Raw genomic sequence first — 57,671 nt, forward strand, 5'->3', positions numbered from 1 at the left:
TCCGATCACATCGCCGGCTGATCACCGTCCGAACAGGGTGGGGGAATTTTACTTCGACACTTCTGGGGAAATTACGTCCGACGTTGACAACACGGGAGATGTAGTCCGCGACTTGCGGTATCGGAAGCTGCTTGCTCGAGAACGCGACGTACACCACGCTCGTAAAGCCGCCCGACGTCCGCTCGATAACCGGATCATAGGCCCCTTCCGGCAGCCGGTATTTGACCTGATTCACCTTGGCCATGACTTCGGTCAATGCAGCGATCGAATTGCTATTCAATTGCATGCGGACCGTAACGACACTGCGCCCCTGCGTGGACGTCGACGACAGATAATCGATCCCCTCGACGGACGCGACGGCCTGACTGATCGGTTGGGTCACGAAACCCTGCATCAGATCCGACGACGCGCCGGGATATTGAGTCGTAACCGTAATCGTGGAGGTTTCCAGCACCGGATATTGCCGTATCGGCAAATTCAATACCGAAATCACGCCTGCCATCAGTATCAGCGTGCTCACCACCAACGCAAGCACCGGCCTGCGCAGAAAAATATCGGTAAATTTCATTTCACTGTACCGCCCGACTTGTTCAGAGCGAGCGAATCGTCGCCTCGTTGTACCAATACTCCATCGGTCAGTTTCACCTGCCCCGACGTCACAACTTCGTCGCCGTCCTTCAAACCGGCTGCGACAACCACGTAACCGTCCCTACGCTCACCGACCTTTACATTCACCCGGCGCACACGGCTGCGCTTGTGATCGTCCTTATAAACCTGAAACACGGTTTCCCCGTATGCGTTGTAGGTAATCGCAGATTCGGGTATGACCAGTTCGTTACGCTGCTCAGCCGCCACCCGGACTCGCGCATACATACCGGGCCTCAACAGCTTTTCCTTGTCGACGAGATCGGCTTGAACGCTGACGATATGCGAATCGTTCAACTGAGGATCGATTGCGTTGATCTTTCCCTCGAAAACTTTATCAGGATAACTATCTGTTACGATCGTCACCGATTGACCGGGTCGGAGCTTTGAGTTATCGCTTTCCGACACATTGAAATCCACTCTGATGCCATTCGGATTCGTCAACGTCGTAATCGGATTACCGGCCTGCAAATACTGCCCGAGATGTACCTGCCGTATTCCCAACATTCCGTCAAAGGGAGCCCGAATCGTTTTCTGGTTGATGTTGGCCAGAATTTTTTCGAGCCCCCCTCGCGCGGCGTCGTATTGAGCTTTTGCATCATCGTAAGCCCGACGGCTCTCCGCACCGGTCTTCTGCAACTCCTGCACCCGATCCAATTGAGCCTTGGCCGTCGCCAGCTCGCCTCTCAAACGAATCAGCTCGGCTTGTTCCGGTTCGTCATTGATGCGGACCAATACGTCGCCGGCCTTCACCACCTTTCCGGAATCGAAATTGATGGATGCAACCCGACCGCCCACCTCCGCCGATAGCAAAGTCTGCTGTCTTGCTTCGAGCTTTCCGATGTTTTCCACATAGTAGACATATGGCGCAGACGCCACTTTTGCCATTGCAACCAGGGTGGCGGGCCCGCCGTTTTGACTGCCCTCCTGCGCTTGGGCGGCTGAGTGCTGAAGCGTCATGTACATACCGCCGGCAGCAATGGCAGATATGAGCACAAAACCAAAAATATAACTTCCTCGCTTCTTCATTTTCCGACCTCGAAGATTTTTATATATCGCGCATCAAGGGCACGCATCCACATTCCGACTTATTGCTTTTCAAGAAAAGCGTTTCCGATGCTGTAGAAATTCAACGGCGAAAGGGTAAAGTGCTTGGAACCGGTATGAATGTCCCGGAAGCAATGCTCAAGGTAGTTCCGTTTATAGACCGCACCGGCGCCAGCCAGGGTATAAATCTGATTGAGCGCAGCAACCGAATTCTCAGTCATCGTCGCAGCCGCCACCGCTACTCGCGGATGCGTGCCGACCACGTTCCCGTCGTTGGGAACCGCCGCTTGCTCGACAGCGTCGTCCAAAAGCAATCTCGCGGAATAAAGCAGCGACAACGAACGCCCAACTTTCTCATCGATCACCGGACCAACACTCGGATCGAGTGGTTTCTTTCGATTGTCACGGAAGAATTCGAGTGCCGATTTGGCAATCCCATAGACGGTTGCCATTGCGGCGATAGTGCCGAAATCGTAGTAACCCGTGAAATAGGCTAGCGTCGAACGCTCCTTCGGACGATATTTCAGAAGACTCGCGTCAACGCTCAGTTTTTTGTCGACCCATACGTCTTTGCACGTGAAATCATTGCTGCCCGTGCCTCGCATACCCAGCGTGTCCCAGGTATCCAATATCTGGCATTTGCTCGCCGGAACGAAGAACATCCGTGTTTCAGGCGTGGCGGCTGCATCGTCATTCTGAACGACTGCGGTACATACCAGCCAATCCGCGTGCGGAGAACCGCTCGCAAACGTCCATTGACCGCTCAATCGGTAGCCGTCCTTTTCAGGAACCGCTGTGCCGCCGGAGTGAATGGCGCCAATGACAAACCGGCGGGTATCGCTATAAATCTCGTGGGCGGCCTCTTCAGGCAAGTAGTCGGCCAAGCGCCCCATTGCAACCTGAACCGCGACCTGCCATGAAACCGAAGCGTCATATTTGGACAAGGTTTGCAGAATTTCCGCGATCGTCGCCAAAGGAACCTGACGCCCGCCAAAAGCCTTTGGAATCGACAATTTCCCCAGACCGGCCTTAAAAAGCTCATCCATCACCTCTGGATGGGTCGCCTTTTTTTGCTCGGAATACTCTCGATGTCCGGCGAGCATCTCTCCGAATGCATCTATTTTGTTGATCCAGCTACCAGCATCTTCGGAAAGATTCTTCCGCAGCATCAGCGTGTTCATTACCAGCTCCTTATAGCTAACGAAAAACGGGTTCTTGCGAGAAGCAGTGACCGCGCCCTCTGACGCAGGTCTGGCCAGGGGCCGGAGCGTGGTGGCAGCGGGTCGTCGTTATCCAATTGTACGAAAACAATAGTACAGTCGCAAGCGACTATTGCACTGTGCGGCAACCAAACCCGCCATCCTCTCTATCTCCGCACCAAACAGGCGGATAGGAGGCCGCGCATGACCTTTCGGTGGGTTTATGAAATTTATTTTTAATTGGATAGTTTTTTAATTCAAAAAAACTATGAACAACCCTGAGCACTGGAACCCAGTCTCATCTGAGTTATTCGTCGCGAAATAGGCAGATATCGCCACTGGTTGCTTCGTCCGTCACACATCACGAAGGAACACATGCCGATTCGCCGGAGCAAGCCGTTTTTACCGAAAACGACCCATCCGGCGCCCAAAAACGGAGTATGCAATAACCAGCCTCGGCACACCCAGCACGCGAAAAACGATCCGACAAGCAGATCTAAGACACCGCCCGATCGTTCTTTAGCACAGACGCCAATTCGCACTGAACTTGCAGCAACAATTGATCTGTCTGGTTAACGCTGCCATCCGCATAAGCCAATATCAGCAAAGTCAGCGGATGAATGTCCAGAACTTCGCAGAGTTCCGCCAACTTATTCAGAGTTGGGCACTTGAGATCTCGCTCTAACGAGCTCAGATACGTACGACTGGACACATTTGAAAATGCCTCCTGGCTCAGCCCCCTGGCCTTCCGGAATATTCTCAACGATGCTGCCAGTGAATGTTTTGCCACCATTCAAAGGATCCCCGAAATTCAAAATTACAACCGATTGCGACACACATGGCCGCAACCCATCGCACGCGCGCCACCGCTACCTTGCTTCCGCCATTTGGCATATGGCCATTGAAAAAAAGCTCTTCAGTTTGAGTCGGCATTTGCCGCATGCGTTACCGAATCACGTCAGCAGGCCAAACACACGCCGCCAAAGCGCCCTTGGCGAATACCAGAGCACGCAGACGCATGGACTTAGACTGGCCGGGAACCCGATAACCATCGCAGTGCCGGGCACACGACACCTACGACATTCGAATATCTCGGACGAAATACAGCTGCCGCCAGATCGCGCATTGGTCGAAAAATACGCGCATCGCAGCCAAGCAAACTGCAAAAACAAGAAACCGGCATGACGACGTTACAGACGCCACCGCCAATCAATTGACTGGTAAAAAGCCAACATCAAGCCTGGACAGTAAATGCAATCGCTACCGGGGGCACTACCGGTATGACACACCATACGCCCATATCGGCACCATCACATCAAAACTGCAAATTACTTAGAAAATGCACCAGCATGCAAACGCTTTCCGATGCCCATGTAATCGTATGTTGCATACACCTCGGTCCTAAACCCTCCCCAAGCCGACTCTTCCAATACCCTATTGACTTCCCGTAATTTCCCCGGAGGTACCTTTAGAGTAATCACTTGCCCGACCCCCATCCATACGTACCAAGATACCACTTCAACATCTTTAGGTGGAAATTTATCGTAGAATCCTTGTTTTTTGACTTGATTAATAATATCCGGCAAAGGCTTGCTCTGATCATGCTTGAGAACGACAGTCAACAATACCGGCTGATTCGCGCGCCCGGCCTCTTCACTCTTATTCTTGCCGGATTGGTCTGCCGAATCGATTCCGGCAGCCATCGTTTGAGCGCCACAGGAATACGAAAGCGCCAATAAAATCAGCAACGCCCCTTTACGGACAATCGGAAAAATACCCATGCTTCCTCCAATGAATTCGACCTCAAAAGGCGCGGCATCAATCCAGCGCCGCTCGCCGTCTTGCCACCTCAAATAGGGAAGCCCAATCGTGTTCGCCTTGCTCATGGGCCAGGCCATCGAGTAAGTTTTCTCTTAAAACGCCCGCAAAGGGCAATGGAACGCGTGCCGCCTCTCCCGCCTGCAAAGCAAGCCGGATATCTTTCAGACCCAACGCCAGCTTGAATCCAGCCGGTTGGTAATTTTTTTCGGCCATCAGCCGACCATATCCTTGATATACCGGAACGGAAAATAGCGTGGAGCCGATCAGCTCAATGAAATCCTCGGTGGAAATACCATGACTTTCGGCCAGGGCAGCGCCTTCGGCCATCGACTCAATAGCGGACGCGATCATGAGATTGACCGACAATTTGACGGCATTGGCCTGAGCCGGATTCTCTCCGAATTGCCAGATTTTTTGTCCTAAAGGTACTAATAGCGGCCGAACCTTATCGATCAAATCGAATCGCCCGGCGGCGAGAATATTCAGCTTTCCCGATGCGGCGACGTCGGGCCGCCCCAATACCGGCGCCGCGATATACCCGATTCCTCTTTGTTGATGCAATGACGTCTGCTCTGCGGCCAGTGCCACCGAGACCGTAGCCATATTGACGTGAATCGCTCCGCTCTGCATTTCATCAATGACACGGCCGTCCACCAATATCGACCGAACCGCATCATCGTCGGACAACATCGAAAACAACACGTCAACCTTGGCTACGTCGGCAGGTGTTTCGGCGACTTCCGCTCCGAGCCTATTCAGTTCCTCGATAGCCGGTGATGAGCGATTCCAAACCCGGACCTCGTATCCGGCCTTGACGAGATTGGCAGCCATCGGCTTGCCCATGGTACCCAACCCGATAAACCCGAGCTTCATTCACATCTCCCGAAAATCGATCATTCGTAGCTTCGCGCCGCCGGTAAACGGCCGGCGGACATGCCGTCGAGGCAATATTTCGTGCCGCTCGTTGTTATTGTACACGTATCAACGTACAATCGAACAATAGATCTGATGTTCTGCACTTGGCCGTGCACCGAGCAATTCGGGCGTCGGCGCGAATGGTGAAGGTGAGCCGTTCGGATGTTGGCTGCAGTGCCGTCAGGCCGTCATTTAACGGAGGCTACATGCAGTTCGGAATTTACAGCGTTGGCGATGTCACGCGCGACCCCACGAACAATACCGTTCCCACCGAAGCAGAGCGCATACAGGCCATGATTCAAATCGCGAAAAAGGCTGAAGAAATCGGCCTGGATGTATTCGCGAGCGGCGAGCATCACAATCCGCCTTTTGTCACGCCTGCTCCGCCAGTCACGCTGGCCTATATCGCTGCGGTAACCAAAAAAATCATTCTGTCGACATCGACGACCCTGATTACGACCAACGACCCCGTGCGCCTCGCCGAAGAATATGCACTGCTGCAGCATCTGGCCGGCGGCCGAGTCGACCTCATGCTTGGAAGGGGCAACACGGCGCCGGTCTATCCATGGTTCGGCAAGAATATTCTGGATGCGGTGCCGCTTGCATTGGAAAACTACGATTTGCTGTATCGCCTATGGCGTGAGGAATCCATTAATTGGCGTGGAAAATTCCGGACGCCGTTACAGAATTTCACCTCCATACCCCGGCCGCTGGACGATGTGCCGCCGTTCGTCTGGCACGGTTCCATTCGCACGCCGCAATTCGCCGAACAGGCCGCATATTATGGAGACGGATTTTTCGCGAGCCATATCCTCTGGCCACGCGAACACTTCATGCAACTCGTCAATTTTTATCGAGAACGCTATGCGCATTATGGCCACGGTAAGCCTGAGCAGGCCATCGTCGGTCTCGGTGGGCATATTTACATCAGGCCCAATTCGCAAGACGCCAAGCGAGAGTTCCGCCCTTATTTCGACCATGCGCCGGTTTACGGCTACGGGCCTTCTCTCGAAGAATTCATGGAGGCCACGCCGCTGTCGGTCGGCAGCCCGCAGGAAATCATCGACAAAACGCTGACCTTCAGGGAGCACTTCGGCGACTATCAACGCCAGCTTTTTCTTTTCGATCATGCAGGGATACCGCTGAAAACCGTGCTCGACATGCTGGATCTGTTCGGCAGTCAGGTGCTCCCCGTGTTGAGAAAAGAAACCCAGAAGAATCGAAACCCTTTGGCTGCCGATCCGCCGACTCATGAAAACAGGAAAGCAGCACATAAAAACAACGAAATTCTTAAAAGCTACGCAAGTTCTTGAAATTCATTGATACGAAAACTCGATTTCCGATCCCTTCAACGAGCATGAGGTGACCCAAATGAAAAGAATCGCCATCGTCACTGCCGGTGTGAGCTTTCCATCATCCACCGATTTTTTGGCATCCAGAATCATGGATGCCGTCAAGGAAGTATCCGGAGAAAACGGTGAACTGGAATTTGAATGGGTGGAGTTGAGAAAGCTAGCTGCTGAAATCAGTCAAGCTATTGTGACAGGGGAAAAAGGCGTCGCACTGCAAAACGCGATCGACTCCACCGTGGACTCGGATGCCTTGATCGTGGCAACCCCCGTCTATCAAGGATCGTACAGCGGGCTCTTCAAGATGTTCATCGATCTGCTGCGTCCGGACGGAATAACCGCCAAACCGGTATTACTGGCGGCCACGGGCGGCAGCGTCAGGCACTCGCTGATGCTGGACGGTGCAATGAGAACCCTCTTCGGCTATTTGCGTGCTTGGGTGGTACCTACCGCGATATTCGCCACGTCCAAGGATTGGACTCAGAAGGAAACCGAAGAGATCTTGAATGAAAGAATAAAATCGGCATCCAGCGAACTTTGGACCCTGACAGCCAATCAATCCCAACCAGCCTTGCTTCAATAAACAAGCCACGATCGAGGCGATTGACGGTAAAAATTCAATTCAAATAAATCACCACTCCATTTTCAAACCCATCTCATGAAAAATATCTCAGGAGCACGATATGTTCCGCCATGAAAGCGGCCAGCGTGCAACTTCATTCACGACATCATTCCCGGCAATACCCTTCTGCAAGCGCGCCAACAATAACGAGCCCAGGTGCCTGCACCCATACCGGGCCGAAGCACTCGCGCCACCGCGTCTCCGAACCTGCCGATCCAATAAAAAAGACCCAGGCAAGCTGCAATGCTTACCTGAGTCACAACCTGCCCAATGCTCTGTTATGCCAACAGCGTGGAAAGATATTGTCCGTAGCTATTCTTGCTCAAAGACGATGCACGCTCATGCAACGCTTGTTGACTGATCCACCCTTTGGAGAAAGCGATTTCCTCCAAGCAAGCGACTTTCAACCCCTGCCGCTTTTCAATCGCTTGAACGAAGTTCGACGCCTCGAGCAAAGAATCATGGGTGCCAGTATCGAGCCACGCGAAGCCGCGCCCAAGCATATTGACGTACAAATCCCCTCGCTCCAGATAGGCTCGATTGACATCCGTTATTTCCAGCTCGCCGCGTGCGGACGGCTTGATCGACGCGGCGATATCCACTACATCGTTGTCGTAAAAATACAGGCCCGTAACGGCGAAATTCGATTTCGGTTCGCGCGGCTTTTCCTCCAGGCTGATCGCCCGGCCGGACGCATCGAACTCCACCACGCCAAATCGCTCCGGATCGAGCACGTGATAGCCGAAAATCGTGGCGCCGGTTTCCCTGGATGTAGCGTCGCCCAGAATCCCCGACAAGCCGCTGCCATAGAAGATGTTGTCGCCGAGAATCAGGCAGACGTTGTCGTTTCCGATAAATTCTTTTCCGATCAAAAACGCCTGTGCCAAACCATCAGGGCTCGGCTGAACTGCATAGCTGAGCGAAACGCCAAATTGACTGCCGTCACCTAGCATTCGCTGAAAGCTACCAATGTCGTCCGGTGTGCTGATGATGAGTATGTCCCGGATATTCGCCAAAAGAAGCACGGACAGCGGATAGTAGACCATCGGCTTGTCGTAAACCGGAAGCGACTGCTTCGAAACACCGAAGGTTAGCGGATGCAGCCGCGTACCGCTGCCTCCGGCCAAAACGATTCCCTTATAAGTGGCCATCATTCAATCTCATGAAATTTTATACTTTCGACCGGCGGCCTAGACCACACCGATCCGTTCGAGCCGGTAAGCGCCGGACAACACTCTTTCCCACCACCAGGAATGATTTAAATACCACTCGACCGTTTTTCGCAGCCCAGTGCTGAAACTTTCGACCGGCCGCCAACCGAGTTCCGACGTGATCTTCCGATGATCGATCGCATATCGGGCATCGTGCCCAGGCCGGTCCGCGACAAAGGTAATGAGATCGCGATAATGGTCGATCTCGCGCGCGGGCCGCAGTTCCTGCAGCAAATCACAGATCGATTCGACCACTTCTAGATTCGTCCGCTCATTCCCACCGCCGATGTTGTAGGTTTCGCCGACCGTTCCCTTGGTCACCACCAGATACAGCGCCCGTGCGTGATCCTCGACATACAGCCAATCTCGAATCTGCTGACCGTTGCCGTATACCGGCAATGGTTTTCCGCCCAAAGCACTGAGAATCATGTGCGGGATGAGCTTTTCGGGGAAGTGATAAGGGCCGTAGTTATTCGAGCAATTCGTAATAACGACCGGCATCCCATAAGTGCGATGCCAAGCTCTGACCAAATGATCAGACGCCGCTTTCGATGCGGAATACGGCGAACTCGGCGCATAAGGCGTTTTCTCCGTAAACGGACTGTCGTCTTTCTCCAGATCGCCAAAGACCTCATCCGTCGAAATATGATGGAACCGGAACGCCTCCTTTTTGGCTGCCGGCAACCCCGACCAATAACGGCGGCTGACTTCGAGCATCACGAACGTTCCGTTCACGTTGGTCTGGATAAAATCGGCCGGCCCGGTAATCGAGCGATCGACGTGCGACTCGGCTGCCAAATGCATGACTGCATCCGGCTTGAACTTTTCGAAGATCGACTGAATTTCTTCCGCATCGCAGATGTCGGCCTCGAAGAAAAAATACCGCCCCGAACTCGACACGTCTTGCAGGGAGTCGATGTTTCCTGCGTAGGTAAGCTTGTCGATATTGCCGATCACGGCATCTGTCGACGTGGCCAAATATCGAATCAAAGCAGAACCGATAAAACCGGCTCCACCCGTCACGAGAATTCTCATAGCGTTGCCCTGCTCAATTTAACAAGCGATTTTCAGTTGACGACAGCAACCCAATACGGAGTCAGTGAGCGCTGCAGAATCAAAAGGGTTTGGATACAGGTAAAGCTTTCGTCCGTCGTCGCGGAAGTCGTCCCTAATGGGCCGAAGCCGCCGTCCTCTTTCTGGTGCAAAGCCACCCACTGCTTGACCTCTTCGGGGAATTTCGGCTCCGAATCCAGCAGGTAAAGCGACGCGATCGCCATGTAAGTCCCGACCAGGCTGCGCGCACGCCCCGGCCGATACAGAAACGGGCCGCTGGGATCCTGGAGCGCGCGCAGCCAGTCGACCGTTGCCGTTGCATGAGCGAGCCGCTTGCCCAGCGCGCCAAGCGTCGACACCGCGCGGTACGTGGAAAAGGTATCCGGCGGTAAGCCCGGCATATTCGAGAATCCGCCGTCAGCGCAGCGGCACGCAAGCGCGAACGCGAACACACCATTCTTGTCGGCAGGCTCCGCCTCCAATGCATGCAGCGACAAGACGGCCAAATTCGTATGCCAGATATCCGAGCGCAAGCCAGGCACGTTTCCGAATCCGCCATCCGGGTTCTGGCAGCGATTGACATAGTCGATGCATGCCTGTGGATTCAGCGGCTCGCTATTGAGCAAGCGCAGCGAAACCGTCGCGCAATACGTTGCGAACACATCGCTGAGCTGCCCCGGTTGCTCCGAAAATCCGCCGTCCGCGTTCTGGCAATTCCGTATCGATCTGACCAAGTCTTCCGCCGCGGCGATCGGCATATCGAGCGCGCGCAAATCGGACAGCACGTGCAACGCGGAAAACACTTGCCAAGTGCGATCGGCGCGAAATCCGAGCGGCGAGATCTCGGCAGTCAACCCATACGGCAACGACTTGGAAGGCCTTGCGCGATCCAGCCAGTTCAAATATTTGTCCACATTGACCGGAAGCGTCGGAACCGCGCCGGTGTGCGGATCTCGAAAATTACCGTTGAGCGCATGGTCAATCAGTTCACTGTCGATATCGGCTGCACCGGCACGTGGCGCTTCAGGCAATGCTTGCGCGACCTGCGCGCAAACGATCTGCGTCTCCAGCGTCTTGACGTGCAACGGCAGATAGCTGAGATTTCCGATCGTAAAGACACCCGGCTGGCGGGGCGCCGCCCAAAACTGACGTGCGAACGGCACCGTGGGATCTTCCGGCGTCGACCAGAAATATCCCATTCCAAGGAAAAAGCCGCCGGACTGAGCATCGCGGAAATGCGCGACAGCGTGGATCAATTCGTCCTCAACCGCGGCATCGGCATGGCCGGATTCGCGAACGGCCTTCAGCAGCAATGCCGCATCCATCGTCCGCTTGATCGGAAACGGCGATTCGTTCTTCACATACGAAACCTGCCAGTCCACCTTCACTTGTTCGCTCGCGTTGACGCGATCCCAGAAGCCGCCGTATCGCGTATCACGATAAAGATCGATGGTTACTTTCAGGAACGAGCGAACTTTTCCGGCAAGTGCGTCGTCGGCATTCGCGCTGGCCCACTTCGCCAATGCAATAGCCGTTTTCGCCCGGACCTCGCATGAGAGAAACGCTCTCGACTGCCACTTGCCGGCGCCTGCCTCGAGGCGCTGCTTCAGCCGATCGACGAGCGCAGACAATACGTCGAGCCCTCGGTCAATGCCGAGCTTTTTCAGTGTTGCGGCAAGGCAAGTCGCACTGATCTCCAGATCGAGACCGCCTGCATCATCCAACGCAACGGTCCAATCCGCGCTATAGATGCCGGCCAGTTCCCCTTGTTGCGCCAGCGTCCGCACCTTCTCAAGCAGATCGAATGCTCTCGTCGAATAAATTGGCTTTCCGAACTTTTCCGCATAAAGCAACAACGCCCTGGCAGTATTCAGTTGCACATGCAGCGTTCTCGCTCCTCCCACCGCTTGAGGATTCCAATAGCGGTCAGTCAATTCGGAAAAACCGCCCTGCTCCGGACGATACAGCTTGTCGAGCGCAGCAACGGCGAATTCTGCATTCGCCTCGTCGCCTTGCTCGATATACAAAATCGCCGCGTTGACCTGATCGATCAATCGCTTGTCCGTGCTGACAACGATTTTTCCTTCGCAGTCCGTAACGGGGAAATAGCCGCCGTATTCACCATCCTTGAGCCGAAGCTCGATGAACTTGAGCACGTCAGATTGCATAGCTCACTTCCTCGTCCTTGTCCGTGACTTCAGCCGACTCAGCCAACTCCAATATCTTCACGGCGGCCCGATCCGCCCCCTTCCAATCTGGCGAGGCAACCTTCGAGTGCGGCAGGAAATATTCGTCGGCCTTGCGGTCCTTCAATAGCTCGGCCTCGATGATCTCCGCCAATTCATCCTTGTCGTAACCGACATAGGTCGGGAACCCCAGCTCGCACAAGCGGCGCAGCGCTTCGACTTCGTGGTATTCCGAGTTGGACGGGAGAATGAAAAGCGTCGGGATGTTCAGCGCCGAGATTTCGGTCACCGTGATCCAACCTGGGGCCGACAGCAGCAGTTCCGCCTCTTTGAGCAACCCCATCCAGTTCGGATAGTAAGGAACGGTGATGATGCCGTCGCCCGCCTTGACCTCGTCTCGCCCGAGCAGAACCATCTTGAGATCCGGACGTTGCTTCTTGAGGATTTCGTAGCTCTCGATATAGCCGTTAAGCAACCCTTGCTTGCTTTCGGCGAACATCGTGGTGCCGCTGATCGACGCGATAATGTACGGCGAATCGCCGATGCCCAGATCCGCGCGAACCGTAGACACATCCTGATTCGCGGGCTCGCGAATCATCGGCCCGACAAAGTGCGCCCGACCGGAAATCAATGCGGCTTCGACCGGCGTGCCCGTATCGATGCTTTCGATGTAAGGCTTGTCGGTGAGAACCAGTTGACTGCTCTCGATCATCCATGCGAATTGCCGATGCAGCGCGACGCGCGCCCGTTGCAATTCGACTGCGTTGACATCGAATCCGCCACGCCCCAGCTCTTCGTCGGTCAATTGGCAAAGCGTGAAGTCATAACGCTCAGTCACGAAGACCAACGGTGTCCCGCTGAAGATAGCAGCCATGCAAGCAGCCATGTTGTAATCGGAGACTAGAACATCGGGCTTCAGCTCGTCGATCAATGCAAGATAAGACAGAACCCGCTCGCCGGACATGAAGGTATTGGCGATATAGCCGCCAATATAGTTCGTCCAGTCCAATGTCTTGGACAGGTTGCTTTTCTTCGAGTAATCGACGAGCCGTCCGGCAATGTCGATTACCTTGATTCCGGATTTTTCGAAGAGCGGCGTAAACGTCTGCTGAAGCGATCCCAGCGCCACCGCGAGTTCGGCGGTGCTGTTCTGCCGTTTGATCGCCTGACCGATGGAAAGAGCACGCATGTTGTGCCCGGAACCGGTCGGATTCGGTGCGAAGATGATCATTTTTACTTCTCCTGTATTGAGACTACGCCTCGAGATTGATGTCCTGCCTGAACGTCGCGAATCACGACCGAGTAGGGTTCTACCGTTGCGCCCTCGCCGATGTTCACTGGCCCCACGATTACGCTTCCCTCTCCGATGGTGCACCCCGGCCCGATCGTTACGGGTGCCTCAACCCACGGAAGAGACCGAAAACGGTGGTCATGCGTAGACGTGACAATGGTCACGCCTCGACCGATCACACAACGTTCGCCGACGACGAGACCACCCGCGCCTTCGACGATCACGAGCGGCGCGATGTGCACGCCACTACCCAGGTGAATCCCGCCTTTTGGCGATACCCCGCCTTTTTTCGCACTCCGGCCGATCAGGATGCAGCCGTCGTCGATCGACACGTCCACGCCGCCCGTCAACTCCGCATCGACGAAGGTGGAACCGGATACACGCCAGTTCTGCAAACCGCCTTCGGCGATCGCCCGCTGCGGGGACAACGACGATTCCTCGAGAAACGTCGGAAGCCCCATTTGCGCTCGATGTCGCACCTTGCTCAATATCGGCGAAGGATCGGGGAAACCGTCCTCGGCCGCTTGCCGCTTCGATACGATCCGTGCCGGCCGACCGACCGCGATTTCGTCAGCCGCCACGTCCGTCATAACGAGCGCACCTGCCGCCACCACAGCGCCGTCGCCGATCGTCACACCGGCGGCAACGGTCACATTCGTACCGAGCCAGACATTTCGCCCGATTCGAATTCTTCGCTCGCGCGTGCCGCGCAAATGCACGCGCGACGCGAACATGCTTCCCTCTTCAATATCGGCAAACTCCAAAATCGATCTAAACCCGACAAAGCAGGATTTTCCGATTTTCGTTTCCGTAACTGTCGAAGCAGCGCGCACCCATACCCCCGGCCCAATTTCCGAGCCGTTCGATATTTCCGAATGGATTTCGATAAGTGCGTCGCCAGACAGCACATCCTTTTCGGATGGTTGTCGAGTGGTCATACTTGGAAATTCCCCGTACATGCCGACCCGTCACTCAAAGACGAATAGGCGGATTGCTGTGAACATGCGAGCAGCGATAGTTGTACTGTACGATAGTAATAGTACTTTTCGTTTCGTATTGCAATACCCCTTGGGTTACGTCGGGCATTATATGTAACTATTTGATTTTTAATACATACCTTGACTTGAAAACCCGAGAAGTCTACCGGCACAAGCTATTTTTCGCAATTTCCTTATTATGGCCACACAAAATGAACACTATAGAATTCAATGCTTATTATTTATGCCCAAATCGAGTGAATTCCTGTTCGAAATCAGTGATGATTTTTCCCCATCGGAACGCATATACCCAAATCAAATCATTAATGCAAGTAATTTTTTTACAGAAAAATATGCCAATCATTCCGGTAAAAAAATTTTGATTAAGCATCTTCTTAATTGAATTGTCACAGAAATCCGTGCCGCCCTCAGCGTATTTGTGCGCGTGGAATTCTTGCGATCGCCAGGTATCGCATCGCGAATACAGCAACGCTCGTCCCGGTACGGATAACGTGTCGTTATGCGGCCAATCCTTTGACGGAAAAAGCGCCACCGACTCCAACATGCAGAGATCTTGTTAAAAGCGTTTTGCCCGAACGAGAAAATCGCAGACGATCTGATGCATCCGCGCCGCCTGCGGACTCGTGTCGAGCGCTCGCCACGCGCCGTGCACCAGCCCCCTGCCGAGCCAATAGCTCGCGTCAGCGCCTGCCGAACGAATGCGGCAAACATATGCATATGCATCATCCCGCAGCGGATCATGTTCGGCGCCGATCGCAAGCACCGGTGGTAAGCCGTCCAAACGATGCGCATCAAGCGGCATGGCACCGTGTGGCGGCGGCACATCGCCCCAATAAAGCCGAAGATATGCACGGACGTCCGCGAGCGTCAACATTGATGCATGGGCTTCCGTCTCGCGAGCCGGCAGCTGCGGCTCGAAGCCCAGCATCGGATAGACAAGTGCGATAGCACAAATGCCATCACGCCCGGCATCGCGCAACGATGCGGCAACCCATGCGGCGAGCGTGCCGCCCGCACTGTCGCCAACCAAACGAAAAGGCCCCGAGGTCGAATCGAAAGGCAAATAGCCGCCAAGTGCGGCGCCGGCGATGCACAGGCAATCGTCGACTGCGGCGGGCGCGCGATGCTCGGGTGCAAGCCGATAATCGACAACGATCACGTCGAGCCCAGTATCAGCCGCGATTCTGGCTGCGATCGGCGCATGGCTATCCAGCGAACCGACGACAAAGCCGCCGCCGTGAAAATACAGGACCGTCCCACGCGCAACGCGGCAGTGCGATCGATAACGGCGTAACCGTATCGCTCGGCCGTCGGCGGCGATGAATCTGGCATCGGATACGGTAACGCCGATCGGCAGCGGCCGCGTAAAAGCCGCAGCAAATCGATCGTAAAGCGCGCGTTGCTCAATGATCGGCCGCGATGACGCATCGCCTGGATACCATGCGGCAGCCCGAGCAATAAAAGCTTCAATTTCCGGCTCCAGCATGATTTACCTGGATCTGAAACGATTTGTCGATCAGAAGCGGGTCAGCGTGGGGCCGGCAAGCCGATCAAGCGTCCCGCGTAAGCCGGAGCCGCATATCGGCGCTGCATGGCATGCAACTGCGCGATACGCTCGGCGACATCATCGTCGAACGGTACGGCTTTGGGGCCGCTCGTATCCACGTGCAACAACATCTGCTCGCTCGCCGACACGGCTTCATCGGCTCCATTCGCGAACATTTCGAGATATAAGTGCAGCCGCTTCGCGTCGTGTGCAAGCACGCGGACATCCACTCGCACACTCGCGCCTTCCTTGATTTCGCGCAGGTAATTGATATGTGCCTCGAGCGTATAAACGGATCGGCCGCGCGATCTGCGCGCAGCATCGTCAAGGCCGATCGCGTCGAGCAACGCATCGGTGGCGAAGCTGAAGATCAGCAGATAAAACGCGTCACGCAAGTGCCCGTTGTAATCTGTCCAATCCGAACGCACCGTATCGCGGTAAATCGTCAGCTCCGTCCCATGCATTGACACCGTCGTCATCGTCACTCCTCGTAGCGCATTCCGTGACGCGCTTTCACCGCGGCAATCGTCGCAATCACTTCTGTAATGCACTCGTCCCGGTAGCGTTCGAGCGACTTGATGCTCCGCTGTCCCCGCTGTTTCTCCGTACCCTCGACAATGCGATCGACCAGCGCGTCGGTCAAGCGCGGCGCGACCAATTTGGTCCACGGCAATTCCAGTGCGGGACCGAATTGCTGCATGAAATGGCGCATGCCCGCTTCGCCGCCCGCCAGGGTATACGTCAGAAAGGTCCCCATGAACGACCAGCGTATTCCCGCGCCGAAACGGATTGCGTCATCGATCTCGCCTGTCGTCGCAACGCCTTCATCGACAAGATGCAATGCTTCTCGCCACAGTGCTTCGAGCAGACGATCCGCGATAAAGCCTGGCACTTCCTTACGCACCCTTAATGGCCGCATTCCAAGTGAGCGGTAGATATCGATCGCCGCGTCGATGGTTTCCGATGCGGTTCGCACACCGCCAAGCACCTCAACCAGCGGAAGCAGATAGACCGGATTGAACGGATGCCCGACCACGCATCGTTCTGGCCGGAGCGCGCGCGCATGAAAATCGGTCGGCAACAAGCCGGACGTCGACGAGCCAATGATTGCATCGGGCTTCGCCGCACGACTGATTTTCTCATGCAGATCAAGCTTCAGCGTTTGCCGTTCCGGCGCGCTTTCCTGAATGAAATCCGCATCGGCGACGCACGCTTCAATCGTCGAGACAAAATGCAATCGCTGTTGCGATGCACCAGGCTTCAACCCGATGCGCTCGAGCGCGGGCCACGCGTTTTCGACATTCGCCCGCAATTGCTGCTCTGCATCTTTTCCGGGGTCCCAAGCAATGACGTCGATCCCGTTTGCCAGTGCGCGCGCCACCCAGCCACTGCCGATGACACCGGTGCCGACCGCCGCGAACGTATTGATTTTAGTGATGACAGCCATGGACGATCTACCCTTGGTGAAAAATGAAACTAAATCAAGCAGTCCGATGCATTACGCATAGTCAGTGATCGCCCGCCGTTCGAGCTGCCGTTCGCCGCGCGGCGCAAGCCCCAGGTTGCGCCGCCCTTCAGCCGGATCCAGCACACGCCCGCCCAATCGTTCAACGATCTCCCGCGCACGCTCGACGAGTGAACCGTTCGATGCATGAACTCCGCGATCAAGCCATAGATTGTCTTCGAGACCGACCCGCACATGTCCTCCAAGCAGCATCGCCTGCGCAACCATCGGCATCTGCATCCTGCCGATCCCGAAGCCGGCCCAATGCGCGCCGGGGGGCAAATTGTCGACCATCGCCTTCATCGTGCCTGTATCGGCGGGCGCCCCCCATGGAATACCCAGGCAAAGCTGGAAAAGTGGCGGATCATCGAGGAGCCCTTCCTTCAGTAATTGCTTCGCGAACCACAAATGGCCCGTATCGAAAATTTCCAGTTCGGGCTTCACGCCAAGCGCCTGGATTTTCTTCGCACCCACGCGTAATTGCGCGGGCGTCGACACGTAAATAAAGTCTCCGTCGCCAAAATTCAGCGTTCCGCAATCCAACGTGCAAATCTCAGGCAGCAATTCCTCGACGTGCGCGAGTCTCGTCAGTCCGCCCACGAGATCCGTACCTTTGCCAAAGCGCATTGGATCCTCGCCGGGACCGATCTCGAGATCGCCACCCATGCCCGCAGTCAGGTTGATGATGATATCGACGTCGGCTGAGCGAATCCGGTCCACCACTTCCCGATACAATTCCGGATCACGACTGCCGCGGCCGGTTTGCGGATCGCGTACATGGCAATGCGCAACCGTCGCGCCCGCTTTCGCCGCCTCGATCGCCGCGTCGGCAATCTGCTTCGGCGTCACGGGAATCGCCGGATGCCTGCCGACCGTATCGCCGGCCCCCGTCACTGCACAAGTCACTATGACTTCCTGATTCATCGCGCCCACCTTGTTCGAATGAAAATGAGTATGCTCGATGACAACCGTCAACTCGCCGCTCAAAGCCCGAGATAAGCCTTCACTGCAAGTAAACCGTCCTTGCCATCATAGGTTTTCACCCCTGCAAGCCACGCATCGAGCACTTGCGGGTTCTGTTTGATGTATTCCTTCGCCGCATCCACTGGCTTGACTTTGTTCATCACGGACAGCATCAGCCGGTTTTCCATTTGCGTCGTAAAGCGCAGATTGCCGACGAGCTTGCCTGCATTCGGGCAACGCACCATATAATCAGGTGCGGTAAGCGTATAGACCCGCGCCTCGCCATAGTTCGCCCCGAATGCCGCATCGCCGCCCGACAGATAATTCATGTTGATCTGGATATTCATCGGATGCGGTTCCCACCCGAGGAATACGATCCATTTCTGGTTACGAATCGCCCGATTCACTTCAACGAGCATCCCCGCCTCACTCGATTCAACGAGCTTGAAACCGCCAAGCCCATACTGATTCGTATCGATCATCTTTTGGATCGTCGCATTCGCGCTGCTGCCTGGTTCGATGCCGTAGATCGTGCCGCCGAGTTCGGCGCGATGCTTCGCGATATCGTCGAATGTTTTCAAACCCGCCTGATAAACATAGGCTGGCACCGCGAGGGTCGCTTTCGCCCCCGACAGATTCGGCGGCTCGACGACCGTGATCGACTTCGAGTCGATAAACGACTGAATCTGATGTTGTTGCACCGGCCACCAATAACCTAGCGAAACGTCGAGTTGTCTATTCTTCAGGCCTGCAAATGAAATCGGCACGGACGCGATCGTTGTCGTCGGCTTGTAACCGAGGCCAGCGAAGAGTAGCGACGCGAGCGCCGTGGTCGACGTAATGTCAGTCCAGCCAATATCCGCGAACCGCACATTTCGGCATGCGGCCGAATCCTGCGCGAACGACGGCTGTGGGAGCAAGCCGACTGCGAAAAGCGTTACACCGGCTGCAAGTGTTTCGATCGGCTTCATCGTTCCCTCCTGATTCGACGGATCATGCATGCCGATTCCGGTAAAACCGTTCGGTCTGCATCGTGGAATCAAAGGTAACGAGTCATATTCGTGGTGAAGCGACCAGCGGCGACGTTCCCTTGCCTGTTTGCGACTCTTCGTAAAAACCACTAGGTGACCGAAAGATCGAATGAAATGGCGCTTTTCCGGCATTTTTAGAAAACCTGCCTTGCCTCGGTGCGCCTTGCTTGATACGCTCAGTCGCAATCGGTCAGATGCGCGAGCCATGCCAGAAGATTTCTATTTCTTGTTGCTGCCTGGCTTTTCCGCGCTGGGCTTCATGTCGGCAGTCGAGCCGCTGCGTGTCGCGAACCGCTTCAAGCCCGATCTGTACCGATGGCGCATCATCAGCAGCGACGGTATGCCGGTTGTCGCGAGCAATGGCATTTTGCTGAATGCAGATGCCGCGTTTGCACAAATCACGCGTGCAAGCACGATTTTCGTCGTGGCGGGCTTCGATCCGCTTGCTTGCTATACGCGCGCGCTCGGCGACTGGCTGAAACGTGAATACCGGCACGGCGCGACGCTCGGCGGGATCGATACGGGCAGCTTCGTGCTCGCGCAAGCCGGCCTGTTCGATCCGTCGCACGTGCTGACGCTGCACTGGGAAGCGCTTGCAGCATTCCGCGAACGCTACCCCAACCTGAAGACGACCCAGGAGCTGTTCGAGATCGACGGGCGGCGCATCACCTGTGCCGGCGGCACGGCATCGATCGATATGATGCTCGCCCTGATCGCGCGCCGGCACGGTGCCGAGCTAGCCGCCACGATTTCCGAGCAGTTCGTGCTGGGCCGCATTCGCCAGCATTCCGATCGCCAGCGCCTCGAAATCGCCGCGCGGTACGGCGTACACAATCGCAAGTTGATTCAAGTGATCAGCATGATGGAGCGGCACATCGACAGTCCGCTGACGTCCGCCATGCTCGCTCGGGAAGTCGGCGTAACGCGCCGTCAACTCGAACGTCTATTCAACTCGACCTTGAACGATACGCCGGCGCGTTTCTATCAGCGTCTACGGCTTGAACGTGCACGCGAATTCATTCAGCAGACCGATATGACGGTCGCCGCCGTCTGTGCGGCCTGCGGCTTCGAATCACCTTCTCATTTCTCACGAACCTATCGCACGCAATTCGGCTTGAGCCCGACAGACGATCGGCGTGCCCGGCGTTGAATTTTTGCATCGCATCACCTGACTGTGCACCACCTTACTGATCTTGCACGCCGAGTCCGTTATCGAAAATACATCGAAATAGCATTGAAAATATTCTGTAACATGGCTACAAATAGATGGTCACGCTGACAACTCGAGGCTCTACACGAGGGGTCCGTGAATAGAAAAGCCGCATATCGAATATCGATTCCGAGGGGCTTATTATGACGATGCACGATCTATTCTCGCCGCACCTGTCTGTCGATTCGCACGCCGTCCTGCACGTCCCCTTCCATCCATCGCCCGGCTCGCGCCACTTGCGCTGATATCCAGCGGCGACACGCCGCTTCACTCTTTTATCTGTCCAATTGCGTCGGCTCGATCTAGCCGGCGCAGGGGTTTTGTCGTCCGAGAATTTTCTCGTGTTTGTTTCGCTATCCAAATCTTTTTAGATCAGGAGAGATGATGCTGACATCCCTAAAAGCACTGCCGTTCGCATTGAGCCTCGCCGTCGGTTTCGGCACCGCATCGACGGCCTGGGCAGATTCGAAAGCACCGAATCCACAAGAAGAAAGCCGCCGTGCCAGTCTGACACGTGGCATCGTCGCTCCCATCGACCAAACAAGCAAAACTGGGCAAATCCGCCCTGGAGTAGTTTCGATTACGTTGCCAAGCCCAGCATTTCGTGCAAAGAAAGCCGATGCCGTGACGATGGCACGCGAATTTATCGCCGCGCACGCCGCTCAACTCGGGATCGATCAGAGCTCAGTCGCCAATCTGGCGGTTGCGGCCGAGCGACGCGATGACACTTTTACCGTCGTGCGCTTCCAGCAACGCGCAGCAGGGCTTCCCGTCTACGACAGCGACATCGCAGTCACGGTCGCGCCGGACGGCCGCGTCTTATACGTCGCCAGCAATGCGGTGAACGGCGTCACGCTTGTATCGAGCAAATCGCAAGCCGTCGATAGTCAACAAGCACTCGATCGCGCACGCGCCTATCTAGGCATTGGCGGATTCGCGAACGTTCGGTCACAACTCGTCGCGTTCGTTGACGGTAACGGCACGCACACGGCATGGAAGGTGCGCGGCAAACCGCAAGACAGCCTGCATGGTGATTGGGAGTTGATCATCGATGCAAACAGCGGCGAAGTGCTGCGCGCAGAAGACAAGGCGTCCTACGCAACGGACGGTGCAGGGTTCGTCTTTTTGCCCGATCCCCTCTCGTCGACAAGAAGCAGTTACGGTAGTACCGGCTTCAAGGACAACAACAATGCGGATTCGACGCAATTAACCGCAGCACGGGTGCGTGTGACGCTCAAGGATCTCACTCAGTCGGGAACGAATTACAAACTCGCTGGCCCCTACGCGGTATGTGTCGATTTCGATGCGCCCAATGACAATGCATGCCCGGCCCAAACATCGACAACATTCGATTTCACACGCTCCAGCCCGTATTTCGAAGCGGTGAATGCGTACTACCATATCGATACGTTCCTGCGTTATGTGAACCTGGATCTGGGTATCAAGGCAACGCCGTATCAGTATGTCGGGGGCGTGCAATACGATCCGCACGGTCAATCTGGCGCGGATAATTCGTCATACTCACCGAGTTCCGGAAAGCTGTCGTTCGGTCAGGGCGGCGTTGACGATGCGGAAGACGCGGACGTCGTCATTCACGAGCTGGGACACGGCATCCATGACTGGATCACGAACGGCGGACTCTCGCAAGTCGAAGGACTGTCCGAAGGCACAGGCGACTACCTCGCGGCTGGATACAACCGCGATCACGGCCGCTGGAGCTCGTCCGATGCGCAATACAACTGGGTGTTCGTCTGGGACGGTCACAACGAATACTGGGCCGGCCGCGTGACGAACTACAACGTAGGGCGTACCTACACCCAGATTCGTAACGAGGAAATCCATTCCGCCGGACAATACTGGGCTTCGTGCAACCTCGTCGCGCGCGATGCGATCGGCGGCGCTGCCATGGACAAGGCATTCCTCAAAGGACTGTCGATGACCAACAACTCGACCAGCCAGAAATCCGCAGCCCAAGCCGTGCTGACTGCGGCGGCGGCACTCGGCTACAGCAGCACACAGATCAATGCGATCGGCAACGCATACAACAAGAGCTGTACATATGGCGTGACCGTGCCTAAGGCAATGTAACGAGAGCCGGGCTGCGCCGGGACTCCATCGGGGCGTGCGGATTACACCGCACGCCCGAATCAGAACGAATGCCGCATCCCGATTCGGATGTCGGCCTGCGTTTGCGTCGTAGACGGCGTAAAGCTGTAGCCGATCACCGCATCGACGCCATTCGACGCGCGCAGATAATCGCCGGATACATAGACATCGGTCCGCTTCGACAACAAGTAGTGGAACCCCGCCGAGCCCTGGTTCCAGTGGTGCCCCTCAAAACGTGTGTGCTGATAGCCGCCGATGAAGCTGAACGCAGGCGTAATCTGGTAGCTCGCCCCGCCTTCGTAGACTTGCATGTGCGACGATTGGCCGAACCCTTTGATCGTCGTGTAAGTGAAATTGCCGATCAGCGTCAAATCCTTGATCGTATAGCTTCCGCCGACGCCCAACGTGCTCTGGCTATCCACGTCCATCGGCCTGCTCGAAAACAAATCGGAAACTTGCCCTGTAACCGGATCGACGCGAACCGTCGGCTGACCGAGAAAAGTCTTCACGCCGAGCATTGCATAAGGATCGAATGCATAGATACCGTTCGGATTGTTCAGACGCGTATACGCGGCACCCACCGACAGATCGCCTTGCGTATAGTTGGCGCCGACGCTGTATGCGCTGTTGCGGTGAAAGTTTCCGGCAACGTTGCCGAACGAGTACATTGCGCCGAACTTGAAGCCTCCAAACGTATTCGACAGAAACTTCACGGAGTTCGGCAACCGGTCGCCGTTGAACCGGTCGAAATCGCCCTGGTGAATCGCATAGCCGCTTGCCCATGCGGATACGTTGGTCAGGAAGACCATCTCCTCCGTCATGTCGAGCTGATTGCCGAACGATAGCGTGCCCCAATCGTTTTGTAATCCGACATATGCCTGCCGACCAAATTCCGATCCATTGAAACCGAGCGCGCCGGTTCCGAGCCGGAAGCCGGTTTCGAGTGTAAACACCGCTTTCAAGCCGCCACCGAGATCCTCGGTGCCTTTGAAGCCGATTCGGTTTCCATACGAGACGCCATCGTCGAACTTGAAGACGTGCGAGCCACCCGAATTATTCACGTAGGTCACGCCCCCATCAACGATGCCGTACAGTGTGACGCTGCTTTGTGCACGGACCGCAGCCGGCATACCGGCCATTGCGACCGCGACCGGAATCGCGCTCAGCCAAGCGACATTCGAGCTTTTCATCATCACCCTCCCCAAGCCATCGGAAAATTTCACGCGCGGTTCACGCGCCCGCGAGCACAGTCGAATGACGCCAAGCCACGGCGTCGCTCGCTGATACTGTTCGCGAAAAATACAAACCCATATTTCATTCAACCCGCGTAAACGCGACAGCGAATGTTCCACACGCGACTGCAAGCGTCGCGTGCTCCAATCGAACAGATATGGGAAAGGAAGTGAGATGGCCGCGACGAGCGCCTTAGCGGCCCCACGCAACGTAATAAGAAATGCCGATGGTCAGCACTGCACCAACCAGCGCAGCATAAGGCGCGATATCGAACCAGCGGCTGCGCTGCGATATCGTCAGCGAAATATCACGGTCCATTTGCTCAGGGAAACGACCACGGTCCTGCCAGTAATGGCGATAGACGAAAACCGGCACGATCAGCAGCATTGCAATCAAACCGTTACGCAGCGTACCTTTTCCTTGCAGATCCGCCCCGACGCCTACATAGACAAGATTCGCGTAGCCGCATACGGCACCAAGCACAAGCAACCATGTCGGGCACCGGAACGGCCGCGCCCGGTCGCCACGATCCATTCGATGAATCCATCCCGACTGCAAATTCAGGAAGACGAACAGCATGTAGCAGACATTCGAGACCGACAGCACAGTCATGTAGTCGGACATCATCAGCAGCACGAGATTGAAACCGAGATCGGTCCACATCGCGCGCGTCGGCGCACCATGCTCGTTGACGTGCGAAAGGTATTTCGGCAGCCAGCCATCAACGGACGCTTGATAGAGCGTGCGGGACGAGCCCATCATCGACGTCATCACGATCAGCAGGATCGACAGCATCAGCATCACGACGATCGCATTGGCCGCCCATGCACCGCCGCCGACGATACGCGCCATCGCAGCAGCAACACCCGTGCCATCCCCGATATGTGGATCGAGCATTGCCGCAGTGCCTAGTGCCCCCTGAAACGCCATTGGCACGAGTGTCATGACGATCAGGCACAGCGCGCCCGACCAGAAGATCGCCTTCGCGGTATCGCGGCGCGGATCGCGAAATTCGCGGGTGTAACACACTGCCGTTTCAAAACCGTATGACGCCCAGCCGGCCATAAACATCGCGCCGAGCGCCATCACGACACCCTGCCCATTCCAACTTCCGAACGAAGCCGCGGTCAGGTTGCCGTGTGCATCGCGTCCGAGCGGTAACAAAGGCAGCAGATTCGATATCGGCACATCGCCCGTGACGAACGGCACGATGCCGACGATCAAAAGCGGCGTCAATGACGCGATGCCGAGGATGCGCTGAGTACGCGCGGCTTTCGACGCACCGCTATGCTGCAGTCTGAAAGTGACAAGCAACAGAATTGCCGCGATCACAAAAGTTGCGTCGACACGCAGAGTAAGACCGGACTTGATGAAGCCGAGATCGAAGAGCGTCCACTTCCAATTGAGGATAGCCGCGTCGGCAGGAAACAAGCTGGTGAGTGCATAGCTCGCGGCAAGACCGCAGCCGAGCGCCAGCATCGGCGACCACGCGAGCCAGTTGCACCACACCGAAACGGGTGCGATCAACTTGCTGTAACGCACCCAACCCATCGCACCGTATACCGATGCGCCGCCCGATTTATGGGGAAATAGCCCGGAAATTTCCGCATAAGTCGCGCTTTGAATCAAACCCATCGTGATCGCGGCGATCCAGATCGCCCACGCGGGTTGGCCGACCGTCGCACATACGCCGCCGATCGTGAACAGCACACCCGCAGGCACACCGCTCGTTACCCAAAAAGCATCCTTCCAATCCAAGCCGCGATGCAGCGTGCGGCCTTCTTCTTCATGTGAGATCGTTGATTCGATATCGCTGGTGCTGCGCGTACGCAGTCCTGCTTGACTCATCAAAAGCCCTCCCGTGAGGAGCCCGAACAAGATTACATTCTACCAACAATTTTAAACAAAACTAAAAAAATGCTGATTTTTCCGCTTAAAAGTTCAATTTTTTGTTAATTAGTTCGGATAACTGTATATTTTATTTACCCTCCCAATGCACGCCTGAGCAGGCTCGCACGGGGTTCGTCAGGGCATTGAGCCGAGCCAATCGGCTACCCGATCGCGATGCGCCGCGATCCATGCATCGGCTGCGGCGGCCGGTTTCGTACCGTTCTGAATCGCGAGCATTACGGTGTCGATCTCGCCTGGCTTCCACTGAAATTTCTTCAGGAACGCGACAACCGGTTTAGCCTTCACCTCGAGGCCTGGGTTCGCGACGCTATCGACATGCTCTGCCGCGCCGTAAACCCTTTTGGGGTCGTCGAGAAAGCGCAATTTCCACTTCGCGAACATCCAATGAGGCGCCCATCCGGTCACGACGATCGCTTTGTTCGCGTGAATCGCGCGTGCCAGCTCCGCAGTCATCGCACTACCCGAACTCGGCATCAGCGTGTAGTCAAGGCGGTATGCCTTGAGCGCATCGTCGGTCTTGCGCATCAGGCCCGCACCCGCATCGATACCGACGATGCGGGCGCCAAATTCGGCTTTATTGGCGTTCAAATCCTCGACCGTCTTCGCATTCACGTAGGCAGGCACCACCAGGCCAAGCCGCGCATCCGGAAAATTCACGCCGAGATTGACGACCTTAGCTTTGAACTGATCCCAATACGCACCCTGCGTGGTGGGTAACCATGCAGACAACGTCGCATCGAGATCGCCGCGCGCAACGCCCTGCCACATTACGCCGGCTGCAACAGGAACAAGTTGGACGGGGTAGCCCAGCCGCGTCTCGATGACCCGTGCGGCGACATTGGACGTCGCAACACTATCGTCCCAGCCTTCGACATAACCAATTTTCAATATCGGCTTCGTATCAGCAAATGTCGATGAAGCCGCAAACAAAAACATCGACAGCACACCGCCGCTCACCCATTTTGCAAAGCGCTTCATGCTCGATCTCCCCGAGGTTTTCAAGACGCGAATGACCTCTTCAGATTCGTCGATCAGAAATCCCCGGTACTCCGTCTTTGCGACATGCATTTGCCCAACCACGACGCAGCGTGCCTATTTATCGACGACCAGATCGGACAGCGGCTTGCTGCAACATAGCAACACCATGCCTTGATCGATTTCCCTCTGACGGATGCCACCGTTGTGCTTCATGTCTACCTGTCCGGAGACCAGCTTCACCTTGCAGGTGCCGCACATTCCCTGGGTACACGACGCGGCTAAGCGCACGCCTGCCAACCGCGCGGCGTCCAGTACGTTTTGATCCGGATTACAGATGATTTCGCGCCCGCTTTTCGCAAAACTGACCGCATACTGCCGGGCTTGGGTGCCGCCTGCGCTCCCCGGCTCAGCACTGCACGGCTCACCTTGCACATTGCCGCCGCTCGTCGGCCCGTCCTCTTCGATAAGCGTTTCGAACGAAAAACTCTCCTCGTGATAACGGCTGCGATCGAATCCCGCTTCGTCTAGTAGATCCCGAACAGCTTTCATATACGGCGCCGGCCCGCAAGTGAAAATTTCCCGATCGAGAAAATCCGGGGCGATCAGCTTCAATAGCGGCAGGGACAAATAACCGGTTACGCCGTGCCAGTTAGTACGCGCGCCAAGCCGCTCGCAAACGAACGCCGTGCGGAAATTCGCCTGAGACGCGGCAATCAGATCGAGTTCGCGCGCAAAGATGATGTCGTCCGGCGTGCGTGCGCTGTGCACGAACACAATGTCGCGATCTTCGGCAAGGTCGTGATGCGCTCGACTCATCGACATCAGCGGTGTGATGCCTGAGCCCGCAGACAAAAACAGATACTTGCGAGCGGGATGCCTGGCGCAACTGAATACGCCCGCTGGCCCGAGCACACGGATCGCCGCGCCGGGCCGCAGATTGTCGTGCAGCCAGTTCGACACCCTTCCGCCGGGCACGCGCTTCACCGTGATCGAAATCGTATGCGGCCGTGCCGGCGACGATGAAATCGTATAGCAGCGGTTAAGCGTTTCGCCGTCGATGTCCAGTTCCAGCGTGACGAACTGCCCCGGCTCGAACGAAAATGCCCGCCCTTGACGTGAACGAAAGAAGAAGCTTTTGACATCGTGCGTTTCCTGCCGCACCTGGCAGCAGACGAGCGATTCCTCGACATCGCTCGTCCAGCGTTCCGGCAATTCCCGCCAGAACGCCGGACGCGTCACGCGGCTGTCGACGGGCTCGAAATTCTCGGTATCTCGCATCATGTTGCACTCCGTCGCCGCGCTAGATGCCAATATAGGCGGCCAGCCGGTCGATATACCATTCTGAGAATTTCTCGACATACCCTTCGGTGTACGGAGAATATGGGCCCGGCTCATAGGCACTGCTCGATGCGCCTCGCTGGGAAAACTCGACGAGCGCACGATCCTGGTCGTTCGTCGCGTTCCAGACGGCAGTCAGATTTTTCACGTCGTAATCGACACCTTCCTGCGCATCCTTGTGTACGAGCCATTTCGTTCGCACGAGCGTTTCGCCAGGCGACAACGGAATGACCGAAAAAGTCACGATATGGTCACTCATGAAGTGATGCCATGAATTGGGTTGCGTCCAGAAAGACAAGCCACCAAGATCAGCGCGGCGGAATTCGCCAAGCAGCTTCTTCGACGCGATCCTTGCATCGAGCGTTTGGGATTCGCCGCTGCGATCGAGCGGCAGGCGCTGCGTGCGAAAACCGGTCACGTCGGTCAGGCGCTCGATTTCGACGGACGGCAGATTCAGCGCCTCCCACTGCGCGGCGCGCTCGACGCAGACACGTTCGAACTCGGCCATGCCTTGCGCATTGGTCGGCGACGGCTGATAGCCGAATCCATATTCGTACAGCGAAACGACCAGTTCCGGATGGTTCGCGATGCAGTGGTAGCATTCGCGATTGTTCTCCATCGTCAGCTTCCAGTTACCTTTCTCGACGATATCGACCTGTGCCGCAATTTTCGTGTTCGGCAAATCATGCGGCAGCATGTACGGCTCCATCGCCGCGCGCATCCTGGCGAAATCGGCAGGGGGTTCATCGGCGAGACAAACGAACAAAAGCCCCGCCAGATTTTGCAGATGCACCGGCTTGAGGCTGTGCTTGCAACGATCGAATTGCTCGCCCATGTGCTCGGCAAACATGAGTTTGCCGGTCAAATTGTAGGTCCAGCTATGATATGGGCAGACGATATTGCCGACCGATCCCTTCTCCTCGTTACACAATCGCGCGCCCCGGTGGCGACAGACGTTGTGAAATGCGCGGATCTCCATATCGTCGTCGCGCACGATCAAAATCGAATCCGATCCAATCTCGATCGTTACGTAGTCTCCCGGCTCGGGCACGTCCGGTTCGACCGCCACCTGGATCCAGTGCCTACGAAATATCGCGTCGATATCAAGTGCGAAAACCTCGTCGCTCAGATAAAACGGCGCCTCCAAGCTATGGCCTGCTTTGCGCCGCGCCACCAGCGCGCGGATGTCTGCCGATACTGTCATCTTTTGCTCCGGATTCCTTGGTTTTTGCCGACAGGCATCGTCGATTCAATAGTCGATAAGCCGATGCTCGCGCAAATACGCGAGAATCACTTGTGCTTTTTCGACCGAACTCCCTTCAATTACGACGTTTCCGCCACGGCTCTCGGTGGTCGTCGCGCTCAGCATCCGTGCATGGCCCGAACGCTTATCCGTCGCCGCGAGCTTCACCGGCTGGCGAGTCGCGGTGCGCTTCGTCCATTGCGCGGCCTCGGTCAATGCGTCCACCGTAACGCGCCCCGCGCGCACGGCGCCCGCACGCAATCGTGCATACGCGTAGCGCGGCGCAGCGTTCGCAAGCGGATGCACGGCGACGACAGCGGGCAACGCCGCGTCGACACGTCTTCGCAGACCTTTCGGCAAGAACTGACGCAGCGTCGCCCTGCCCGCCTCGACGCCAACATCGACCGCCGCCCCGGCAAATCGCCAGCCCAGTGATGTCGCCAAGCGATATGGCAACATGCCGGAGTCATACGCCCCTTCCGCTCGGGTTCCGGTCAGCACGAGATCGCAACCACGCACGCGTGCGGCAAGCGCGGCGATCGCATCGTCACTGTCCGCGCATTCGAGCACTTCGATCTCTGCCGCACCGAGCGCAAGATAATCGGCAAGCGCCGGATTGCCCGGATCGCCCGCATGGATCACGTCGAGCCGCGCGCCATGCTCCGCGGCAAGCGCGCGACCGATGTCGAGCGCCGCCGCGTCGTTGCGGCTGTAGCGCGGCACCCCTGATACCGGGTTGCGCCCGATCGACACCAGCACCGCGATAGTTTCGAGCCGGCGATACGAGTTCATGCAATCACTCCTTCCTGCTCATGCGAATGCCGCACGACGCCTGCCTGTGCATTCGCCGCGCGTGCGGCACCTACCGCCTCGGTCAATGCGGCGATCGTTTGCTGAGCATCACCGACGATAGTCAGGTTCGCGCGCTTGACGATCGGTGCGCTGCCGTCGAGATTCACCGCAATCACATGTCGGCAGTCCTTGATTCCTTGCAAGTGTTGGACGGCCCCCGAAATGCCGAACGCGATATAGACACTCGCTTCGACCGTCTTGCCCGTCGCGCCAACCTGCTTGTCACGTGCGAAGTGGCCGTTGTCGACCGCGACGCGGCTTGCGCCGATCGCCGCGCCGAAGGCCGTTGCCAGCTGCTCGAATGCCGCGATATCGGTCACGCCGTTGCCGGCCGACACGATGAAATCCGCCTCTTCGAGCGCGACTTGAGCCGCATCGATCGCTTCAATGCCGAAATCCCGATATGCATCGCCAGCAGCCGAACTGAAGCCGGAGGACGAATCGATCGCGAGCGCACGCGCCGCGCCCGAGAACGGGAGTTTCGTTTCAACGGCATTCGGTGCAAGCAGCACGACGTCGGGCAGCGAGCGCGTCGCGAAACTGCGTTTTGCGTCGGTATAGACACCCACGTGCCTGGCGTCGATCTCGACAACATGCGTCGCGACGCTCGCATTCATTGCGGCGGCATAGCGGCGTCCGAGATCGCCGCTACCTGACGCGTCGTCAGGCATGAACACGTGCCGCGGCGATAATACGGCAGCACACGTTCGCAATGCGTCGAGTTCGCGCTCGGGGTCAAACGTCCGGCGATCGAAATCAGGCAAGACGATCAGCGCATCGGCGCCAAGCGCTCCTGCGTCGTCGATCAATGCGCCGAAAACGACGAGCACGACTTCGGTTTGCGCGTCGGCAATCAGCGCAGCCGCCGCGATCGCCTGGCGTGCGTGATCATCGAGCGTGCCGCGCTCACTGTGGCACGCAACCAGCAACACGCTTTTTGCATCGCGCACTTCGCGCAGCGGCTTCGCCGATTCCACGTGCCCGGCGCGCGGCTGCCACTGCGCGGCATCGGCCGGTATGCCGCCCGTCTCGCCAAGCGTGATGCGCCTGAGCCCTGCCGCCGTCACAACGAACGGCCGGCGTGGATCGATTCTTTTGAGCAGCGTCATGGGTTACTCCAACGATGCGGCGACCAGTTCTGCGATGTCGAGCACGTCGGGCCGTGGGCCGACGACGCCTTCGAGCATCGCGGTGCAATTCGGGCAGCCCACCGCGACTACTTCGGCGCCCACCGCCTGCGCGTCGGCAATCCGAATGTCTGGAATCCGCTGCTTGCCGGGAATATCGGTAAGCGGCGCGCCGCCACCGCCGCCGCAACAGCGGCCGCGCACGCCATGCCGCTCCATTTCGACGATTTGGATGCCGATCGTCTTCAGAAGCTTGCGCGGCGCATCGATCTGCCCGTTGTAGCGGCCGAGATAGCAAGGGTCGTGATAGGTAATACGCTTGTCACGCAGCGCTTCGGCCGCGCGCGGCGAAATTTTGCCCGCTGCGACCAGTTCCTCGATGAACGCCGTATGGTGCTTCACGGTATATCGCACGCCAAGTGCCCGATATTCGTTTTGCAGGCTGTGCATCACGTGTGGATCGGCCGTCACGATCTGCCTGAACGAAAGTTTGCCGAGCGTATCGATCAGGCGCGTCGCGCTTTGCATAAACGTCGCCTCGTCGCCAAGCCGGCGTGCGACGTCGCCCGTATCCGTTTCCGCCGCACCAAGCACCGCATAGTTGACACCTGCGCGATTCAGCACTTTTACGAGCGCGCGCAGCGTGCGCTGATAGCGCATGTCGAACGCGCCTTCGCCCGCGACGATCAGCACATCGACAGGATGTGCCGGTTGGGCGATGCGTGCGCCAAGATCGACCGCCCAGTCGTAGCGCGCTGCCACGTCATAACCGCCCATCGTGCCTGTTTCGCGCAGATTCGCGAGCACTTGCGCCCCCTTGCCAGGCACCGCTCCGTGAACGAGCGTCTGGTTGCGGCGCATGTCGACGATCGCGTCGACATGCTCGATCAGCATCGGACATTCGTGCACGCAGGCACGGCATGTCGTGCACGACCACAACGTATCGGCCTCGATCAGTTCGGGCACGATCGCGCGTTGCGGCGCACCGCCATGCTTGCCGACCGGAATGCCCGGCGTGGGGCTGCCTGCATAGGCCGAATCGGTGCCGCCCGCCATCCCGACGACGAGATCCTGGATCAGCTTCTTCGGATTGAGCGGCTGACCGGCCGCGAACGCGGGACACGCGGCTTCGCATTTGCCGCACTGCACGCATGCATCGAAGCTCAATAGCTGATTCCAGCGGAATTCCACGGGTCTCGCGACGCCGAATTCGTTATGTTCGACATCGGCAGGCTTCAGCGCGTTCGGCGGTATCGCAGGGCCACCCGCATACGCGGTGCGCGTCGCATCGAAGCGCTCCTGACGCGGATGAAACGCAAGGTGCAGCAGACCGGCAACCGCATGCTTCATCGGGCCACCGCGCGCCGCGCCCACTGTCATCGCGAACGCGCCCGCGCCGGTCATCAGCGCACAGAGCAACGCGAATCCGCCCGACATCACCGACGCTGGCACGAACACCAGCAGCATGAGACCGAGCGAGAATGCCCCGAGCAACCACGGCAGCCTATTCCAGGGGCCGCGCGACAGTCTGGTCGGCACGTCCTTCGCATGCCGCCGGCGCCAAACGTACACCGCGCCGACGAACATCGCGAGCGCTGCAATGAAGATCAACACATCGAGCCACGGCGAATAGAGTGCCAGCCCGTAGTTGACGAACACGAGCATGAGCGCGGCTATCGCGCCGCCGGCAGTCGCGACATGCGTTTTCGCGATATACGGATCACGGGCGACGACATGATGCAAATCGACGAAATAGCGCTTCGGAATCGTCAACAAGTGGGTAATTCCGAACGTGCCGGGCACGCTCGCGCGGCCAAGCCGCCAATATGCCGCCCGCTTCGCAACGGCAAACGCGAGCCCTATGATCGACAGCCACAGCAGCACGGTAATCAGAATGGCCGGATTCATCTGTCAGAAATCCTTAGCAAGTCGCAGTGCATCGTAGATTGCGCCGTGGATGTTGTGCATCGAGATGCAATCGCCGACGCGAAACAACAGGAAACGGCCGTCGCCCAGCGCTTCGGCCAAACACGGCTGAGGTTGCGCAGCGAAAAGCTTATGAACGTCGATCTGCCCGCGGTTCACCGATTCCGGTTTCAGTTGCCAGTACAGCGCATCGTTCGGCGCGATGCCGTTCTCGATCACGACTTGATCGACCACGCGCTCCTCCTGCTCTTCCGTGTATTCGTTGCGCAACACGGCGATCTTCTTGCCGTCTTCCTCATACACGCGATCGAGCCAATAATTCGGCGTATGGATCACGCCTTGCGCATACAACCTGCGATAGAAGATCGGGAATGTCGTGCCGCCGCAATCGTCAGCAACTTTCACGTCCGGCGTGACGATCTCGACCTGGGAGTCGCGGCTCGCGATGAAATCCGCCACACCCGCGCCTGCGTGCGTGCTGACCCCGTCGTAAACCAGCACGTTGCGCTTCGGCTCAACGCGGCCCGACAGGATGTCCCACGCGCTGACCGCGAGACCGTCGGCGACGCCCCATGCGCTCACCTGCGAAGTGAAACTCGCGCCGCCGGTCGCAAGCACGACAATATCCGGCTTCTCGGCGAGAATCGCTTTCATGTCGGCTTCGACGCCGAGCCGCCGATCGACGCCCAAGCGCTTCGTCTCCAGATCGAACCAGCGCACGATGCCCGCCATCTGTTCGCGCTGCGGCGCCTTGGCCGCCAGCAGGATCTGCCCGCCGACTTCGCGATTCTTTTCGAACAACACGACATCGTGACCGCGCGCACGCGCGACGCGCGACGCTTCGAGTCCAGCCGGCCCCGCGCCGACGACGACAACCTTGCGTTTCGGACCGCGCGATTTCTCGATCACGTGCGGCATCGTCGCTTCGCGCGACGTCGCCGCATTCTGCACACACAGCACGTCGAGCCCGTTGTACTGACGGTCAATGCAATAGTTCGCACCGACGCACTGCTTGATCTCGTCCTCACGGCCATCGCGAATCTTGATGACCATATGCGGATCGGCAATCTGCGCACGCGTCATCCCGACGAGGTCGACCATCCCGTTCGCGAGCAGCCGCTCGGCCTGCCCCGCGTCGCGAATGCTCTGTGCATGCATCACCGGCACCTTGACGACCGATTTGATGCCTGCCGCGAGGTGCACAAACGGCTCCGGCGGCAATGCCATCGGCGGCATGCAATTCGCGAGCGTATTGTGTGTATCTGCTCCCGAACCGATTACGCCGAGATAATCGATGAGGCCCGTGTCGGACATCGCATGCGCGATCTCCTTCAACTGCACGTGATCGAGGCCGTCCTCATGAAATTCGTCACCGCACATCCGCAAGCCGACGCAGAAATCGCTGCCGACCGCTTCGCGCACCGCACGCAGTACCTCCAGACCGAAGCGCAGGCGGTTCTCGAGGCTGCCGCCCCATTCGTCGGTCCGGAAATTCGTGCGCGGGCTCCAGAACTGATCGATCAGATGCTGGTGCGCAGCGGAAATCTCAATGCCATCCATGCCGGCGTCTTTCACACGCTTGGCGGCCGCGGCAAAATCGCCGATGATGCGGCGGATCTCCTCCGGTTCGATCACTTTCGCATTGCCGCGATGGACAGGCTCACGCACACCGGACGGTGACATGAGATGCGGCCAATGCTCGCCATGGAACGCCGATCGACGGCCCATGTGGGTGGCCTGAATCATGATCTTCGCACCATGCCGATGCATCGCTTCGGCAAGGCGAGCGAGCGGCTCTATCACTTTGTCGGTCGACAAATTGACCGATTTCCACCAGCCTTGCGGGCTGTCGATCGATACCGGGCTCGATCCTCCACAGACAGCAAGGCCAACACCGCCTTTCGCTTTTTCCTCGTAATAGCGAATATAGCGCTCGCCCGGCAACCCGCCCGGCTCGGCATAGACTTCGGCATGCGCGGTGCTGACGATCCGGTTGCGCAGCGTGAGCTGGTTCAGCGTCAGTGGTTTGAACAAGTGGGGGTAACGCATTTCGGTCGACCTCTGACGTTTATGCTAGCGAAATGTGATGTTGTCCTGACGAATACCGTGTCAGCACGCGAGCGGCGACACTTCGAAAACGCAATAGTCGTGCCCTTCGGCCGCACATTGCGTCTCGCGAGACCACGCGCGCGGCGCGTTATTGTTTTCCGGTGTCGTATCGTTGACCCAGTCCATCGCACCGGCGAACCAGCCCGCGAACATATAGCAGAGCTTGCCTTCCTTGCCTGGCTGCGCGAGTACGAACGACGAGTGGCGCAGTTCGATGCGGGCGCGCGCCTGAATGGGGTCGGCGTCGACGATCGAAAACAGCCCCCAGCCGCGCTGAGACAGCCTTTTCAGGTAATGCTCGAACACCGCAAGCCCGGCGAGCCCGTGCTGTTTCGCTTCCTTGTCGCACCAGTGATAGGCTGACTTGTAGCCGGCCCGATAGAGAATCTGCGCGTACACGTCGCGGCCAAGCGCCTCCTCAACCGCCGTGTGATTGTTCGTGAAAAAATGACGCGGCACGTACAGCATCGGCAGCGCGTCGGTGGTCCAGACGCCGGTGGTCGGATCGACGTCGATCGGCAATTGCGGTTGCATCGTGTGGCTCCGAAAGAATTGCGTGCGCCGCGGCGGCTTGTGCGCGGCACTTATCCATCTGCCGTGGCGAATCGCGGCTTATTGAATCAAGTGATCCAATACACGGGAATTCGGATATCTGATCGCCTGAAACTAGGCACCCCAAACTTCCTTGAACACGCGCACCCAGTTTTCGCCCATGATCTTGCGGATGCGCGTCTCCTTCCAGCCTGCGCGCTCCATCGCGGCCGTCAAATTTGGAAATTCGCCGATCGTGCGGATACCTTCAGGGTTCACGACTTTCCCGAAATTCGTGAGCCGCCGGTAACGTCCCTTGTCGTGAGTGAGCCAATCGAAAAATTCGACGCTATAGCCCTGCGTAAAATCGGTGCCGATGCCAACCGTATCCTCGCCGATCAGATTTACGACATAGTCGATTGCTTCGATATAGTCATCGATCGTCGCTTCGATCCCACGTTTCAGGAACGGCGCGAACATCGTCACGCCGACGAATCCGCCGGCATCGGCGATTTCCTTCAACTGCGCATCGCTTTTATTGCGCGGATGTTCCTTGAGCCCGGACGGCAGGCAATGCGAATAGCAAACGGGCTTCTTCGAGAACGCGATCGCCTCCGACGACGTGTTGCCACCCACATGCGAGAGATCGACCATGATCCCGACGCGATTCATCTCGGTAATCACTTCGCGGCCGAAATCGGACAATCCGCCGTCGCGCTCGTAGCAGCCGGTGCCGACAAGATTTTGCGTGTTGTAGCAAAGTTGAACGACGCGCACGCCCATGTCGGCAAACGCCTCGATATAGCCAAGGTTGTCCTCGAATGCATGCGCATTCTGAAAACCGAGGATCACGCCGGTACGGCCCTCCCGCTTGGCCCGCAGGATGTCGTCCGTCGTGCGCACGAGCGTCAGCAGTTCACTGTTGTCGCGAATCTGCTTTTTCATCTGCGCGATGTTGTCGACCGTCTTCGCGAAGTTCTCCCACACCGACACCGTGCAGTTCGCGGCCGTCACGCCGCCTTTGCGCATATCTTCGAATACTGAACGGTCGAATTTCGAGATATTCAGGCCGTCGATGACGATGCTGTCTTCGTGCAGCGTACTCATGGGTTGAAGGCTCCAGTCTCAGTTTATTTCGCGCGTAATCCGGTTCGGCGGTGCAGCGGCCGGGGTACGATTTTCAATAGATCGGAAAACGTTCGCAGAGCGCGAAGATCTCCCGACGCACTCGTTGTTCAGTCGCACGGTCCCCTTCGGGATTTGCGCGCAATGCGTCGAGCACCTCGACGATCAGCCTACCGACCTCACGAAACTCCGTGACGCCGAAACCGCGCGTCGTACCAGCCGGCGTGCCGAGACGAACGCCAGAGGTGACCGTCGGCTTTTCCGTATCGAACGGAATCCCGTTCTTATTGCACGTGATGCCTGCACGTTCGAGCGCCTGCTCGACCTGCATGCCTTTCAACCCTTTGGGCCGCAAATCGACAAGCAGTAGATGATTGTCGGTGCCGCCCGTCACGAGATCGACACCGCCTGCCTTGAGCACGTCACCGAGTGCTTGCGCGTTCGCGAGTACTGCATCAATGTAGGTCTTGAAGCTGCCCTCCAGCACTTCGCCGAACGCCACCGCTTTACCGGCAATCACGTGCATCAGCGGGCCACCTTGCAGACCGGGAAACACCGCCGAATTAATCTTCTTCGCAATCTCGTCTTCATTGGTGAGCACGAAGCCACCGCGCGGGCCGCGCAGCGTTTTGTGCGTCGTCGACGTGACGACATGCGCATGCTCGACCGGATTCGAATGCCGCCCCGCAGCGATCACGCCGGCGATGTGCGCCATGTCGACCATCAGCTTTGCACCGACGGCATCGGCAATTGCGCGGAAGCGGGCAAAATCGAGCTTGCGCGGATACGCGGAAAAACCCGCGATAATGAGGGCAGGCCGATGCTGACGCGCGAGTTCATCGATCTCGTCGTAATCAATCAACATCGTGTCGCGATTGACGCCGTACTGAACCGCGTTGAACCATTTGCCGGACAGCGCGGGTTTCGCCCCGTGCGTCAGGTGCCCTCCCGCGTCGAGCGACATTCCAAGCACCGTGTCGCCCGGCTTCGCGAGCGCCAGCATCACGGCGCCGTTCGCCTGTGCGCCCGAGTGCGGCTGCACGTTCGCATGCGCCGCACCGAAAATGCGCTTCACGCGCTCGATCGCCAGCACCTCGATTTCATCCACGCATTCGCAGCCGCCGTAATAGCGCTTGCCGGGGTAGCCCTCCGCATACTTGTTCGTCAGCACCGAACCTTGTGCTTCGAGCACCGCTCGGGACACGATGTTTTCCGATGCGATCAATTCGACCTGAGACTGCTGCCTTTCGAGTTCCTTGACGATTGCGCCCCGCACGGACGCGTCGCGCTGCGCAAGCGATTGCGAAAAGAATGGGTTGGCGTTCGACATCGAGCTTTCCGTGACTGGAGTGGAGAATGGCCGCAAGACCCGGCCAAGCCCGTCTCGCGGCGTTCCGGCGTGCCTTCGAAGCAAGCGCCGACGGCTCTATTCTTGTCGTTCGGATTTTTTGCCTATTGATGAATTCAGACGCTTTCTTTTCCTTTTCCGACATCCCCGTCCGTTTTGAACAAGTAGCGCTCGGCTAGCCGATCCGACCACTAAAAAATGGCGTTCGTACTGCGTGCGGCACTGACACGGTGCCGCTGCTGCACCCGTGTCGAGCCACGGCTCCCGCACACGGTGCAATGCAGCAACGCGCATGTGTGCGCCGGACGCTTCGATCTAGGGTTTAGCCGTATGGCACGCTTGTTGCGCTCGCTCCCACAATACGCGAGCCGAGTGCCCCGGCGTCGCATCGAGCTCAAATAAGGAACGTTCCCCCATGTCGCCCGACCGCACCGCGTCGATGTCACATTTCGCGTTCATGCCGCTGCCGAACTTCACGATGATCGCGTTCACCAATGCGATCGAAGTCCTCAGGATGGCAAACTATTTGAGCGGTCAGTCGCTTTATCGCTGGTCGATCATCAGTCCGAACGGCGGCACGATCACCGCAAGCAATGGGCTCTCGGTCGATACCGGCCCGGCCGAATGCGTCGGGCAGCCGGATGCCGTATTTGTCTGCGGGGGCGTCGACGTGCAGCACTCGACGCTGCCCGAACACTTGGCCACGCTGCGCCGCTTCGCCCGCGCCGGCGTCACGCTCGGCAGCCTGTGCACCGGCACCTATGCGCTTGCGAAAGCGGGTCTGCTGGTCGGCTACGCGTGCGCGATCCACTGGGAAAATCTGTCGGCCCTGAAGGAGGAATTTCCCGAAACGCGCTTCCTGAAGGAATTGTTCGTGATCGACCGCGACCGCATCACCTGCACGGGCGGCGTCGCGCCGCTGGATATGATGCTGAACCTGATCGCCGCGCGCGTGGGCACCGCACGCGTCACACAGATCGCCGAGCAGTTCATCGTCGAGCACGTGCGCGACACGCATGCGCAGCAGCGGATGCCGCTTGTCGCCCGACTGGGTTCCGCGAACAAATCGCTGTTCGAAGTAATCTCGCTGATGGAAAACAACATTGAGGAGCCGCTGTCGCGCGAGGAACTCGCTCGGCTCGCAAACATGTCGCAGCGGCAGTTGCAGCGACTCTTTCGCGAGCACCTCGGCATGACGCCGACGCATTATTACTTGACCCTGCGCCTGCGCCGCGCCCGCGAATTGCTGCTGCAGACCGACATGTCGATCATGCACATCACGATGGCCTGCGGCTTCCAGTCCGCCTGCCACTTCAGCAAGAGCTATCGTGATGCGTTCGGCACCGCGCCGACGCGCGAACGCCGCAAGCAGGTTGCCCCGCTCGCTCAATCCGCGCTGCCGGGCAGCGCAACCGCGTCGCCGCTGTTGCTTCACGCATGAGACTGCGCTCGGCACCCGCTCGGACTTCCGAATAATTTGATGCCTGCCGCTCCCCCGCGAAGGAGCGGCGCAACGCTGCCGGCACGCTCGATTGCACCGGCAGCCCGCGCACCGCGAAAACGAATATCAAGCCGCTTTCAGCATTCCATGCGGATCGATGACGAATTTGCGCGGCGCGCCGCCGTCGAACTTCCGGTAGCCTTCAGGCGCCTGATCGAGCGAGATCACCGTTACATTGACGATTTGCGCGATCGGCAACCGGTCGAACAAGATCGCCTGCATCAGATTGCGATTGTATTTGAGCACGGGCGTCTGGCCGGTATGGAACGTGTGCGACTTCGCCCAGCCCAGACCGAAACGGATACTCAGGCTGCCGTGCTTCGCGGCGGTGTCGACCGCGCCCGGATCGTCGGTCACGTAAAGGCCCGGAATCCCGATCGCGCCAGCCGGCCGCGTGATCTCCATCAGCGCGTTCAGCACCGTTGCGGGCGCCTCCGCTTCGTGGGCGGACGAACCATGACCGTGGGCCTCGAAGCCGACGCAATCGATCGCGCAATCGATCTCCGGCTTGCCGAGAATCTGCTCGATCTGCTCACCGAGCGTCGCGTCCTGCGACAAATCGACAACTTCGAATCCCATCGCCTTTGCGTGCGCGAGGCGCTCGGCATTCATGTCGCCGACGATCGTGCATGCCGCGCCAAGCAGGCGCGCCGACGCGGCGGCCGCCATCCCGACCGGCCCCGCGCCTGCGACGTACACGGTCGACCCCGGCTTCACGCCCGCAGACACGGCGCCGTGATAGCCCGTCGGCAGGATGTCGGACAGGCACGTGAGATCGCGAATCTTCGCCATTGCCTGATCTCGATCGGGAAATTTCAGCAGATTGAAATCGGCATAGGGAACAAGCACGTATTCGGCCTGACCGCCGATCCAGCCGCCCATGTCGACATAGCCGTATGCGCCGCCCGCGCGCGCGGGGTTGACGTTCAGGCACACGCCCGTGTGCTGTTCGCGACACATCGCACAGCGACCGCACGCGACGTTGAACGGCACCGACACCAGATCGCCGATCTTCAGCGTCTCGACATCGCGCCCCACCTCGATCACCTCGCCCGTGATCTCGTGGCCAAGCACGAGGCCGACGGGCGCTGTCGTGCGGCCCCGCACCATGTGCTGATCGGAGCCGCAAATATTCGTGCTGACCACTTTCAGAATGACGCCATGACCAATCGCACGGCCGCTCGGATCGACCATTTTCGGATAGTCGATGCTCTGCACTTCGACACTGCCTGGCCCTTGATACACGACACCTCGGTTGCTGCTCATCGCATTGTCTCCATGTCTCGTTGGCATTGCGCCGCGCGCCGCCGGGCCGGCGCCCAGGCATCAGCCGGCGTCGCGCACGCCTATCGAGCGTAGCTTGCAAGCCGGTGGACCAAGCAGCCAAAACCGACACCGGCTTGACGATGCCCGCCATCGCCGATGCTGCGGCGCAACGTCAACAAGAAGGGACAATAGGATGGGATGCGGCGCATGCGTCATGCCGCGGCATCGTCCTCAGCAAGTTGGAACAGGCAATCGCCGCGCTGCACCTGAGCGGGTACGCGCTTGCAGATCACCTCGCCGTCGCTGTCGAAACATTGCGTGACCGGCTCGCGCAGCGGCGTGTCCGGAAAATGGATCAACGCCGCCGGCTGACCTGCCCGCACCCGCTCGCCGAGTTCGACGAGCGGCTCGTAGAGCCCCTTGTCGTATGCGTAGACATAATGCCGAGCGCCGGCCACCCGCATGAAGCGCGTCTGGGCCGGCGGGCCGTCCGGCACCAGAGGGCCGTGTAGCGCGCCGACGAAGCCGAGAAAATGCAGCAGCCCCCGGCGCGCGTCGCGAATCAGCGCGGAATCGGACATCCCGCCGCCGCCAAGCTCGGTCAGGATCGAGATTGCGCCTTGCCGGCGCGCGGCAGACGACGCATGCACCGGATTAGGCGCATGCACGAACGCGCGCGGCAAGCCAAACGCGGCGAGCAGCGCGCGCACGCGCGCGCGTTCGGCAGCGTCGCGCGGTTCGAGCGCAAGCATGTTACCGCCGTGATATAGCAGCGAGCTGCCGCCCGAATGCAAATCGACGAGATACTGCGCGCGCGGCAGCAGCGTGTGCTCGATGTAGTCGGCGATCACCGCAGTCGGCGAGCCCATCGGGTCGCCGGGGAAACTGCGGTTCAGATTTCCGCCATCGAGCGGCGACACGCGCAATCCGGCCTCCGCCGCCGGAAAATTCGCCATCGGCAAAACGATGAGCTGCCCGTCGACCATTTGAGGATCGATTTCGATCACAAGCCGCGACGCAACAATCTGCCCTTCGTACTCGTCGCCATGATTGCCCGCCAGCACGAGCACCGTCGGGCCGCTACCGTTGCGAATCGACACGATCGGCAACGGGATCCATCCGTATGCCGAACGATGGACCGAATGCGGCAAACGCAGATAGCCTGCGTGCTTGCCGTCGGCATCGAGATCGATTTCACAGTGGATCGGGTTGCGAAAGCCAGGGGTATCGGTCATGATCGGCATCGGCCGGCGACGGCCACAGGGCAAACGAGGCGATGCGAAAAAGCTTACTCGGAATCGTTCTCGCGTGGACGGCGCACAGCTCACGGACGACAGGATCGTAACGCGCCGCCATACCGGCTGAAACCATGGAAGCGTCCGATCGTTATCCGCATCGTGTTGCTTTGGATAGCGGACGAACGGGATTGCCGCCGCACGAATAGCCGCAATCCGCCGATTCTGCTAACGTGGTCCTGCGTCGCAGGCAATGCACGCGCAATGGGCAAAATAGGAGAATCGAGCAAGCGCAATGCGCACTGTCGCATGCGCCGAGGCAATCGCGGCCGTCGGTGCGCCTCGCCGGCTCCGGCGGCGAGAGCTCTCCCTCCCACGGAGATCGACGTATGGCAACGGAATATCAGTTCGACGTGTTCGGCAAGCAAATCTGGGTCGAGCGTGTACAAGATCGCTGGGTGCCGTTCTATCCCGGCAACGACGGCAAGCGCCGCCCCGCACATTTCGTGATCCCCGATTTTCTCGACGCCGCCGAGCTGGGCCAGTACCTCGGCGATCTGTTCCATGAGAGCGCGACCCCTGACAAAGGCAACGTCAAGCGCCTCGATCTTCCGGAACCGGACTGATCCGGCCCGTCCCGATTCCGCATGGCCGCCGGCCGCAAGGACCGGCCCGGCCGCCGCCTGCTGCTCCGCCATGCGCAATCCGAATAAACTTTTCGTGCCGAATGGCGTCCGAACGCAGGATAGCCAATCACACCAGCGCCGCCCGCGCGCCGGTACGCATATTCGATGAAACTTCAGATTCCTCAGCAATCGGACAAACTCGTGCGCCATAACGTCAACTGGGTGCTGAACGCCTTCAAACGCTTCTCAGCCGACCGTTGTCCGGCCATGGCGGCAAGCATCGCGTTTTACGCAGCGTTTTCGCTTGCGCCCACGCTCGTGATGGTGATCGCCGTCGCAGGCTGGTTCTTCGGCGCCGACGCCGCGCGCGGCGAAGTGTTCAACCACGTGCACGAGCTGATCGGCAACGAAGCCGCGGCCGGCGTGCAGACGATCGTCGAGAATGCTCACCGCAGCGGCAGCCGCGGCGGCATAGCGGCCTTGATCTCGTTCGCCATGCTCGCAATCGGCGCATCCGCGACGTTCGCGTCGCTGAACACAGCGCTGAGCATCATCTGGCCTGCCGATGGCGAGCGCGCGTCGTCAGTGCTCGGGCTCGTGCGGGTCCGGCTGATTTCGTTCGGGCTGGTACTCGGCGTCGCGTTCCTGTTGATCGTCTCGCTCGTGCTTGATACGGCGATCACGTTCATCGGCCACTGGCTGTGGGGCAATTCGCCGTATGTCGTCATCGGCAATGCGTTGCAATTCTCAGTTGGCATTGCCGTACTCGCCGCTGCGTTCGGCACGCTGATGAAGTTCCTGCCGGACGCGCGCGTACCGTTTCGCGACGCGATGACGGGCGGCATCGTCTCTGCCGTGCTGTTCTCGGCGGGCAAGAAACTCTTCGCGCTGTATCTCGCGCATGCGGGCACCGCTAGCGCATTCGGCGCAGCGGGTTCGTTCGCAGTGCTGCTGATGTGGCTGTACTTTTCGGCCGCCGTGCTGCTGCTCGGCGCGGAATTCGCTGCAGCGCGCAACGCCACGCATCTTCACGCCCAAAACGAGACTTCCTCCCCAGCCGCAATGCGCGATCGTTCATCCAGTTAATTCGATGGCCATGCGATCCCAGAATCGCAATATCCCTTCGAATTCCATACTGTTTTATTTATTTTAACTTTCTCGGATTCTTCTTATCGCGCACTCGGCTGGGAAAGCGCGCCCATATCTCGCGCGCAAACGTTTGCTCGCTCATTTTTTTACATCAAACGAGCGAAAACACGCAGCGCCGCAAACAATCCCTGCTTGCCGAAACAATCGCAGAACGGCACCTGGAATTCCCACAACAAATAGAAACAATTCATTATGTATTTGATGCAAAAGGGATTTATAGCGACTGTCACCTTTATGAGACACTTTTTGTTTTTATGATTTCTTACGTTGGGTGCATTACGCTATTCTGCAAATCGCAACAAAAACGATTGACTCGCGTGGAGAAAAACCCAATGAAAAAGCTCACTTTGTCGACTCTGTCTCTTGCACTCCTAAGCGCTGCCGGCGCAGCTCATGCGCAAAGCAGCGTTACGCTGTACGGCGTCATCGACACGTCGATCACTTACGTTCACGGTGTCGACGGTCAGTCCAAGAATCTCTGGGCAATGGGTAGCGGCAACCTGCAAGGCAGCCGTTGGGGCCTGAAGGGCGTCGAGGACATCGGCGGCGGCTTGAAGGCGATCTTCCAGTTGGAAAACGGCTTTGATTCGTCCAATGGCCGACTCAATCAGGGGGGCCGTATCTTCGGCCGTCAAGCGTTCGTCGGGTTGCAAAGCAACCAGCTCGGTACGCTCACGCTCGGCCGTCAATACGATCCGCTCGTCGACCTCGTCCAGCCGATCACTGCCGACAACTACTTCGGCTCGCTGTTCGCCACCCCGGGCGATGTCGACAACAACGACAACAGCCTGCGCGTGAACAACGCGGTCAAGTACACGTCGCCCGTGTATGCCGGCCTCCAATTCGAAGCCATGTATTCGTTCGGCGGCATCGCGGGCCGCGCCGGTTCGGGCCTCACGTATTCGGTGGCGGCGGCTTACAACAACGGTCCGTTCAGTATCGCAGGCGGCTACTTCAACGCAAACAACCTGCTCACCGCGGATCGCCCGAACAACGCATGGACCGCGCCATCGGCGGACGCGCTGTTCGACAGCCACATCAACGACGCCTACATGAGCGCGCGCAGCGTAGCGATCGCGCAAGTGGCCGCGCAATACGTGTATGGTCCGTTCACGTTTGGCGCCGGCTATGCGAACTCGGAATTCGACCGCGACGGATACTCGGTGGCGGGCTTCCACAAGAGCCAATACTATGACACCGGCCGCGGCTTCGTGATCTATCAGGCCACGCCGGCGCTGATGCTCGGCCTTGGCTATATCTTCACGAAGGCGCGTGGCGACGCGGACGCGAAGTATCACCAAGTTTCGGTGGGTGCCGACTACTCGCTGTCCAAGCGCACGGACGTCTATTTGGCAGGCGCGTACCAGCACGCCAGCGGTACACAGCTGATCAATGCCGGCGGCACGCTGGTTTCGCAGCCGGCGCAAGCATCGATCGGCTCGTATGGCTACAACGGCACGAAGAACCAGGAAATGGTCGCGGTCGGCCTGCGCCACAAGTTCTAAACGCGGCACCGCCTGCACGTACTTCGGCTTCGCGGCAGCACATTCGTGCGTCGCGAAGCCGAAACCGCGCACTTAACCCCGCAGTCAACCCGATACGTACACCGACGGCTGTTTTTCTACATCCTTCGAACGATTCGGCAGACGGACAAAAAAACCCCGCGCTTTCACACGCGGGGTTTTTTTCGGACTTATCGCAAGCCGGACGACTCCGGCAAACCGCACGCCGTCCTTACGCTGCTGCGTCCTTCAGCTTCTTCAGCGCACGCGCCTTGACGCGAACGCTCGCCGGCTTGGCCGGGAACCAGCGCTCTTCACCAGTGAACGGGTCCTTGCCGAAGCGCTTCTTTTTCGCTGCCACGGCTTGTGCGGTGATCTTCAGCAGGCCCGGCAGCGTGAACTCGCCCGCACCCTTCTTGTGGATCGAACCGAGGATCGTGTTCTCGAGCGCTGCCAGCACTGCCTTCACGGTTTTCAGCTCGACCTCGGCGCGCTCGGCGATGTGAGCGGCGAGCGATGCCTTGGTGAACGAATCCTTGATCGGCGTCGGAGCGGCGGGCGCCTTCGCGACGGCCTTCTTGGCTACGACTTTTTTCACGGGCGCTGCTTTCTTGGCAGCCACTTTCTTGGCCGGTGCGGCAGCCTTCTTGGCTACCTTTTTTGCGGAAGTCGCCATGTTTCTCCTACCAGGTGTGGTCATTGGATACACGAAGCGCGCAACATGCGAGCTTCAACGCCGGATTCTACAAGCGCCGCGTCGCTTCGTGCAGCACTTTTGTGCGTATTTAGCGGGTTTCCCGCAGATTTTGTTGCGCGCCGCCGACTACGATCCCGCATTCGCCCGTGTAGGCAAAGGTTTTCGTACCGCGCTCAAGCCTGCGGCGACCGGGAATCATGCTCGGGATTTGCATTCCTATGCTTTGCGCCAATATCGCATCGCTCGGAACCTGGATTGCGCGAACTCCGCTACGTGAGGGATCTTGACGGTATACATGCTGCCGCCGTCACATCCGCTTTCGTCGCTCATCGAGCGGCGTGCCCGCTCGGCCGATGCAGTCAAGCTCCGCGTCCAAGGTAATTTTCCCGATCAACGGCGCGCTGATCGTGGGCCAGCCCACCGCAGTCGGCGCACGATCGGGCCCGGTGTGCCAGGCTGGCGCGACCCGTTTCCGGCTGGCGAACAGGTCAGCATTCGGTCGAGAAGCTGCGCGAAGAAGCGGGCCGATCGACGATCACGGTAGCGTCGGCTACGGTTTCCGCATCCGCCACCCTCTGATTGCAGCGCATTCCGGCGTGATACAGGCAGCCCGCCAGAGGCTGCACATACTGCCGCCGCTACGCGCCCCCTTCGGAATCCTGCCATTGCGGCTCGCAGCAGTGCTTGTCCAACTACGACGCAGTACCGAATGTGCGCTCGACTACCAGGAACCGCTCAATGCCGCATTGCGCGATCGCTACGCGACGCGAAAAGCAGGGCTTCCGATCCCCCTCTCTACCGACTCGCCGCGCGCCGCCGAACGCATCATTCCGCGACTTCGCCCGCACCGCCGCCCGTGCCTGCAATGGCGCATCGAACAAAATCCCCGTCTCGAGAGAACCGGGGATTATGGAACCATCGCCACACACCGCGACATTTCAGAATTCAGAACAAAGCGCCGTCATGCAGCCGATGCGGCCACCGGCAAACAGGTTCGTAAATAAGCTTCGAAATCGCGGCCCACTTCCGGATGCTGAAGCGCAAGCTCGACAGTCGCCTTCAGATAGCCGAGCTTGCTGCCGCAGTCGAAGCGCGTGCCGTAATAGCGGTACGCGAGCACCTGCTCCTCGGTCAGCAGCGACTGCACCGCGTCCGTCAGTTCCATTTCGCCGCCCGCGCCCGGCTTGATCCTGCGCAGATGATCGAAGATGCTCGGCATCAGTATGTAGCGCCCGACGACGCCCAGATTCGACGGTGCCTGCTCCGGCGCAGGCTTCTCGACGATGCCCGACAGCTTGATGATGTCCTCTTCCCACTCGCGCCCCTCGACGACGCCATACGAACGGCTATCTTCGCGCTCGATGGTTTCGACGCCGATCACCGTGCTGTGATAGTGATTGAAAACGTCGACAAGTTGCTTGAGCACGGGTCGATCGCCGTACAGCAAATCGTCGGCGAGAATCACGGCAAACGGCTCGCCGTGCACGAGCTTTTCCGCGCACTGCACCGCATGGCCCAGCCCGAGTGCGGAGGGCTGACGCACATAAAAGCAATCGACATGGCTCGGTTTGATGCTGCGCACGAGTGCGAGAAGTTTTTCCTTGCCGCGCGCCTCCAGCTCGGATTCGATTTCGAACGACTTGTCGAAATGATCCTCAATCGCACGCTTGCTGCGGCCCGTCACGAAGATCATTTCGGTGATGCCTGCATTGATCGCCTCCTCGACCGCATACTGGATCAGCGGTTTGTCGACTACCGGCAGCATCTCCTTGGGACTCGCCTTGGTCGCCGGCAAAAACCGTGTGCCTAGGCCGGCAACGGGAAACACGGCTTTGGTGACTTTCAACATGATCACATCCCGAATATTTGGAGGTAACCCGGCTATCGGATGTCGATATCCGGAAAGCATCACACTAAATTTAGCACCCGACAATTAAATCTTTTGTTATTCGATATGAGACGTCCGGATTCACTTTCATACGCTCGAGCTTATAATTTCCAAAAGGCCGGTCAATCCCTCCGCCGCGCCACTTGCTTTTCGATAGCTTGCCGATTCGATCCTACGCTCCATTTACCGGTACTGCTCGAACTCCTCCGAATAACGCGCATCGCGCCGCCCCAAGCCACGGCCATTGATCGGTTCGTTCTTCAGCGCATCCCGATAAGCCGACAAAACGGCCATTACGAGCAATATGGCACCGATCGCGATCCAATGAATATCCATTGCAAACTCCCCACCCCGTTCGGTTGAAGTCACAAGCTAACAGAAAAAAATCGGCAAATAATTAATTATATGTCGGCGCTTGCGTCAATTTTGCAAACCCATGAGATTATTTGTACTCGTCTGATTTCATATTTTTTATTCCCCGCTCGAATTTATTGCGATTTACGATCGGCCGTCGTCTTTAGCGCGTTTCTCATTTTGTCATTGCAAGGAGCCGGATCGAATGGATGCGTGGAGCGAGGCACCGGACACACGGCCGGCCATCGCCGAGAAAGAACATCTGATCGATGCGCTGCGCGGCTTCGCGGCGCTCGCCGTCGCATATTTTCATTGCCGGCAGGTCGTATGGGTCGGCATGCAGAGCTTTTACCGCGCACACGGCCATTCGTTCGCGCCCGACGTATTGCTCGGCTATCTGACGTTTCCGTTCGCGTGGGGCAGCGCGGGCGTGCCGATCTTTTTCGTGCTCAGCGGCTACTGCATTCACCGCAACGCAGCGCTGCGATTCGCCGCCGATCCGTCGTACCGGCTCGACACGCCGAACTTTTGGGCCCGCCGCTTCGTGCGGATCTACCCGGTGCTGCTCGCCGCGCTCGTGCTCACGCTCGCGCTAGATGCAATCAGCCTGCAATTCGAGCCCGTCAGCCATAAGATCCGCGATATCGGACCGACTGCGTTCGTCGTCAACCTGTTATCGTTGCAAGGGGTAGCCGGCTATACCTATGGGTCCAACGGCGCATTGTGGACGTTGTCGCTTGAAGTGCAGTTCTACGCTGTTTATCCGCTGCTGTTCGCGACACGCCGGCGTTTCGGCATCCTGCCGATCGTTATCACGATCTCGCTCGTCAACCTGGTATCCGCATGGGTGTGCATACGTCACGATATCCAGTTCTTCACATCGTACTGGCTGTCGTGGACGCTCGGCGCGTGGATTGCCGACGGACGCGCGCAGCGACGGATGACCTGCACCATGCCGTCAAGGCTTTGGTATGCGGCGGCAGCCACCGGCACCGCGCTCGGCTGTATCGCGTTCCATTTTGGGCAGTACGGCGCATTCCAGCTCTGGGCCGCCGGTTTCGCATGCTATCTGTACGCGGCGCTGGCGCGGCCCGGCTCGGCGTCCTTACCGATGCGCGTGCTGTCGTGGTTCGGCAACTTCAGCTATTCGCTATATCTGATCCATTTACCGCTTTTCGTATGCATCGGCTCGGTGCTCTATCGGTCGGCGCTGCAGATGTCGATCTGGCCATCGTTTGCGTTCATCGCAGCCGTCGTGCCGCTCGCGTATCTGTTCTATCTGGCGGTCGAGCGGCCGGCGATACGTTGGTCGGCCAGTCTGAAGCCGAAGCGGGCCGCCACGGCTGCCGCGCGACAACGAATACCGGTGTGAATCCGGCAATCGTTCCCCAAAATGGGAAGGCAGCCAACGCGGAATGCATGACCGCACTGCCCACGCGCGTTTCCGGGTCCAGCCGCATCGATGCGCCGCCGGTGCGCGCAAAACGGTAAATCGGCCTCGGAAAAGCGACGATTCCGCGGTCACCGAGCGCGGCTGCCGAACTGCGGCCCATGCGGCCACTGCGGAACGCGCGGCCGATCACCGTATCCGTCACGACCTTCACGCCCGCTGCCGCTCACGCGCTGTCGCACGGACGGCCTGCGCGCCGTTGCGCCGTCTCGACCAGCATCCGCTCGACCTGCTCGACATACCGCCGCACGCCAAAGCGATTTAGCGCGGTTTCATAGCCGTTCCGGACGAGCCGATTGCACAGCACGGCATCGGTTCGCAGCGCGGCGAGCGCGTCGGCAAGCGCGTGTGCGTCGCCGGGCTCGCATAGCAGACCGTTTACGTCGTCGTCGACGATCTCGAGGACGCCGCCCGCACGGGCCGCGACGACCGGCCGCTTCGCGAGCATCCCCTCGACGATCACTCGTCCAAACGGCTCCGGCATGATCGACGTATGCGCAACGACATCGACTGCCTTCATGCAAGCCGGGATGTCGCGCTGAAAGCCCAGGAAATGCACGCGCTCCGCGAGCCCGCGCTCGACGACATACTCATTAAGCCAAGCCGCGTAATCGTCCTCGCCGAACAGCGGCGCGCCGACGAGCACGACATGCATGTCCCGATAGAGCCGGGCCGCTTCGAGCAAAACGTGCTGGCCTTTCCAGTGCGCGAGCCGGCTGAACGACCCGACGATCCACGCATCGCGCGGCAGCCCGAAGCGCACGCGCAGCGCAGCCTGGCGCACCGGTTCCAACTTGACGAACGGCTCGGCCGAAATACCGTTGAAGACAACCTGCACCGCGTCGCGATCGAAACCGCTCAGTGCGACAAACGCCTGCGCGGAAGCCTCCGAGTTCGCGATCACACGCGTCACGCCGAACCGCGCGCAATACCGAATCGCCGCGCGCTGCTTCGGCCCGAAATGCGCTTGGCTGACGATGTCGCGCAGATGCCAGACGACCGGCTTGCGTGCGAGCCGTCCGGCGATCGCGCCGACCACCATCGCACGCTGCGTGTTCGCGTAGATCACGTCGAAACCGCGCGCGCGGCGCGCGATATCGCGCACGAGCGCCAGCAAACTGCCTGCGGTGCGCAACGACATGCCACCCTGCTTGCGCACACCCGCGAGCGCACGCTCACCGACCACCTCGACGCGCACGCTCGCTTCGATCAGCGCGTCGCGAAATGGGCCGTCGCCGAACAGCACAACATCGGCGGCATCGCGCAATTGCATCATCGCCTCGAGCAACGACAACTCGGCGCCCCCCAGAACGCCGGCCTGATCGAGCACGAGCGCCTTCAACCCGCTTGACTTCAACGACACGGCAGGCGGCTCAGTGCGCCGCGTGAACCTCGCTCGCGCCTGCGCATCGGGCAATAGCGTATCGATCTGCGCGAGGAAACGGCGCCGGAAGTGCGCAGCGGAAAACCGCTCCGCGTTCGCTCGGCAATCCTGCGGATCGAAACATTGCGGCGCGCGCTCGAAATCACCCACGGCATCCATGATCGCACGCACGCTCTGCTCGCCGAAAAACACACCGGTCGGACGCTCATGCGGCACGTCGCGCACCGTCTCGAGCGCGCCGCCCTTGCCATACGCAATCACGGGCGTACCGCACGCCTGCGCCTCGACAACCGAAATTCCGAAATCCTCTTCGGCCGCGAAGACGAACGCTTTTGCCCGACGCATCCTGTCGTGCAGCACCGGGAACGGCTGATAACCCATGATCTCGACATTTGACGTCGCCTTCGCACGGATCTTGGCAATGTCCGGTCCATCGCCGATCACGACGAGCCGCCGCTCGGGCATCTGCGCGAACGCGTCGACGATCAGATCGATCTTCTTATACGGCACCATGCGCGACGCCGTGACATAAAAATCCTCTTTTTGCGCGCACAGCGCGAATCCGTCGACGTCGACCGGCGGAAACACCACCGCCGCATCGCGCCGATACACCTTGCGAATCCGCCGCGCGACAAACGCCGAATTCGCGATGAACCGGTCGACCGAATTTGCCGTGCGCACGTCCCAGTTCCGCATGTAATGCAGAATCAGCCGCGCGAGCACCGATTTGACGCCGCGGGTCAACTGAGTCTGTTCGAGGTACTGATGTTGCAGATCCCATGCGTAACGAATCGGCGAGTGCACGTAGCTGACGTGCACTTGGTCAGGGCCGGTCAAAATCCCCTTGGCAACCGCATGGCTGCTGGAAATCACGAGATCGTAAGACGATACGTCGAGCTGCTCGATCGCGATCGGCATCAGCGGCAAATAGCTGCGGTACTGAGTACGGGCGAACGGCAGCCGCTGGATGAACGAGGTTTTCACCGGCTTGCCGCGCAGGAACGTACGGTCGCCGAGAAAATCGACGACGCTGAACAAATCGGCGTCCGGAAAGCACGCGACGATCTGTTCGAGCACACGCTCGGCGCCTGCATAGGTGACGAGCCAGTCGTGCACGATCGCCACGCGCAACGCCCGTGCAGTAGCACTCGCACGCGGCGGCGTGAGCCGCGCGCCGCACGCATCGCGTGCGATGCGCCGCGCCGCCTGTTCGGCAAGATCTCGTTTCATATGATTTTCGTCACATTCAGGCGCACGAGTGCGGCGCGTGCGAGCATCCGGATGCCAGGCGTCATCGCAATCGACCAGCCGGCGTTCAACGCGAGTGCCGCCGCACACGCGACGATCGCGGCGGGCAATCCCGGCAGCGCATGCGCGGCATACAGGCTCGCGAGCAGGCATGCGAGATGCGCGCTCATATCGAGCGCGATGGCACGAATCCGGATCGCGCATAACAACAGCAGCAACCCGTAATCGACGAGTGCGCGCACCGCGACGGCAACCACCGCGCCGACCAGCCCGAAATGATGGATGCCGATCCATAGCGCCCCGATGAAGAGCGGCATCTGCACGAGGCCGGCCGCAGCTGCGCGTGCAGGATTGAGTTGCGATTGGATCAGGATGCGCGCGACGCTCGCCTGCCCGGCCAACCACACACTGATGACGAGCACGCCGCCGACGGGCGACGACAGATTTGCAAGATCGCGGCCGACCCATAGAGAAAGGAATGGATCGAGCGCAAAAATCGCGACGATCGCGACCGGCGTGAACACGGCATTCAAAAATTCCAGCGACTGCTCGACGAGCGTGTCGGCCGCATCGCGACCGAGCGCCGACAACCGCGGAAACAGCGTGCGCACGAACGCGTTGGGCAACATGCTCAACCGCGTGACGAGATTTTGTGGCACCGCGTAATACGTCACATACTTCGCGCCGAGCCCCGCGCCCAGCATCACGCGATCGAGGGTATCGGCAATCATGCCCGTGGCGCTCGCGATCAGCATCCAGCCACCGAAATTGAAAAGCCCTTTCGCAATGCCGAACCGGGGCGGTTCGATCGAGCGGATACCCAGTACCTTGATGCTCGCCGAACCCAGCATCACGGCCGCGATCAAGCGCGCGACGACCGCAGCGGCGAGCACGGCCTGCAACGTCGGCGCGACAGACCATGCGGTGATCAAGGGCAGCAATTGAAACAGGAACGTGCCGATTGTTTGGTTCGCGTTATAGACGCCGAAACGCTCCGCACCATTGATCGCCCCGGCGAACACCCACGATACGTTCGCAAGCGGAACCGCAAACGCGAGCCACGGCAGCGCGAGATATACCTCGTGCCGCAACCCGGCCGATACCTTCGCGAAGTACGCGGTATAGGCAAACGCGCCGGAATAGATCAGCAAGCCCCCAGCCACCCCGGTTCCGAGATTGAGCCAGAACGCACTCCAATACACGCGCGCGCTCAGCGCACTGTCGCCGCTCGCGAACGCCTTCGAGATGTGACACTGAGCGGCCATGCTCATCCCGAGATCCAGGATTCCGAAATAGCCTATCAGCGTCCACACGAGGCTCACGACGCCGTAACGTTCGACGCCCAGCGTGTGAATATAGGCTGGCACGGTAACGAGCGAAACGAATGTCGGCAAGACCATGCCGACGAAATTGATTGCAACGTTCCTCAAAATGAGTTTATCCATGATTGCATCGCGTGGCCGCATGTCTGCTCGTGACCGACCGTGCGTCGCTCATGCCAGATTCCGCCGCCATAACCAGAGGTATTGCCGCTCCCATCAGCATCGGACGTCGCAAAACGCCATCTCCTTTCGAACCTCGCTGACGACGCGAGCCTGCGCGGTGCCGAGCACATCGCAAAATATGTTTCAAATCGATTTCAAACGATGAAACGCAGGTTACAAGCAAAAATATTCATAAGAAATTGGAAATATTCACGAATAAATCCCCACGGAATACCGTTGTGCAATTTCTCACTCAACTTTTTTCCTGTGTGTAATAACGACCGGCCGCCAGCGGGCTATTCAAGTAGAACTTGCAGTGCAGTCCGGCGCACCGTATGCCACTCCATAGCGGCACCGTGCCTCGAAGGCAATCCGAATTCGTCGAATTAATATGTGTTTTTTACCAATTTATTTTGTCTAAAATTGACTAAAGATCGAATTTTTTATTTATCGGCATATCGATGACCGTCGCGATCAATTCCAGCATACCCGACATGCCTGCCGCTTCGCCTGGTCAGGCCGGCCGCATCGTTCAGCTCGACGGCCTGCGTGCATTCGCGGTGCTGTCGGTATTTTTTCATCATGCGCTGAAAGTGCCGCTGTGGATCGGCGTCGATCTTTTCTTCGTGCTGAGCGGCTTTTTGATTACCGGCATCCTGCTCGAACGCAAGGCATGCGGCCAGTCGTATTTCGGCTATTTCTACGCGCGCCGCGCGCGCCGCATCTTGCCTCCGTATCTATTGCTGCTGGCCGTTTCGTCACTGCTGTTCGGTGTCGAATGGGTTCGCCATTGGCCGTGGTATGCATTTTTTTTGACGAACCTGGGGCTATCGCTCGGCAGCATCGGGCACGACAGTCTGAACGTGCTGTGGTCGCTCGCGGTTGAAGAGCAGTTCTACCTACTCTGGCCATTCGTCGTGCTGCTTTGCCCGATACGCGTGCTGGCATGGATCGCCGGTGCGCTGATCGTCGCCGCGCCGGCAATGCGCGCAATCGTAACGCCATGGTTCAGTTCGTCTTGGCCCGTCTATTATTTGACGCCGTTCCGAATGGACTTGCTTGCCGCCGGCGCGCTGCTCGCGATCGCCATCACGCGCGACCGGCACGCACTCGAGCCGTATTACGGCGCGGCCGCCGCGCTCGCGCTAGCGGCGCTGGCAGCGCTCGTGTGCCTGCATCTATCGTATCCGCGCCTGCGTGCGGCGCACACGCCGCTATCGAATGCGGCGCTCTATAGCATCTCAGTCGCGCTTTGCACGTCGATCGTCGTGATCGCGCTGCGTGGTCGCGGCATGGTTCAGCGCGTTCTGACGCACCCCGTGCTCGTCTACATCGGCAGCGTCAGCTACTCGATTTATCTCGTTCACGTGAGCATGTTGTACGCGCTCTGGCCGCTGCACTGGAATCGCTATCTGACGACGTTGCTCGCACTGGCGGCCACGCTCACGTATGCCACCGTGAGCTGGTACGGCTTCGAGCGGCGCTTGGTGCTCAATGCGGCGCGGCAGACGGCCGCAAGCGCCATGCGCGCGTCCACATGATCTACAACATGCACTCCATTCATCTTTCGTTCGATCGATCCGGAACGGCCGCACGACGCATCGCTGCCCGCGCGTTGAACCTGCCCGAAGCGGTACGCGCCGTGAATCTGAAGACGCGGGGCCATCGAACGCTGGCCTTGGAGAAGTTCTGCAACGTGCGAGCGGTTTCACAAAACGGGAGTACCCCGCACTAATGAAATTTTCTGAATGCCACGCGCGGCGCGCGCTCATTACTGGCATCGCCGGTTTTACCGGGCGGCATCTCGCACAACGGCTCGACGCGGCTGGCTACGAAGTCTGGGGAATCGTCGCGCCCGGCACGAACGTAAGCGGTGATCCGCTGCTGCAGCGATACCGCTGCATTCAAGCCGACCTGCTGGACCTCGATTCGCTGCACGTGGCCGCGGCCGACGCGCAGCCGCATGCAGTCGCTCATCTCGCGGCGCGCGCGCACGTCGTGCACGACAACCCATACGACACGTATATCGTCAACGTCATCGGTACGCGCAATCTACTCGCAGCGCTCGCCGGTCTTGGCACACGCCCCGACGCAGTGCTGCTCGCCAGCAGCGCGAGCGTCTACGGCAATCTGTGTAATGAAGCGCTCAATGAAACCGTGCCGCCGCAACCGGTAGATGATTACTCGGTCAGCAAGCTATCGATGGAATATCTGGCGCAGCTGTGGCTCGATCGATTGCCGATCGTGATCGTGCGGCCATTCGACTATACGGGCGTCGGCCAGCGCGAACGGCGTGATATGTGGCGGCTGCCCAACCTCGTCGCGCACTATGCGAGCGGCGCGCGTCGAATCTCGCTCGGCAATCTGCATGCGAGCCGCGATATCTCCGACGTGCGCGACGTCGTCGACGCATATGCAAGGCTCATCGATGCCGCCCCGGCTGGCGAAACGTTCAACGTCTGCTCGGCACGCGGTTATACGCCGAAGGAAGTGCTCGCGATGCTCGCGCGCATCGCCGGATATGTGATCGATGTCAGCGTCGATCCGTGTTTTGCGCGCGAGAACGAAGCGAAGAAGTTCGTCGGTTCGCGACGCAAGTTGAACGAGGCGATCGGCGACACGCGCATCACGCCGCTCGAAGAAACGTTGCGCTGGATGTACGACGAGATGCGCAGCGCACCGCCGAAGCACGCCAACCTCCTAGTGCGCTGAGTATCTACGCACTTGCGTCCACCGCCTGACCGAAGCGGTCGTGCGTCAAGTCCCGAGCATCCCGCCACGCCTAAGCACATACGAAGCGCGATGCAGCAAACACGGCAACTATTCGCGGCGGGCGCGGCGAGCCGACACAAAATCACGCCCGCCACCCGCGCGGCTATTCGCGAAGCGCTTCGCCTAGGCGCCGGCCCGCATGCCGCATCCATTCGCGAGCAGATTTCGAATGCGCTTGCAGCCGGGCGAATCCATGCGTCATGTCGACCGCGTCGATCAATTCGACCCGACCGCGCGCGTTCCCGATAAACCGGGCAATCGCCCATGCGTCGTCATACAGCGGATCGACGCGCGCGGCGACTATGATCGTGCGGCACGGCCTGTCCAGCGGTGCGCGCGCGAGCGGAAACGCACGCACGTCGTCGCATGCGGGCGCGTGCGCCGACAGAAACTGTGCCCAGTACCAGCGCATTTCGTCAGCGCTCAACCCCGGAGAATGCGCGTGCATCCGGGCACTCCCCCCAAAAGCGAGCGCACGGGCAACCGGATAGAGCAGCAGTTGCGCGCGAACCGCCAGCCGATCGCGCTCGGCCGCCATGCGCGCCGCCCCCATCGCCAGATGCCCACCTGCGCTGTCGCCACCGACGCCAATGCGCCGTGCGGCAAAGCCCAGCCGCGATGCGTGCCGCGCGAGCCAGCCGAGCGCATCCACCGCATCGTCGACAGGCGCGGGAAACGGATGCTCGGGCGCGAGCCG

At 58.8% G+C, this 57,671-nt stretch carries 50 protein-coding genes (1 of these 50 running past the window's edge); 14 read left to right on the top strand and 36 right to left on the bottom strand.

What is annotated here, in order from left to right; genetic code table 11:
* From BSIN_RS20040 to BSIN_RS20055, 4 genes are all read right to left on the bottom strand, one after another.
* Window positions 1–568: efflux RND transporter permease subunit (locus tag BSIN_RS20040; RefSeq protein ID WP_173678722.1), on the bottom strand; the 568-nt coding region annotated here is incomplete at its 3' end.
* Entirely contained in the window at window positions 565–1,674 is a 1,110-nt protein-coding gene (locus BSIN_RS20045) for an efflux RND transporter periplasmic adaptor subunit (protein WP_069235637.1), read from the bottom strand. The genes BSIN_RS20040 and BSIN_RS20045, both read right to left, overlap by 4 nt.
* Window positions 1,675–1,733: 59 nt before the next feature.
* Window positions 1,734–2,873 (bottom strand): acyl-CoA dehydrogenase family protein, encoded by a 1,140-nt coding sequence (locus tag BSIN_RS20050; protein WP_089341744.1) that lies wholly within the window; start codon window positions 2,871–2,873, stop codon window positions 1,734–1,736.
* A 514-nt stretch (window positions 2,874–3,387) separates the two neighbouring features.
* Window positions 3,388–3,684, bottom strand: coding sequence for a helix-turn-helix domain-containing protein (locus tag BSIN_RS20055; RefSeq protein ID WP_082711780.1), 297 nt, complete (start codon window positions 3,682–3,684; stop codon window positions 3,388–3,390).
* Between BSIN_RS20055 and BSIN_RS26265 the strand changes: the two genes are divergently transcribed.
* On the top strand, window positions 3,657–4,076 hold the full coding sequence (locus tag BSIN_RS26265) for a hypothetical protein (protein WP_218192440.1): 420 nt from the start codon (window positions 3,657–3,659) through the stop codon (window positions 4,074–4,076). The two genes, BSIN_RS20055 and BSIN_RS26265, sit on opposite strands and share 28 nt — an antisense overlap.
* A 143-nt stretch (window positions 4,077–4,219) precedes the next feature.
* Here BSIN_RS26265 and BSIN_RS20060 read toward each other — a convergent pair whose 3' ends face one another.
* Together BSIN_RS20060 and BSIN_RS20065 are read right to left on the bottom strand one after the other, a co-directional pair.
* Window positions 4,220–4,777 carry a hypothetical protein gene (locus BSIN_RS20060; RefSeq protein WP_369828215.1) on the bottom strand — a complete coding sequence of 186 codons (558 nt, stop codon included), beginning with the start codon at window positions 4,775–4,777 and terminating at the stop codon, window positions 4,220–4,222.
* Window positions 4,710–5,585: an NAD(P)-dependent oxidoreductase gene (locus BSIN_RS20065; protein WP_089341746.1), complete on the bottom strand. Its 876-nt coding sequence runs from the start codon at window positions 5,583–5,585 to the stop codon at window positions 4,710–4,712. Before BSIN_RS20065 ends, BSIN_RS20060 begins: the two co-directional genes overlap by 68 nt.
* A 248-nt stretch (window positions 5,586–5,833) precedes the next feature.
* Between BSIN_RS20065 and BSIN_RS20070 the strand changes: the two genes are divergently transcribed.
* Both BSIN_RS20070 and BSIN_RS20075 read left to right on the top strand, forming a co-directional pair.
* Entirely contained in the window at window positions 5,834–6,940 is a 1,107-nt protein-coding gene (locus BSIN_RS20070) for a CE1758 family FMN-dependent luciferase-like monooxygenase (protein WP_059514825.1), read from the top strand.
* A 58-nt stretch (window positions 6,941–6,998) separates the two neighbouring features.
* A complete protein-coding gene (locus BSIN_RS20075) occupies window positions 6,999–7,559 on the top strand; it encodes a CE1759 family FMN reductase (protein WP_089341747.1) in 561 nt (186 codons plus the stop codon).
* A 317-nt stretch (window positions 7,560–7,876) separates the two neighbouring features.
* Here BSIN_RS20075 and rfbA read toward each other — a convergent pair whose 3' ends face one another.
* The 10 genes from rfbA to BSIN_RS20125 all read right to left on the bottom strand — a co-directional run bounded on the left by rfbA (window position 7,877) and on the right by BSIN_RS20125 (window position 19,321).
* On the bottom strand, window positions 7,877–8,752 hold the full coding sequence (rfbA, locus tag BSIN_RS20080) for a glucose-1-phosphate thymidylyltransferase RfbA (protein ID WP_342670374.1): 876 nt from the start codon (window positions 8,750–8,752) through the stop codon (window positions 7,877–7,879).
* Between the two features lie 36 nt (window positions 8,753–8,788).
* Window positions 8,789–9,844 carry a dTDP-glucose 4,6-dehydratase gene (gene rfbB / locus BSIN_RS20085; RefSeq protein WP_059514831.1) on the bottom strand — a complete coding sequence of 352 codons (1,056 nt, stop codon included), beginning with the start codon at window positions 9,842–9,844 and terminating at the stop codon, window positions 8,789–8,791.
* Window positions 9,845–9,876: 32 nt separating this feature from the next.
* Entirely contained in the window at window positions 9,877–12,030 is a 2,154-nt protein-coding gene (locus BSIN_RS20090) for a prenyltransferase/squalene oxidase repeat-containing protein (protein WP_089341748.1), read from the bottom strand.
* Entirely contained in the window at window positions 12,020–13,279 is a 1,260-nt protein-coding gene (locus BSIN_RS20095; RefSeq protein WP_059514835.1) for a glycosyltransferase family protein, read from the bottom strand. Before BSIN_RS20095 ends, BSIN_RS20090 begins: the two co-directional genes overlap by 11 nt.
* A 2-nt stretch (window positions 13,280–13,281) precedes the next feature.
* A complete protein-coding gene (locus BSIN_RS20100) occupies window positions 13,282–14,277 on the bottom strand; it encodes an acyltransferase (protein ID WP_089341749.1) in 996 nt (331 codons plus the stop codon).
* A 616-nt stretch (window positions 14,278–14,893) separates the two neighbouring features.
* On the bottom strand, window positions 14,894–15,823 hold the full coding sequence (locus tag BSIN_RS20105; protein WP_089341750.1) for an alpha/beta hydrolase: 930 nt from the start codon (window positions 15,821–15,823) through the stop codon (window positions 14,894–14,896).
* A 41-nt stretch (window positions 15,824–15,864) separates the two neighbouring features.
* Window positions 15,865–16,362: a thioesterase family protein gene (locus BSIN_RS20110; RefSeq protein ID WP_173678723.1), complete on the bottom strand. Its 498-nt coding sequence runs from the start codon at window positions 16,360–16,362 to the stop codon at window positions 15,865–15,867.
* A 2-nt stretch (window positions 16,363–16,364) separates the two neighbouring features.
* A complete protein-coding gene (locus BSIN_RS20115) occupies window positions 16,365–17,330 on the bottom strand; it encodes an L-carnitine dehydrogenase (protein WP_089341751.1) in 966 nt (321 codons plus the stop codon).
* 51 nt (window positions 17,331–17,381) lie between these two features.
* On the bottom strand, window positions 17,382–18,311 hold the full coding sequence (gene cdhC / locus BSIN_RS20120; RefSeq protein WP_089341817.1) for a 3-dehydrocarnitine:acetyl-CoA trimethylamine transferase CdhC: 930 nt from the start codon (window positions 18,309–18,311) through the stop codon (window positions 17,382–17,384).
* A 59-nt stretch (window positions 18,312–18,370) separates the two neighbouring features.
* Window positions 18,371–19,321 (bottom strand): choline ABC transporter substrate-binding protein, encoded by a 951-nt coding sequence (locus BSIN_RS20125; protein ID WP_059515512.1) that lies wholly within the window; start codon window positions 19,319–19,321, stop codon window positions 18,371–18,373.
* Between the two features lie 265 nt (window positions 19,322–19,586).
* Here BSIN_RS20125 and BSIN_RS20130 point away from each other — a divergent pair, with 265 nt between their 5' ends.
* Window positions 19,587–20,531, top strand: a complete 945-nt coding sequence (locus BSIN_RS20130) for a GlxA family transcriptional regulator (RefSeq protein WP_089341752.1) — start codon at window positions 19,587–19,589, stop codon at window positions 20,529–20,531.
* 444 nt (window positions 20,532–20,975) lie between these two features.
* Window positions 20,976–22,679 carry a M36 family metallopeptidase gene (locus BSIN_RS20135; RefSeq protein ID WP_089341818.1) on the top strand — a complete coding sequence of 568 codons (1,704 nt, stop codon included), beginning with the start codon at window positions 20,976–20,978 and terminating at the stop codon, window positions 22,677–22,679.
* Window positions 22,680–22,738: 59 nt separating this feature from the next.
* Here BSIN_RS20135 and BSIN_RS20140 read toward each other — a convergent pair whose 3' ends face one another.
* The 12 genes from BSIN_RS20140 to BSIN_RS20195 all read right to left on the bottom strand — a co-directional run bounded on the left by BSIN_RS20140 (window position 22,739) and on the right by BSIN_RS20195 (window position 38,400).
* A complete protein-coding gene (locus BSIN_RS20140) occupies window positions 22,739–23,887 on the bottom strand; it encodes a porin (RefSeq protein ID WP_089341819.1) in 1,149 nt (382 codons plus the stop codon).
* Window positions 23,888–24,122: 235 nt separating this feature from the next.
* Window positions 24,123–25,778, bottom strand: coding sequence for a trimethylamine N-oxide permease (locus BSIN_RS20145; RefSeq protein ID WP_089341753.1), 1,656 nt, complete (start codon window positions 25,776–25,778; stop codon window positions 24,123–24,125).
* Window positions 25,779–25,955: 177 nt separating this feature from the next.
* Window positions 25,956–26,819 (bottom strand): glycine betaine ABC transporter substrate-binding protein, encoded by an 864-nt coding sequence (locus tag BSIN_RS20150; RefSeq protein WP_059514844.1) that lies wholly within the window; start codon window positions 26,817–26,819, stop codon window positions 25,956–25,958.
* A 114-nt stretch (window positions 26,820–26,933) separates the two neighbouring features.
* Window positions 26,934–28,100 (bottom strand): FAD-binding oxidoreductase, encoded by a 1,167-nt coding sequence (locus tag BSIN_RS20155; protein ID WP_069235628.1) that lies wholly within the window; start codon window positions 28,098–28,100, stop codon window positions 26,934–26,936.
* Between the two features lie 19 nt (window positions 28,101–28,119).
* Window positions 28,120–29,361: an aromatic ring-hydroxylating oxygenase subunit alpha gene (locus BSIN_RS20160; protein WP_059514848.1), complete on the bottom strand. Its 1,242-nt coding sequence runs from the start codon at window positions 29,359–29,361 to the stop codon at window positions 28,120–28,122.
* A gap of 45 nt (window positions 29,362–29,406) precedes the next feature.
* Complete coding sequence (locus tag BSIN_RS20165; RefSeq protein ID WP_089341754.1) at window positions 29,407–30,192, bottom strand: drug:proton antiporter; 786 nt, start codon at window positions 30,190–30,192, stop codon at window positions 29,407–29,409.
* On the bottom strand, window positions 30,189–31,361 hold the full coding sequence (locus tag BSIN_RS20170) for an electron transfer flavoprotein subunit alpha/FixB family protein (protein ID WP_089341755.1): 1,173 nt from the start codon (window positions 31,359–31,361) through the stop codon (window positions 30,189–30,191). Before BSIN_RS20170 ends, BSIN_RS20165 begins: the two co-directional genes overlap by 4 nt.
* Window positions 31,362–31,364: 3 nt before the next feature.
* Window positions 31,365–33,287, bottom strand: coding sequence for a (Fe-S)-binding protein (locus BSIN_RS20175; protein ID WP_089341756.1), 1,923 nt, complete (start codon window positions 33,285–33,287; stop codon window positions 31,365–31,367).
* 3 nt (window positions 33,288–33,290) lie between these two features.
* Entirely contained in the window at window positions 33,291–35,354 is a 2,064-nt protein-coding gene (locus BSIN_RS20180) for an NADH:flavin oxidoreductase (protein WP_089341757.1), read from the bottom strand.
* Between the two features lie 60 nt (window positions 35,355–35,414).
* Window positions 35,415–35,948, bottom strand: coding sequence for a DUF5943 domain-containing protein (locus BSIN_RS20185; RefSeq protein ID WP_089341758.1), 534 nt, complete (start codon window positions 35,946–35,948; stop codon window positions 35,415–35,417).
* Between the two features lie 132 nt (window positions 35,949–36,080).
* Window positions 36,081–37,052 (bottom strand): dipeptidase, encoded by a 972-nt coding sequence (locus BSIN_RS20190; protein WP_089341759.1) that lies wholly within the window; start codon window positions 37,050–37,052, stop codon window positions 36,081–36,083.
* A gap of 73 nt (window positions 37,053–37,125) precedes the next feature.
* A complete protein-coding gene (locus BSIN_RS20195) occupies window positions 37,126–38,400 on the bottom strand; it encodes a serine hydroxymethyltransferase (protein ID WP_089341760.1) in 1,275 nt (424 codons plus the stop codon).
* A 433-nt stretch (window positions 38,401–38,833) separates the two neighbouring features.
* On the opposite strand from BSIN_RS20195, the gene BSIN_RS20205 reads away from it, so the two are divergent.
* A complete protein-coding gene (locus BSIN_RS20205; RefSeq protein ID WP_089341761.1) occupies window positions 38,834–39,859 on the top strand; it encodes a GlxA family transcriptional regulator in 1,026 nt (341 codons plus the stop codon).
* Window positions 39,860–39,985: 126 nt separating this feature from the next.
* Here BSIN_RS20205 and fdhA read toward each other — a convergent pair whose 3' ends face one another.
* Both fdhA and BSIN_RS20215 read right to left on the bottom strand, forming a co-directional pair.
* A complete protein-coding gene (fdhA, locus tag BSIN_RS20210) occupies window positions 39,986–41,185 on the bottom strand; it encodes a formaldehyde dehydrogenase, glutathione-independent (protein WP_089341762.1) in 1,200 nt (399 codons plus the stop codon).
* 212 nt (window positions 41,186–41,397) lie between these two features.
* Window positions 41,398–42,420, bottom strand: a complete 1,023-nt coding sequence (locus BSIN_RS20215) for a succinylglutamate desuccinylase/aspartoacylase family protein (protein ID WP_089341820.1) — start codon at window positions 42,418–42,420, stop codon at window positions 41,398–41,400.
* A gap of 389 nt (window positions 42,421–42,809) precedes the next feature.
* Between BSIN_RS20215 and BSIN_RS20220 the strand changes: the two genes are divergently transcribed.
* The 3 genes from BSIN_RS20220 to BSIN_RS20230 all read left to right on the top strand — a co-directional run bounded on the left by BSIN_RS20220 (window position 42,810) and on the right by BSIN_RS20230 (window position 45,700).
* Window positions 42,810–43,046 carry a DUF7661 family protein gene (locus BSIN_RS20220; RefSeq protein ID WP_059514867.1) on the top strand — a complete coding sequence of 79 codons (237 nt, stop codon included), beginning with the start codon at window positions 42,810–42,812 and terminating at the stop codon, window positions 43,044–43,046.
* A 165-nt stretch (window positions 43,047–43,211) separates the two neighbouring features.
* On the top strand, window positions 43,212–44,132 hold the full coding sequence (locus tag BSIN_RS20225; RefSeq protein WP_369828217.1) for a YihY/virulence factor BrkB family protein: 921 nt from the start codon (window positions 43,212–43,214) through the stop codon (window positions 44,130–44,132).
* A gap of 395 nt (window positions 44,133–44,527) precedes the next feature.
* Window positions 44,528–45,700, top strand: a complete 1,173-nt coding sequence (locus BSIN_RS20230) for a porin (RefSeq protein ID WP_059514871.1) — start codon at window positions 44,528–44,530, stop codon at window positions 45,698–45,700.
* A gap of 229 nt (window positions 45,701–45,929) precedes the next feature.
* On the opposite strand, the gene BSIN_RS20235 is transcribed toward BSIN_RS20230, so the two are convergent.
* Complete coding sequence (locus BSIN_RS20235) at window positions 45,930–46,373, bottom strand: HU family DNA-binding protein (protein WP_059514874.1); 444 nt, start codon at window positions 46,371–46,373, stop codon at window positions 45,930–45,932.
* On the opposite strand from BSIN_RS20235, the gene BSIN_RS26270 reads away from it, so the two are divergent.
* Both BSIN_RS26270 and BSIN_RS25550 read left to right on the top strand, forming a co-directional pair.
* Window positions 46,372–46,671 (top strand): hypothetical protein, encoded by a 300-nt coding sequence (locus BSIN_RS26270; RefSeq protein ID WP_218192435.1) that lies wholly within the window; start codon window positions 46,372–46,374, stop codon window positions 46,669–46,671. The two genes, BSIN_RS20235 and BSIN_RS26270, sit on opposite strands and share 2 nt — an antisense overlap.
* Window positions 46,672–46,747: 76 nt before the next feature.
* Entirely contained in the window at window positions 46,748–47,398 is a 651-nt protein-coding gene (locus BSIN_RS25550) for a hypothetical protein (protein WP_143757501.1), read from the top strand.
* On the opposite strand, the gene galU is transcribed toward BSIN_RS25550, so the two are convergent.
* Together galU and BSIN_RS26055 are read right to left on the bottom strand one after the other, a co-directional pair.
* Window positions 47,356–48,243: a UTP--glucose-1-phosphate uridylyltransferase GalU gene (gene galU, locus BSIN_RS20240; protein ID WP_089341763.1), complete on the bottom strand. Its 888-nt coding sequence runs from the start codon at window positions 48,241–48,243 to the stop codon at window positions 47,356–47,358. The genes BSIN_RS25550 and galU overlap by 43 nt on opposite strands.
* A gap of 222 nt (window positions 48,244–48,465) precedes the next feature.
* Entirely contained in the window at window positions 48,466–48,618 is a 153-nt protein-coding gene (locus BSIN_RS26055) for a hypothetical protein (protein ID WP_069235618.1), read from the bottom strand.
* Between the two features lie 223 nt (window positions 48,619–48,841).
* Between BSIN_RS26055 and BSIN_RS20245 the strand changes: the two genes are divergently transcribed.
* Complete coding sequence (locus tag BSIN_RS20245; RefSeq protein ID WP_089341764.1) at window positions 48,842–50,008, top strand: acyltransferase family protein; 1,167 nt, start codon at window positions 48,842–48,844, stop codon at window positions 50,006–50,008.
* A gap of 244 nt (window positions 50,009–50,252) precedes the next feature.
* Here the strand turns inward: BSIN_RS20245 and BSIN_RS20250 are convergent, their stop codons facing one another.
* Together BSIN_RS20250 and BSIN_RS20255 are read right to left on the bottom strand one after the other, a co-directional pair.
* A complete protein-coding gene (locus tag BSIN_RS20250) occupies window positions 50,253–52,700 on the bottom strand; it encodes a glycosyltransferase family 4 protein (RefSeq protein WP_173678724.1) in 2,448 nt (815 codons plus the stop codon).
* Window positions 52,697–54,163, bottom strand: a complete 1,467-nt coding sequence (locus BSIN_RS20255) for an oligosaccharide flippase family protein (protein WP_089341766.1) — start codon at window positions 54,161–54,163, stop codon at window positions 52,697–52,699. The genes BSIN_RS20250 and BSIN_RS20255 overlap by 4 nt, the downstream gene beginning before the upstream one ends.
* A 533-nt stretch (window positions 54,164–54,696) precedes the next feature.
* Here BSIN_RS20255 and BSIN_RS20260 point away from each other — a divergent pair.
* Window positions 54,697–55,743, top strand: a complete 1,047-nt coding sequence (locus tag BSIN_RS20260) for an acyltransferase family protein (protein WP_059515522.1) — start codon at window positions 54,697–54,699, stop codon at window positions 55,741–55,743.
* A gap of 193 nt (window positions 55,744–55,936) precedes the next feature.
* Window positions 55,937–56,914, top strand: a complete 978-nt coding sequence (locus BSIN_RS20265) for an NAD-dependent epimerase/dehydratase family protein (protein WP_089341767.1) — start codon at window positions 55,937–55,939, stop codon at window positions 56,912–56,914.
* A gap of 163 nt (window positions 56,915–57,077) precedes the next feature.
* Here the strand turns inward: BSIN_RS20265 and BSIN_RS20270 are convergent, their stop codons facing one another.
* Window positions 57,078–57,671 carry the 3' portion of an alpha/beta hydrolase gene (locus BSIN_RS20270; protein ID WP_256583895.1) on the bottom strand. 396 nt of this gene lie beyond the right edge of the window, so 594 of the gene's 990 nt are visible here — the last part of the coding sequence; its start codon lies beyond the right edge, outside the window; it ends in the stop codon at window positions 57,078–57,080.

The organism is Burkholderia singularis (assembly GCF_900176645.1).
Taxonomy (GTDB): Bacteria; Pseudomonadota; Gammaproteobacteria; order Burkholderiales; family Burkholderiaceae; genus Burkholderia; species Burkholderia singularis.

What these genes read in the sequence shown, in the direction of transcription:
- galU (WP_089341763.1), bottom strand. Translation starts at nt 48,243, where the DNA reads ATGTTGAAAGTCACCAAAGCCGTGTTTCCCGTTGCCGGCCTAGGCACA.
- BSIN_RS20180 (WP_089341757.1), bottom strand. Translation starts at nt 35,354, where the DNA reads ATGCGTTACCCCCACTTGTTCAAACCACTGACGCTGAACCAGCTCACG.
- BSIN_RS20095 (WP_059514835.1), bottom strand. Translation starts at nt 13,279, where the DNA reads ATGATCATCTTCGCACCGAATCCGACCGGTTCCGGGCACAACATGCGT.
- BSIN_RS20170 (WP_089341755.1), bottom strand. Translation starts at nt 31,361, where the DNA reads ATGACGCTGCTCAAAAGAATCGATCCACGCCGGCCGTTCGTTGTGACG.
- BSIN_RS20230 (WP_059514871.1), top strand. Translation starts at nt 44,528, where the DNA reads ATGAAAAAGCTCACTTTGTCGACTCTGTCTCTTGCACTCCTAAGCGCT.
- BSIN_RS26270 (WP_218192435.1), top strand. Translation starts at nt 46,372, where the DNA reads ATGTTTCTCCTACCAGGTGTGGTCATTGGATACACGAAGCGCGCAACA.
- BSIN_RS20125 (WP_059515512.1), bottom strand. Translation starts at nt 19,321, where the DNA reads ATGAAGCCGATCGAAACACTTGCAGCCGGTGTAACGCTTTTCGCAGTC.
- BSIN_RS20185 (WP_089341758.1), bottom strand. Translation starts at nt 35,948, where the DNA reads ATGCAACCGCAATTGCCGATCGACGTCGATCCGACCACCGGCGTCTGG.
- rfbB (WP_059514831.1), bottom strand. Translation starts at nt 9,844, where the DNA reads ATGAGAATTCTCGTGACGGGTGGAGCCGGTTTTATCGGTTCTGCTTTG.
- BSIN_RS20165 (WP_089341754.1), bottom strand. Translation starts at nt 30,192, where the DNA reads ATGAACTCGTATCGCCGGCTCGAAACTATCGCGGTGCTGGTGTCGATC.
- BSIN_RS26055 (WP_069235618.1), bottom strand. Translation starts at nt 48,618, where the DNA reads ATGGATATTCATTGGATCGCGATCGGTGCCATATTGCTCGTAATGGCC.
- BSIN_RS20255 (WP_089341766.1), bottom strand. Translation starts at nt 54,163, where the DNA reads ATGGATAAACTCATTTTGAGGAACGTTGCAATCAATTTCGTCGGCATG.
- BSIN_RS20060 (WP_369828215.1), bottom strand. Translation starts at nt 4,777, where the DNA reads ATGAGCAAGGCGAACACGATTGGGCTTCCCTATTTGAGGTGGCAAGAC.
- BSIN_RS20105 (WP_089341750.1), bottom strand. Translation starts at nt 15,823, where the DNA reads ATGCTGGAGCCGGAAATTGAAGCTTTTATTGCTCGGGCTGCCGCATGG.
- BSIN_RS20155 (WP_069235628.1), bottom strand. Translation starts at nt 28,100, where the DNA reads ATGATGCGAGATACCGAGAATTTCGAGCCCGTCGACAGCCGCGTGACG.
- BSIN_RS20145 (WP_089341753.1), bottom strand. Translation starts at nt 25,778, where the DNA reads ATGAGTCAAGCAGGACTGCGTACGCGCAGCACCAGCGATATCGAATCA.
- BSIN_RS20235 (WP_059514874.1), bottom strand. Translation starts at nt 46,373, where the DNA reads ATGGCGACTTCCGCAAAAAAGGTAGCCAAGAAGGCTGCCGCACCGGCC.
- BSIN_RS20205 (WP_089341761.1), top strand. Translation starts at nt 38,834, where the DNA reads ATGTCGCCCGACCGCACCGCGTCGATGTCACATTTCGCGTTCATGCCG.
- BSIN_RS20115 (WP_089341751.1), bottom strand. Translation starts at nt 17,330, where the DNA reads ATGGCTGTCATCACTAAAATCAATACGTTCGCGGCGGTCGGCACCGGT.
- BSIN_RS20250 (WP_173678724.1), bottom strand. Translation starts at nt 52,700, where the DNA reads ATGAAACGAGATCTTGCCGAACAGGCGGCGCGGCGCATCGCACGCGAT.
- BSIN_RS26265 (WP_218192440.1), top strand. Translation starts at nt 3,657, where the DNA reads ATGCTGCCAGTGAATGTTTTGCCACCATTCAAAGGATCCCCGAAATTC.
- BSIN_RS20265 (WP_089341767.1), top strand. Translation starts at nt 55,937, where the DNA reads ATGAAATTTTCTGAATGCCACGCGCGGCGCGCGCTCATTACTGGCATC.
- BSIN_RS20100 (WP_089341749.1), bottom strand. Translation starts at nt 14,277, where the DNA reads ATGACCACTCGACAACCATCCGAAAAGGATGTGCTGTCTGGCGACGCA.
- BSIN_RS20160 (WP_059514848.1), bottom strand. Translation starts at nt 29,361, where the DNA reads ATGACAGTATCGGCAGACATCCGCGCGCTGGTGGCGCGGCGCAAAGCA.
- BSIN_RS20225 (WP_369828217.1), top strand. Translation starts at nt 43,212, where the DNA reads ATGAAACTTCAGATTCCTCAGCAATCGGACAAACTCGTGCGCCATAAC.
- cdhC (WP_089341817.1), bottom strand. Translation starts at nt 18,311, where the DNA reads ATGAATCAGGAAGTCATAGTGACTTGTGCAGTGACGGGGGCCGGCGAT.
- BSIN_RS20110 (WP_173678723.1), bottom strand. Translation starts at nt 16,362, where the DNA reads ATGACGACGGTGTCAATGCATGGGACGGAGCTGACGATTTACCGCGAT.
- BSIN_RS20130 (WP_089341752.1), top strand. Translation starts at nt 19,587, where the DNA reads ATGCCAGAAGATTTCTATTTCTTGTTGCTGCCTGGCTTTTCCGCGCTG.
- fdhA (WP_089341762.1), bottom strand. Translation starts at nt 41,185, where the DNA reads ATGAGCAGCAACCGAGGTGTCGTGTATCAAGGGCCAGGCAGTGTCGAA.
- BSIN_RS20045 (WP_069235637.1), bottom strand. Translation starts at nt 1,674, where the DNA reads ATGAAGAAGCGAGGAAGTTATATTTTTGGTTTTGTGCTCATATCTGCC.
- BSIN_RS20075 (WP_089341747.1), top strand. Translation starts at nt 6,999, where the DNA reads ATGAAAAGAATCGCCATCGTCACTGCCGGTGTGAGCTTTCCATCATCC.
- BSIN_RS20245 (WP_089341764.1), top strand. Translation starts at nt 48,842, where the DNA reads ATGGATGCGTGGAGCGAGGCACCGGACACACGGCCGGCCATCGCCGAG.
- BSIN_RS20050 (WP_089341744.1), bottom strand. Translation starts at nt 2,873, where the DNA reads ATGAACACGCTGATGCTGCGGAAGAATCTTTCCGAAGATGCTGGTAGC.
- BSIN_RS20140 (WP_089341819.1), bottom strand. Translation starts at nt 23,887, where the DNA reads ATGAAAAGCTCGAATGTCGCTTGGCTGAGCGCGATTCCGGTCGCGGTC.
- BSIN_RS20175 (WP_089341756.1), bottom strand. Translation starts at nt 33,287, where the DNA reads ATGAATCCGGCCATTCTGATTACCGTGCTGCTGTGGCTGTCGATCATA.
- BSIN_RS20220 (WP_059514867.1), top strand. Translation starts at nt 42,810, where the DNA reads ATGGCAACGGAATATCAGTTCGACGTGTTCGGCAAGCAAATCTGGGTC.
- BSIN_RS20215 (WP_089341820.1), bottom strand. Translation starts at nt 42,420, where the DNA reads ATGACCGATACCCCTGGCTTTCGCAACCCGATCCACTGTGAAATCGAT.
- BSIN_RS20150 (WP_059514844.1), bottom strand. Translation starts at nt 26,819, where the DNA reads ATGAAGCGCTTTGCAAAATGGGTGAGCGGCGGTGTGCTGTCGATGTTT.
- BSIN_RS20065 (WP_089341746.1), bottom strand. Translation starts at nt 5,585, where the DNA reads ATGAAGCTCGGGTTTATCGGGTTGGGTACCATGGGCAAGCCGATGGCT.
- BSIN_RS20055 (WP_082711780.1), bottom strand. Translation starts at nt 3,684, where the DNA reads ATGGTGGCAAAACATTCACTGGCAGCATCGTTGAGAATATTCCGGAAG.
- BSIN_RS20090 (WP_089341748.1), bottom strand. Translation starts at nt 12,030, where the DNA reads ATGCAATCTGACGTGCTCAAGTTCATCGAGCTTCGGCTCAAGGATGGT.
- BSIN_RS20135 (WP_089341818.1), top strand. Translation starts at nt 20,976, where the DNA reads ATGCTGACATCCCTAAAAGCACTGCCGTTCGCATTGAGCCTCGCCGTC.
- rfbA (WP_342670374.1), bottom strand. Translation starts at nt 8,752, where the DNA reads ATGATGGCCACTTATAAGGGAATCGTTTTGGCCGGAGGCAGCGGTACG.
- BSIN_RS25550 (WP_143757501.1), top strand. Translation starts at nt 46,748, where the DNA reads ATGCAGTCAAGCTCCGCGTCCAAGGTAATTTTCCCGATCAACGGCGCG.
- BSIN_RS20260 (WP_059515522.1), top strand. Translation starts at nt 54,697, where the DNA reads ATGCCTGCCGCTTCGCCTGGTCAGGCCGGCCGCATCGTTCAGCTCGAC.
- BSIN_RS20070 (WP_059514825.1), top strand. Translation starts at nt 5,834, where the DNA reads ATGCAGTTCGGAATTTACAGCGTTGGCGATGTCACGCGCGACCCCACG.
- BSIN_RS20190 (WP_089341759.1), bottom strand. Translation starts at nt 37,052, where the DNA reads ATGAGTACGCTGCACGAAGACAGCATCGTCATCGACGGCCTGAATATC.
- BSIN_RS20195 (WP_089341760.1), bottom strand. Translation starts at nt 38,400, where the DNA reads ATGTCGAACGCCAACCCATTCTTTTCGCAATCGCTTGCGCAGCGCGAC.